Source organism: Mesorhizobium sp. CNPSo 4661, from assembly GCF_057784215.1.
Genome location: NZ_JBWGIO010000022.1, coordinates 1 through 57,008, shown reverse-complemented (window position 1 = coordinate 57,008; position 57,008 = coordinate 1). Strand labels below are relative to the sequence as shown.

The 57,008-nt window shown below is 61.5% G+C and carries 49 protein-coding genes and 2 pseudogenes (1 of these 51 running past the window's edge); 28 read left to right on the top strand and 23 right to left on the bottom strand.

Annotated elements, in window-relative coordinates:
* Both AC0YKC_RS28245 and AC0YKC_RS28240 read right to left on the bottom strand, forming a co-directional pair.
* On the bottom strand, positions 1-173 hold the 5' portion of the coding sequence (locus AC0YKC_RS28245) for an alpha/beta fold hydrolase (RefSeq protein WP_488513454.1). Its footprint begins 673 nt before the window's first position; 173 of the gene's 846 nt are visible here — the first part of the coding sequence; it begins with the start codon at positions 171-173; its stop codon lies off the left edge, out of view.
* A gap of 8 nt (positions 174-181) precedes the next feature.
* Positions 182-1,075 carry an NAD(P)/FAD-dependent oxidoreductase gene (locus tag AC0YKC_RS28240; RefSeq protein WP_488513453.1) on the bottom strand — a complete coding sequence of 298 codons (894 nt, stop codon included), beginning with the start codon at positions 1,073-1,075 and terminating at the stop codon, positions 182-184.
* Positions 1,076-1,209: 134 nt separating this feature from the next.
* Here AC0YKC_RS28240 and AC0YKC_RS28235 point away from each other — a divergent pair, with 134 nt between their 5' ends.
* Positions 1,210-1,854: a TetR/AcrR family transcriptional regulator gene (locus AC0YKC_RS28235; RefSeq protein ID WP_488513452.1), complete on the top strand. Its 645-nt coding sequence runs from the start codon at positions 1,210-1,212 to the stop codon at positions 1,852-1,854.
* A 352-nt stretch (positions 1,855-2,206) separates the two neighbouring features.
* A complete protein-coding gene (locus AC0YKC_RS28230) occupies positions 2,207-2,905 on the top strand; it encodes a winged helix-turn-helix transcriptional regulator (RefSeq protein ID WP_488513451.1) in 699 nt (232 codons plus the stop codon).
* A 74-nt stretch (positions 2,906-2,979) separates the two neighbouring features.
* Here the strand turns inward: AC0YKC_RS28230 and AC0YKC_RS28225 are convergent, their stop codons facing one another.
* The 3 genes from AC0YKC_RS28225 to AC0YKC_RS28215 are packed head-to-tail and all read right to left on the bottom strand — an operon-like array spanning position 2,980 to position 5,064.
* On the bottom strand, positions 2,980-3,756 hold the full coding sequence (locus tag AC0YKC_RS28225; protein ID WP_488513450.1) for an amino acid ABC transporter ATP-binding protein: 777 nt from the start codon (positions 3,754-3,756) through the stop codon (positions 2,980-2,982).
* Positions 3,756-4,415, bottom strand: coding sequence for an amino acid ABC transporter permease (locus tag AC0YKC_RS28220; RefSeq protein ID WP_488513449.1), 660 nt, complete (start codon positions 4,413-4,415; stop codon positions 3,756-3,758). The genes AC0YKC_RS28225 and AC0YKC_RS28220 overlap by 1 nt, the downstream gene beginning before the upstream one ends.
* Entirely contained in the window at positions 4,405-5,064 is a 660-nt protein-coding gene (locus AC0YKC_RS28215; RefSeq protein ID WP_112394160.1) for an amino acid ABC transporter permease, read from the bottom strand. The genes AC0YKC_RS28220 and AC0YKC_RS28215 overlap by 11 nt, the downstream gene beginning before the upstream one ends.
* A 389-nt stretch (positions 5,065-5,453) precedes the next feature.
* Here AC0YKC_RS28215 and trbB point away from each other — a divergent pair.
* The 11 genes and pseudogenes from trbB to AC0YKC_RS28160 all read left to right on the top strand — a co-directional run bounded on the left by trbB (position 5,454) and on the right by AC0YKC_RS28160 (position 15,067).
* A pseudogene (gene trbB / locus AC0YKC_RS28210) lies at positions 5,454-6,437 on the top strand (P-type conjugative transfer ATPase TrbB).
* Positions 6,434-6,766 carry a TrbC/VirB2 family type IV secretion system protein gene (locus AC0YKC_RS28205; protein ID WP_488513448.1) on the top strand — a complete coding sequence of 111 codons (333 nt, stop codon included), beginning with the start codon at positions 6,434-6,436 and terminating at the stop codon, positions 6,764-6,766. The pseudogene trbB and the gene AC0YKC_RS28205 overlap by 4 nt, the downstream one beginning before the upstream one ends.
* Positions 6,766-7,047, top strand: coding sequence for a VirB3 family type IV secretion system protein (locus AC0YKC_RS28200; RefSeq protein WP_488513447.1), 282 nt, complete (start codon positions 6,766-6,768; stop codon positions 7,045-7,047). Before AC0YKC_RS28205 ends, AC0YKC_RS28200 begins: the two co-directional genes overlap by 1 nt.
* A gap of 10 nt (positions 7,048-7,057) precedes the next feature.
* Entirely contained in the window at positions 7,058-9,508 is a 2,451-nt protein-coding gene (gene trbE / locus AC0YKC_RS28195; protein ID WP_488513446.1) for a conjugal transfer protein TrbE, read from the top strand.
* Positions 9,505-10,263, top strand: a complete 759-nt coding sequence (gene trbJ, locus AC0YKC_RS28190; RefSeq protein ID WP_488513445.1) for a P-type conjugative transfer protein TrbJ — start codon at positions 9,505-9,507, stop codon at positions 10,261-10,263. The genes trbE and trbJ overlap by 4 nt, the downstream gene beginning before the upstream one ends.
* A gap of 11 nt (positions 10,264-10,274) precedes the next feature.
* On the top strand, positions 10,275-10,592 hold the full coding sequence (gene trbK-alt / locus AC0YKC_RS28185) for a putative entry exclusion protein TrbK-alt (protein WP_488513444.1): 318 nt from the start codon (positions 10,275-10,277) through the stop codon (positions 10,590-10,592).
* Between the two features lie 2 nt (positions 10,593-10,594).
* On the top strand, positions 10,595-11,968 hold the full coding sequence (gene trbL / locus AC0YKC_RS28180; RefSeq protein WP_488513443.1) for a P-type conjugative transfer protein TrbL: 1,374 nt from the start codon (positions 10,595-10,597) through the stop codon (positions 11,966-11,968).
* Between the two features lie 4 nt (positions 11,969-11,972).
* A complete protein-coding gene (trbF, locus tag AC0YKC_RS28175; protein ID WP_488513479.1) occupies positions 11,973-12,662 on the top strand; it encodes a conjugal transfer protein TrbF in 690 nt (229 codons plus the stop codon).
* Positions 12,659-13,711, top strand: a complete 1,053-nt coding sequence (trbG, locus tag AC0YKC_RS28170) for a P-type conjugative transfer protein TrbG (RefSeq protein WP_488513442.1) — start codon at positions 12,659-12,661, stop codon at positions 13,709-13,711. The genes trbF and trbG overlap by 4 nt, the downstream gene beginning before the upstream one ends.
* The gene (locus AC0YKC_RS28165; protein WP_488513441.1) at positions 13,708-14,844 is read left to right on the top strand and encodes a TraB/TrbI/VirB10 family type IV secretion system protein; all 1,137 of its coding nucleotides are present in this window, start codon (positions 13,708-13,710) and stop codon (positions 14,842-14,844) included. The genes trbG and AC0YKC_RS28165 overlap by 4 nt, the downstream gene beginning before the upstream one ends.
* 1 nt (position 14,845) lies before the next feature.
* Entirely contained in the window at positions 14,846-15,067 is a 222-nt protein-coding gene (locus AC0YKC_RS28160) for a DUF2274 domain-containing protein (RefSeq protein ID WP_488513440.1), read from the top strand.
* A 209-nt stretch (positions 15,068-15,276) separates the two neighbouring features.
* On the opposite strand, the pseudogene AC0YKC_RS28155 reads toward AC0YKC_RS28160, so the two are convergent.
* A pseudogene (locus tag AC0YKC_RS28155) lies at positions 15,277-15,882 on the bottom strand (pyridoxal-phosphate-dependent aminotransferase family protein); the annotation flags it as partial.
* 337 nt (positions 15,883-16,219) lie between these two features.
* Positions 16,220-17,173, bottom strand: coding sequence for an aromatic alcohol reductase (locus AC0YKC_RS28150; RefSeq protein WP_488513439.1), 954 nt, complete (start codon positions 17,171-17,173; stop codon positions 16,220-16,222).
* Positions 17,174-17,243: 70 nt separating this feature from the next.
* Here AC0YKC_RS28150 and AC0YKC_RS28145 point away from each other — a divergent pair, with 70 nt between their 5' ends.
* From AC0YKC_RS28145 to AC0YKC_RS28110, 8 genes are all read left to right on the top strand, one after another.
* Positions 17,244-17,681 carry a winged helix-turn-helix transcriptional regulator gene (locus tag AC0YKC_RS28145; protein ID WP_488513438.1) on the top strand — a complete coding sequence of 146 codons (438 nt, stop codon included), beginning with the start codon at positions 17,244-17,246 and terminating at the stop codon, positions 17,679-17,681.
* A gap of 482 nt (positions 17,682-18,163) precedes the next feature.
* The gene (locus AC0YKC_RS28140; RefSeq protein WP_488513437.1) at positions 18,164-19,564 is read left to right on the top strand and encodes an aminotransferase; all 1,401 of its coding nucleotides are present in this window, start codon (positions 18,164-18,166) and stop codon (positions 19,562-19,564) included.
* A gap of 156 nt (positions 19,565-19,720) precedes the next feature.
* Positions 19,721-20,749: an ABC transporter substrate-binding protein gene (locus AC0YKC_RS28135; RefSeq protein ID WP_488513436.1), complete on the top strand. Its 1,029-nt coding sequence runs from the start codon at positions 19,721-19,723 to the stop codon at positions 20,747-20,749.
* A gap of 105 nt (positions 20,750-20,854) precedes the next feature.
* Positions 20,855-21,967 (top strand): ABC transporter ATP-binding protein, encoded by a 1,113-nt coding sequence (locus AC0YKC_RS28130; protein WP_488513435.1) that lies wholly within the window; start codon positions 20,855-20,857, stop codon positions 21,965-21,967.
* An 11-nt stretch (positions 21,968-21,978) separates the two neighbouring features.
* Entirely contained in the window at positions 21,979-22,890 is a 912-nt protein-coding gene (locus tag AC0YKC_RS28125; RefSeq protein WP_488513434.1) for an ABC transporter permease, read from the top strand.
* Positions 22,883-23,689, top strand: a complete 807-nt coding sequence (locus tag AC0YKC_RS28120) for an ABC transporter permease (RefSeq protein WP_488513433.1) — start codon at positions 22,883-22,885, stop codon at positions 23,687-23,689. Before AC0YKC_RS28125 ends, AC0YKC_RS28120 begins: the two co-directional genes overlap by 8 nt.
* A gap of 52 nt (positions 23,690-23,741) precedes the next feature.
* Positions 23,742-24,782: a histone deacetylase family protein gene (locus AC0YKC_RS28115; RefSeq protein WP_488513432.1), complete on the top strand. Its 1,041-nt coding sequence runs from the start codon at positions 23,742-23,744 to the stop codon at positions 24,780-24,782.
* A gap of 40 nt (positions 24,783-24,822) precedes the next feature.
* Positions 24,823-26,256: an aldehyde dehydrogenase family protein gene (locus AC0YKC_RS28110; RefSeq protein WP_488513431.1), complete on the top strand. Its 1,434-nt coding sequence runs from the start codon at positions 24,823-24,825 to the stop codon at positions 26,254-26,256.
* 211 nt (positions 26,257-26,467) lie between these two features.
* Here AC0YKC_RS28110 and AC0YKC_RS28105 read toward each other — a convergent pair whose 3' ends face one another.
* The 3 genes from AC0YKC_RS28105 to AC0YKC_RS28095 form a co-directional block, all read right to left on the bottom strand.
* Positions 26,468-27,367 (bottom strand): helix-turn-helix domain-containing protein, encoded by a 900-nt coding sequence (locus AC0YKC_RS28105; RefSeq protein WP_488513430.1) that lies wholly within the window; start codon positions 27,365-27,367, stop codon positions 26,468-26,470.
* 95 nt (positions 27,368-27,462) lie between these two features.
* Positions 27,463-28,890 (bottom strand): amidase, encoded by a 1,428-nt coding sequence (locus tag AC0YKC_RS28100; RefSeq protein WP_488513429.1) that lies wholly within the window; start codon positions 28,888-28,890, stop codon positions 27,463-27,465.
* A 238-nt stretch (positions 28,891-29,128) separates the two neighbouring features.
* On the bottom strand, positions 29,129-30,040 hold the full coding sequence (locus AC0YKC_RS28095; RefSeq protein ID WP_488513428.1) for a LysR substrate-binding domain-containing protein: 912 nt from the start codon (positions 30,038-30,040) through the stop codon (positions 29,129-29,131).
* Positions 30,041-30,153: 113 nt separating this feature from the next.
* On the opposite strand from AC0YKC_RS28095, the gene AC0YKC_RS28090 reads away from it, so the two are divergent.
* From AC0YKC_RS28090 to AC0YKC_RS28075, 4 genes are read left to right on the top strand one after another with little or no spacing between them, the layout of a single operon-like run.
* Positions 30,154-31,257, top strand: a complete 1,104-nt coding sequence (locus AC0YKC_RS28090) for a glycine cleavage T C-terminal barrel domain-containing protein (protein ID WP_488513427.1) — start codon at positions 30,154-30,156, stop codon at positions 31,255-31,257.
* Positions 31,258-31,286: 29 nt separating this feature from the next.
* Complete coding sequence (locus AC0YKC_RS28085; RefSeq protein WP_488513426.1) at positions 31,287-32,912, top strand: acyl-CoA synthetase; 1,626 nt, start codon at positions 31,287-31,289, stop codon at positions 32,910-32,912.
* Positions 32,909-34,660, top strand: coding sequence for an acyl-CoA dehydrogenase family protein (locus tag AC0YKC_RS28080; RefSeq protein WP_488513425.1), 1,752 nt, complete (start codon positions 32,909-32,911; stop codon positions 34,658-34,660). Before AC0YKC_RS28085 ends, AC0YKC_RS28080 begins: the two co-directional genes overlap by 4 nt.
* A 43-nt stretch (positions 34,661-34,703) precedes the next feature.
* Positions 34,704-35,510 carry a crotonase/enoyl-CoA hydratase family protein gene (locus tag AC0YKC_RS28075; protein WP_488513424.1) on the top strand — a complete coding sequence of 269 codons (807 nt, stop codon included), beginning with the start codon at positions 34,704-34,706 and terminating at the stop codon, positions 35,508-35,510.
* 452 nt (positions 35,511-35,962) lie between these two features.
* Here AC0YKC_RS28075 and AC0YKC_RS28070 read toward each other — a convergent pair whose 3' ends face one another.
* From AC0YKC_RS28070 to AC0YKC_RS28040, 7 genes are all read right to left on the bottom strand, one after another.
* Positions 35,963-36,943 (bottom strand): 2-dehydropantoate 2-reductase, encoded by a 981-nt coding sequence (locus tag AC0YKC_RS28070; protein WP_488513423.1) that lies wholly within the window; start codon positions 36,941-36,943, stop codon positions 35,963-35,965.
* A gap of 2 nt (positions 36,944-36,945) precedes the next feature.
* Positions 36,946-38,478, bottom strand: a complete 1,533-nt coding sequence (locus AC0YKC_RS28065; RefSeq protein WP_488513422.1) for an acyl--CoA ligase — start codon at positions 38,476-38,478, stop codon at positions 36,946-36,948.
* Positions 38,479-38,539: 61 nt separating this feature from the next.
* A complete protein-coding gene (gene ggt, locus AC0YKC_RS28060; RefSeq protein ID WP_488513421.1) occupies positions 38,540-40,126 on the bottom strand; it encodes a gamma-glutamyltransferase in 1,587 nt (528 codons plus the stop codon).
* A gap of 132 nt (positions 40,127-40,258) precedes the next feature.
* Positions 40,259-40,951 (bottom strand): ABC transporter permease, encoded by a 693-nt coding sequence (locus AC0YKC_RS28055; protein WP_488513420.1) that lies wholly within the window; start codon positions 40,949-40,951, stop codon positions 40,259-40,261.
* Positions 40,948-41,661: an ABC transporter permease gene (locus tag AC0YKC_RS28050; protein ID WP_488513419.1), complete on the bottom strand. Its 714-nt coding sequence runs from the start codon at positions 41,659-41,661 to the stop codon at positions 40,948-40,950. Before AC0YKC_RS28050 ends, AC0YKC_RS28055 begins: the two co-directional genes overlap by 4 nt.
* A gap of 74 nt (positions 41,662-41,735) precedes the next feature.
* On the bottom strand, positions 41,736-42,587 hold the full coding sequence (locus AC0YKC_RS28045; RefSeq protein ID WP_488513478.1) for a transporter substrate-binding domain-containing protein: 852 nt from the start codon (positions 42,585-42,587) through the stop codon (positions 41,736-41,738).
* Between the two features lie 91 nt (positions 42,588-42,678).
* A complete protein-coding gene (locus tag AC0YKC_RS28040; RefSeq protein WP_488513418.1) occupies positions 42,679-43,320 on the bottom strand; it encodes a GntR family transcriptional regulator in 642 nt (213 codons plus the stop codon).
* A 263-nt stretch (positions 43,321-43,583) separates the two neighbouring features.
* On the opposite strand from AC0YKC_RS28040, the gene AC0YKC_RS28035 reads away from it, so the two are divergent.
* The gene (locus tag AC0YKC_RS28035; protein WP_488513417.1) at positions 43,584-44,138 is read left to right on the top strand and encodes a LysR family transcriptional regulator; all 555 of its coding nucleotides are present in this window, start codon (positions 43,584-43,586) and stop codon (positions 44,136-44,138) included.
* A 65-nt stretch (positions 44,139-44,203) separates the two neighbouring features.
* Here AC0YKC_RS28035 and AC0YKC_RS28030 read toward each other — a convergent pair whose 3' ends face one another.
* Both AC0YKC_RS28030 and AC0YKC_RS28025 read right to left on the bottom strand, forming a co-directional pair.
* Positions 44,204-46,195, bottom strand: coding sequence for a CocE/NonD family hydrolase (locus AC0YKC_RS28030; RefSeq protein ID WP_488513416.1), 1,992 nt, complete (start codon positions 46,193-46,195; stop codon positions 44,204-44,206).
* 75 nt (positions 46,196-46,270) lie between these two features.
* Positions 46,271-47,833: an ABC transporter substrate-binding protein gene (locus AC0YKC_RS28025; protein WP_488513415.1), complete on the bottom strand. Its 1,563-nt coding sequence runs from the start codon at positions 47,831-47,833 to the stop codon at positions 46,271-46,273.
* 104 nt (positions 47,834-47,937) lie between these two features.
* Between AC0YKC_RS28025 and AC0YKC_RS28020 the strand changes: the two genes are divergently transcribed.
* Positions 47,938-48,759, top strand: coding sequence for a helix-turn-helix domain-containing protein (locus AC0YKC_RS28020; protein WP_488513414.1), 822 nt, complete (start codon positions 47,938-47,940; stop codon positions 48,757-48,759).
* A gap of 592 nt (positions 48,760-49,351) precedes the next feature.
* Here AC0YKC_RS28020 and AC0YKC_RS28015 read toward each other — a convergent pair.
* The 3 genes from AC0YKC_RS28015 to AC0YKC_RS28005 form a co-directional block, all read right to left on the bottom strand.
* Positions 49,352-50,233, bottom strand: coding sequence for a class I SAM-dependent methyltransferase (locus AC0YKC_RS28015; protein WP_488513413.1), 882 nt, complete (start codon positions 50,231-50,233; stop codon positions 49,352-49,354).
* Positions 50,234-50,332: 99 nt separating this feature from the next.
* Complete coding sequence (locus AC0YKC_RS28010; protein WP_488513412.1) at positions 50,333-50,773, bottom strand: nuclear transport factor 2 family protein; 441 nt, start codon at positions 50,771-50,773, stop codon at positions 50,333-50,335.
* Between the two features lie 41 nt (positions 50,774-50,814).
* On the bottom strand, positions 50,815-51,873 hold the full coding sequence (locus AC0YKC_RS28005) for a class I SAM-dependent methyltransferase (RefSeq protein ID WP_488513411.1): 1,059 nt from the start codon (positions 51,871-51,873) through the stop codon (positions 50,815-50,817).
* 168 nt (positions 51,874-52,041) lie between these two features.
* On the opposite strand from AC0YKC_RS28005, the gene AC0YKC_RS28000 reads away from it, so the two are divergent.
* On the top strand, positions 52,042-55,902 hold the full coding sequence (locus tag AC0YKC_RS28000) for an ATP-binding protein (protein WP_488513410.1): 3,861 nt from the start codon (positions 52,042-52,044) through the stop codon (positions 55,900-55,902).
* A 652-nt stretch (positions 55,903-56,554) separates the two neighbouring features.
* On the opposite strand, the gene AC0YKC_RS27995 is transcribed toward AC0YKC_RS28000, so the two are convergent.
* Positions 56,555-56,782 carry a hypothetical protein gene (locus AC0YKC_RS27995; RefSeq protein WP_488513409.1) on the bottom strand — a complete coding sequence of 76 codons (228 nt, stop codon included), beginning with the start codon at positions 56,780-56,782 and terminating at the stop codon, positions 56,555-56,557.
* Between the last annotated feature and the right edge of the window lie 226 nt (positions 56,783-57,008).

Sequence of the window (57,008 nt, the reverse complement as noted above, 5' to 3'; positions counted from 1 at the left end):
GGTGCAACGACGTAACGTTTACGGCGACCGAGCTCGGCAAGGAAGGGCTTCGCGGTCGGCGGATGGTCCGGGAAGCCGTGCAAGACGATCGTCCGTTGGCCATCGGGATTACCACCCTGCAACGCGTGAAAGGTGCCGTGTGGCAGGTCGAAAGTGACTTGTACGAACTCCATATCGCTTCTCAAACCAGCATCGACTGCTGCGCAAAGATACCCGCCATCGCGCCTTGCCATGTTGCCGTGGTGACCGAGGGGATTCCGGGGTTGGCGAGGTCGCCGGCGGCGTAGATGCCGGGCCTGCTGGTTTCGCGGCGCTCGTCGGTCTTGATAGCTATGCCGACTGGCGTATCGACAGTGGTGAGGCCCAGTGATTCATGCAGGCTTGCGGACGGCTTGTTATGCGGATGCGCGAACAGGATATCGACTGCGACATCGGGGCCGGTATCGAGCTTGATAGTGGCATTGTGGTCCCCGTGACGGGCGATCCCGGTGATCCGGCCATCAACGACAGGTACCTGTCGGTGCGCCAGATCGGCCCGGATATCGGGTGCAATGTCGTGACCATCTGCGAAGACAGTCAACCTGTCGGTCCAATCGTGGAACAGCCTGACCTGATTCATCGACTGCGGACCCGACCAGACGAGGCCCCAATGCTGGCCAGCGACTTCGAAGCCGTCGCAATAAGGGCACGGGATGATGGATGTGCCCCAGCTTTCGGCAAAGCCCGGAACATCAGGCATCTGGTCAACAACGCCATAGCTCAGGATCAGGCGGCGCGCGCCAATGCTCTCGCCATCGCCAGTCAGGACGGAGAAATTGTCGATGGTACCGGAGATGCTGTCGGCCCGAGCATTGAGTAGCCTGATCGCAGGATAACGCGCCAGTTGCTGCCGCGCCTCGGTCAGGATGTCCGATGGTGGCTTGTGATCGTGGCCGAGTACTCCGTGCGAGCGGCCTGCGAAGCGATTGCGCGGCAGGCCGGTATCGAGAACGGTGACCTTGCGCCGGGCACGGCCGAGTTGGAGGGCGCCGGCGAGACCGGCAAAGCTGCCGCCGACGATGATGACGTCATCCATGGTGATAAGCTCCGTGTTGTGGATGGAGGGGTTGGGCTCGGGCTGGCTGAAGCCTATCCATTGGCTTGCACATTTTAGATACTACATGGTATCGTAATGCAGGAATTAGGATACTGTCAAGGACTGGAATTGTCGTGACCGAAAACACTCAGGGCCGGCGCGGCCGGCCGGCCAACGAGGCGCTTGGCCAAACGATCGTCGACGCCGCAGGCGAACTCTTTGCGGAATTGGGTTTCCAAGCGACGACCTTGGACAAGGTCGCCCAGCGAGCGAAGATATCCAAGCTCAGCATCTACAGGCACTTCGAGAACAAGGAGGCGCTGTTTGGCGCGGCGTTTGCGGCCCGCTGCCATCAGTTAATACCACAGGCCCTTTTTGGAGGTGTCGAGGGTTCGGCCGAAGATCAGCTCATGGCGGTGGGATCATCGCTGCTTCGCACGCTGTTGCGACCGGAGGTCCGCAATGTAGAAGCCATGGTCGTGGCCGACATGACGAGTCAAAAGTCGTTGAGCAAGCTCCATTACGAAGCCGGACCCGCCCACATCGTCGCCCAAATCGAGGCCCTGTTGCGTCAGTTGCACGCGAAGGCGGCTCTGAACGTGCCCGATCCTCTCCAGTCCGCCCGCTTGTTTGCCGCGCTTTTCAAAGGCTCCGATCTCTTGATTATCGCACGCTTCGATGAGGCGAGAGCAGAGGACGACAACGAAATCGAATCCTATTGCCGGTCGGCCGTCGCCATGTTTATCGCCGCGCATGGCAACGACCACGCGGGCGGATAGCCTAGGCGTTCTGATGTAGGATGCTCGCGTTGACATCAACGCAGCTATTATCGCTGGGCAGCGGGCTGACCGGCAGAGTAACCGCTACCCTCGCTCCGTTAGACTTTAGTGCCGACTTAGCAGCCCGTCAGCTTTCGGGGAGCTGCAACAGTGGTCTGAACGGCAAAATAGAGGCGCAAAGCTGCCGTCCACATTCGATGCATTCCCGCTTTGTCCATAAGTACCCGAAATCTCGGGCTAAGGTGCGATTCAGAAAGGTCGAAAAGATTCAAGGAAACCAAGGGATATTGTCATCGCGCCCACTTGCGCGGTAGTCAGCCCTATGACGTCTCAAACTCTGTTGGTGGACTCAATGAAGCCGCTGGTCCTGATCTCCTCGAAGGACCCGGATTTTTTCCTGGTTTTCGGGCATATCCTGTCGGTAGCTGGCTTCGAGATTCGGCTGATTTCGGGAGACCGGGAAATCGCACGCGCCATCGAGACGGCATCCCCGCTTGCCGTGATCATGGACTGCCATCCAGGCGACCGTGCCGTGGTCAAACAGTGCATCTGGTTGAAGTCTAGCGCCGCAACCAAAGCGACTCCGGTCGTGAGCCTGGTTGCCCCGCGTTCGGGCAAGTTGCATCTCGATTTGATCAAGGCTGGCGTCGACGAGATATTTTCCCGGCCCTTCGCCCCCGAACAGCTTCTGGCCTGGCTGCATGGCAAAGCGGGCCTTGCGAAGCTATCGCGCGAAACGGACGCGGGTGAGTTGGTGCAGGGCGATTTCCGGCTGGAGCGACAAACGCACCGGACATTCTTCAAGCAAAAAGAGATCGTGATGCCACCGATCGAGTTCAAGCTTTTGCGCAGCCTTTTGGCGCAGCCTGGCAAGGTCTTCAGCCGCGAGGAACTGGTCGCGACCGCGTGGCCTGAACATGCCGCCGCAACCGACGTGCGGGGCGTCGACGTTCATATAGCCAGACTGCGCAAGAGGCTTCGGGCGTCCGTGGGAAGCGATGTGATCCGGACGGTCCGCTCGGCTGGCTACGCCTTCGCACCGGAGTGGTAACCTGCTTGGCGATTCCGGCATTTGGCGCGCTTGCGCGCCGATTGCCGGCACTCAGCATCCACACGCTTCGGCTCTCAATGGCTCAGGATGGTATCCAGGAACAGCCGGGCGCGTGGATGAGCGGCTTTTGAGAAAAAGTCTTTGGACGAGGCATGCTCGACGATGCGGCCTTCGTCCATGAAAACGATCTCATCCGCGACTTCGCGTGCGAAACCCATTTCATGGGTCACGCAGACCATGGTCACTCCGCTTCCCGCCAGCGCGATCATGACGTCCAGGACTTCCTTGATCATTTCCGGGTCGAGCGCCGAGGTGGGTTCGTCGAACAACATGATACGGGGATTGAGGCAAAGCGCGCGCGCGATTGCCACCCTTTGTTGTTGACCGCCCGAGAGCTGGGCCGGGTAGGCTTGCGCTTTTTCGGGGATGCTCACCGCTGTTAGATGCTGCATGGCGATCTCTTCGGCCTCCCGTGCCGGTTTCAGGAGAACCCGGCGCAGCGCCAGCGTGCAATTGGCAAGCACGGTGAGGTGCGGAAACAGGTTGAAGCTCTGGAACACCATGCCTGTCTGCCGGCGCGCCTTCGCGGTATCGCGGCCACCTTTGTCCAGCGTTGCCGCTTCGAACTGAATCGTTCCCTTCTGAAAAGGCTCGAGACCGTTGACGCAGCGGATCAAGGTCGACTTGCCGGAGCCGGACGGTCCGCAAACGACGATGCGTGCGCCCCCTCGTACCGAAAGATCGATGTTTTTCAAAACGTGCAGGGCGCCGAACCACTTGTTGAGGCTGTCGATCCGGACATGATCGATGGATTGAACGGCCTGGACTGGATGTGGGGCTTGAGCGAGCATCAGCGGCGTCCAGCGGCAAGCAGGCGTTGCTCGATGCGCTTCACGCCATAGGCCATGACCAGCGCCAGGGCGAGAAACAGAATGCCGGCAACGGTCAGCGGCTCTGCGTATCGATAGGTCTCGGAAGCGATATCGAAGGCGCGTCCGAGCATTTCGGGCACGGCCAGGATCGCGAGATAGGGCGTCGCCTTGAGGATCGAAACGAGATAGTTGCCCAACGGTGCGGCGACGTTGCGCAACATCTGCGGCGCGATGACGAAAACGACCGTGTCGCGGCGGGTGAGCGACAAGGCTCTGGCCGCTTCCTGCTGGCCCTTCGGGATCGCGTCGATGCCCGCTTTGAACACCTCCGCCAGATAGCCGCTGTAGTACAGGCTCAGCCCCAGTATGCCGACTGTCATGGCGCCAAGTCGGACCCCGTAGAAGGGCAGGACAAAATACAGGAAATAGAGCCAGGCCAGAACCGGCGTCGAGCGGATGAAGTCGATCAGGAAGCGGACGGCGAGGCCAGTCGCACCGCCGCCGCGGCGGATCATTTCGAAAGTGAAGCCAAGCGCCGATGCGCCGAGGCAACTCAACACCGTTGCGAGCAGGGTCGTTCCGATCGCCGCGATGATCGTCGGGACGGTCGATAGCGCGAAATCGAGGTTAAATCCCACGCGGCGTTCCTCTTTCAGGATTGACCCGCGCCTCAAGCCAGCGGCCGGCGAGTGCGATCGGATAACAGACGACGAAGAAGGCCAGCAGCAGGGCCGAATAGATCGCGACCGGATCGTAGTCGGTCTGCGCGATTTCCTTGGCGCGGAAGGTCATGTCCGTCAGCGTGACCAGCGAAACGAGGGAAGTCGCCTTGACCAGCTGGATAAGGTTGTTGACGAAGGTCGGGCTCATCGCGACCAGCGCCTGCGGCAGCTCGATCAGGAGCAGGATCGCCGGGCGCGAGAGGCCGAGCGCCATGCCAGCCTCGCGTTGGCCGGCGGGCAGAGACTGCAGCCCGGCGCGCACCGCCTGGCTGGCATAGCCGCCGGTGTTGAGACCGAGCACCAATGCACTGACGGTCAGCGCCGACAGGGTGACCCCCATCACCGGCAGCACGTAATAAAAGAAGAAGAGCAGGACGACGACCGCTGAGCTGCGCCAGAATTCGATCACGGCGGTAACCAGGAAGCGCGTCATGCCGGTGGTCAGAAACTGCGCGACGCCGAAGACGAGCGCGAAGGGGACGGCAAAGACCAGGCCATAGGCCGTGACCTCTGCGGTGATGCCCAGCCCTTGCAGAATGCCCAGCCAGATCTCGAGCATGCTCATGGGGTGCCACCACTCTTCGTCGAGGCGTGCGGCAACGATGTCAGTATCGTTTCGGCGCGCCGGAGGAGGGCGGTTTTACGCCGAGACATCGCACCCTCCGGACCGGACCTCATGACACCCTCCGCGCCGTGGAAAGAACGATCGCCTGTAGGGGCAGGCCATCGACGGTTCTCTCATAAACCCGCCGGGAGTCGTGTGTCAATAAACATGAACTTATTGTTGCGAAAGTTCATATGATAACATTGCTGCCATCGGCGCCGCCGATGGCCGGTATTTGCACGCTACGCTACGATGACGGCTCAAACCCGTTGAATAGGACTGCTTCAGGCTCTTTTGATCATCCCCGACCGGGCGTTGTTTGACGCTTGCCCGGCTCAGACGGGGACAGGATGGCTACATCGCACAATGATACCGAGGGACGCGCGCGCAGCTCGCGCATGCTGCGCACCGCGCTCGGACCCGCCATCGCCCGGTTTCTCGACGATCCCGCGATCGTTGAAATAATGCTGAACCCGGATGGGCGTATCTGGGTGGATCGGCTTTCGGAAGGTCTGGCCGATACGGGGGAAACGCTGGCGCCTGCCGCTGGCGAGCGGATTGTGCGCCTGGTCGCCCATCATGTCGGCGCCGAGGTCCATTCCCGTTCCCCGCGTGTCTCGGCCGAGTTGCCGCAAACCGGCGAGCGTTTCGAGGGCTTGTTGCCGCCTGTCGTCGCAGCACCCGCCTTCGCGATCCGCAAGCCTGCGGTGGCCGTGTTCACGCTCGATGACTATGTCGCGGCAGGTATAATGTCCGCCGGTTAGGCCGCGATATTGCGCGCCGCGGTTGCCGGTCGCGCGAACATCCTTGTCGCCGGCGGCACATCGACTGGCAAGACCACCCTCACCAACGCGCTGCTCGCCGAGGTGGCCAAAGGGATGGATCGGGTCGTCATCATCGAGGACACAAGCGAACTCCAGTGCGCCGCGCCCAACCTTGTCGCCATGCGCACCAAGGATGGCGTTGCCACGCTCGCCGACCTGGTTCGCTCTTCGCTGCGCCTGCGGCCCGATCGCATTCCCGTCGGCGAGGTGCGTGGCTCCGAGGCCCTCGATCTCTTGAAGGCATGGGGAACCGGGCACCCCGGCGGCATCGGCACCCTTCATGCGGGCTCCGGCATCGGCGCCCTGCGCCGCCTTGAGCAGCTTATCCAGGAAGCCGTCGTCACTGTCCCGCGTGCGTTGATCGCCGACACGATCGGCCTCGTCGCCGTCCTGTCCGGACGTGGCACCGCGCGACGGCTCAGCGAACTCGTCCGGGTCGAGGGTCTCGGCCCTGACGGCGATTATCGCATTGCTGAAGCCACACCGATCAACCCAGGAGAAACCTCATGATCCGCCTCCTTGCACGCTGCGACCGCCATATGGCCGCGGCGGCCACCGCCCTTGCCGTCAATCTCCTGGTCGCGTCGAGCGCCCATGCGTCAGGCTCCTCGATGCCGTGGGAACAGCCACTCGAAAAGATCCTGCAGTCCGTCGAGGGACCGGTCTCCAAGATCATGGCCGTCATCATCATCATCGTCACCGGCCTGACGCTGGCCTTCGGCGACAGTTCGGGCGGCTTCAGGCGGCTCATCCAGATCGTTTTTGGCCTTTCGATCGCCTTTGCGGCGTCGAGTTTCTTTCTGTCGTTCTTCTCGTTCGGCGGCGGAGCGTTGATCTGATGACAACCGCTCTCGAACAACTCGACGCGGTGCCGGGGTGGACGGTGCCCGTCCACCGGGCGCTGACGGAGCAGATCCTGCTCGGCGGCGCGCCGCGCGGCATCGCGATCCTGAATGGCACGCTGGCGGGCGCGATCGGCCTTGGGCTGCGGCTGTGGCTGGTCGGCATCCTTATCTGGGCCATCGGACATCTCACGGCGGTATGGGCCGCCAGGCGCGATCCTCTGTTTTTCGAGGTTGGGCGCCGACACCTGCGGCTCCCCGGACATCTTTCGGTTTGAGGGCGCCGCCATGATGAGCCTTGCCGAATACCGCCGGACCGCTGCCCGCCTTGCCGACTATCTGCCTTGGGCAGCACTCGTCGCGCCGGGCGTCGTGCTCAACAAGGATGGCAGTTTTCAACGCACCGCGAGGTTTCGCGGGCCAGATCTCGACTCCGCCGTCGCGGCCGAGCTTGTCGCGGTGGCGTCGCGCATAAACAATGCCTTTCGTCGCCTCGGCTCGGGCTGGAGCATCTTTGTCGAAGCGCAGCGGCATGAAGCCGCCTCCTATCCCGAGAGCCAGTTTCCCAATGCGGCCTCCAGCCTGCTCGATGCCGAGCGCAAGGCCGATTTCGACGAGGAGGGGGTTCATTTCGTATCGAGCTACTTTCTCACATTCCTGTTCTTGCCACCGCCGCAAGACGCCACGCGCGCCGAGGGTTGGCTTTATGAGGGTCGCGACCAGTCGGACGCGGATCCGGGCGAGATCGTGCGCGCCTTTGTCGACCGGACAGAGCGCGTACTGTCCCTGCTCGACGGGTTCATGCCGGAATGCCACTGGCTCGATGACGGCGAAACGCTCACCTACCTGCATTCGACGATCTCGACCAAACGCCACAAGGTGTGCGTCCCCGAGACGCCGATCTATCTCGATGCGCTGCTGGCCGATGAACCGCTCGCCGGAGGGCTCGAGCCGCGGCTTGGCGACAAGCATCTTCGCGTGCTCTCGATTGTCGGCTTCCCGACCGCCACGACACCCGGCCTGCTTGATGACCTCAATCGGCTGGCCTTCCCCTACCGCTGGTCGACCCGCGCCATCCTGCTCGACAAGGTCGATGCCGTCCGCCTGTTGACCAGGATAAGGCGGCAATGGTTTGCCAAGCGCAAGAGCATCGCCTCGATACTCAAGGAGGTGATGACCAACGAAGCGTCAGCCCTCCTCGACACCGACGCCGCTAACAAGGCGGCCGACGCCGACACTGCGCTGCAGGAGCTCGGCGCCGACATGGCGGGCATGGCCTATGTCACCGCGACCGTCGCCATATGGGACCCCGACCCGCGCGTGGCCGACGAGAAATTGCGGCTTGTCGAGAAGGTCATCCAGGGCCGCGACTTCACGGCGATTGCCGAGACCGTCAACGCCGTCGACGCCTGGCTCGGTTCCTTGCCCGGGCACGCCTACGCCAATGTCCGTCAGCCGCCCATCTCAACGCTCAATCTCGCCCATATGATGCCGCTGTCCGCCGTATGGGCGGGGCCGGAACGGGACGAGCATCTGGCCAGTCCTCCCTTGCTTTACGGCAAGACCGAAGGCTCGACCCCGTTCCGGTTGGTCCTTCATGTCGGCGATGTCGGTCATACGCTGGTCGTCGGCCCCACTGGCGCCGGAAAGTCGGTGCTGCTCGCGCTGATGGCGCTGCAGTTTTGCCGCTACCGCAACGCTCAGATTTTCGCCTTCGACTTCGGCGGCTCTATCCGCGCCGCCGCGCTCGCCATGGGTGGCGACTGGCACGATCTCGGGGGGCATCTCACCGAAGGCTTGGACGCCTCCGTTTCGCTGCAGCCGCTCGCCCGGGTTCACGACACATATGAGCGCGCCTGGGCGGCTGACTGGATCGGCGCGCTGCTGATGCGCGAGGGCATCCAGATCACCCCGGACGCAAAGGAGCATATCTGGGCGGCGCTGACGTCGCTTGCCTCGGCTCCCGTCGAGGAGCGCACCATCACCGGGCTCAGTGTGCTCTTGCAAGCCAATGACCTGAAACAGGCATTGCGCCCATACTGTGTCGGAGGCGCTCACGGCCGATTGCTCGACGCCGAGGCCGAACACCTCGGCCAGGCATCCGTGCAGGCCTTCGAGATCGAAGGACTGGTGGGCACGCAAGCCGCGCCGGCTGTCCTGTCCTATCTGTTCCATCGCATCGGCGATCGGCTCGACGGGCGTCCGACGCTGCTTATCATCGACGAAGGCTGGCTTGCCCTCGATGACGAGGGATTTGCCGGGCAGTTGCGCGAGTGGCTGAAGACGCTGCGCAAGAAGAACGCCAGCGTCGTCTTCGCCACCCAGTCACTTGCCGATATCGGCAATTCGGCCATTGCGCCGGCGATCATCGAAAGCTGTCCAACCCGGCTTTTGTTGCCCAACGAGCGCGCGGTCGAGCCGCAGATCACCGCCATCTACCGGCGCTTCGGCCTGAACGACCGCCAGATCGAAATCCTGGCACGAGCGACACCCAAGCGCGATTACTACTGCCAGTCCCGTCGCGGCAACCGTCTCTTCGAGCTCGGCCTGTCCGAGGTCGGGCTGGCACTTTGCGCCGCGTCGTCGAAGAGCGATCAGGCCCTGATCGGCAGCATCATCGCCGAGCATGGCCGCCACGGCTTCCTGGCGGCCTGGCTGCGTGCCCGCGACATCGGCTGGGCCGCCGACCTCATTCCCGACCTCACCGTTCCCGAACCTGAAAAGGATTCCCAACCATGACTGTTCGTCAAAGCCGCCCACGCGCCCTTCTCATGGTCGCGGCGATGCTCGCTACGCCGGTCGCCATCTCGCCGATGATGACTGCGCCGGCATATGCCTTCATCGTGTTTGATCCATCGAACTATTCCCAGAATGTTCTGACGGCCGCGCGTTCGCTGCAGCAGATCACAAACCAGATCACCTCGCTTCAGAACCAGGCCCAGATGCTGATCAACCAGGCGCGTAACCTGGCCAGCCTGCCTTTGTCCTCGCTGCAGCAACTGCAACAGTCGGTGCAACGCACGCAACAGCTTCTCGGGCAAGCACAAAACATCGCCTTCGACGTCCAGCAGGTCGACAAGGCCTTTCAGCAGCAATACGGCGGCGTCTCGCTTTCTGCTTCCGACCAGCAACTCGTCACGGAGGCGCGCTCGCGCTGGCAAAACACGGTGGGCGGCCTTCAGGACGCCATGCGCATCCAGGCGGGCGTCGTTGGAAACATCGAGACCGGCCGCGCGCAGATGTCGGCGCTGGTCGGCGCCAGCCAATCGGCGACCGGAGCGCTGCAGGCGGCGCAAGCTGGCAATCAGCTTCTTGCGCTCCAGGGCCAGCAGCTCGCGGACCTGACCGCTGTGGTCGCCGCCAACGGCCGCGCCCAGGCGCTGACCGAGGCCGAGCGTGCCGCCGCGGTCGATCAGGGCCGCGAGCAACGCCGCCGCTTCCTGGCGCCAGGCTCCGGCTACGAGGCCGGCTCGGTCCAGATGTTCAACCGCTGAGATCGATGGCCATGGACGGAAAAACGCTCGCTCGAATGGTGGCTGTCATCTTTGTCGCGGCCGCCATCACTGCGGCCATACTCGGTCTCAGCCGGAAGGAGGACAAGCCGGCGGGCGAGGGCGCGCGCACGACCGCAGGCTTGATGCCTAACCCGCTTCGCGAAGGTCTGCGCCGCTGCCAGGTCCTCGGCGAGGCTGCCCTGCGTGACGATGGATGCGCGCGGCTGTGGGCCCAACAGCGCGACCGCTTCCTCGGTCTCAAAGAGCCATCGGGGCGTTCGATAGGCGAGCCGGACGCGCCACATGCTGCCCTGCACGAGGCCCGATAAATATGGGCAATACCGGTGTCATCGACCAATTCCTGGCCACCTTCACCCGCTACATCGACAGCGGTTTCGGCCTGCTCGGCGGCGAGGTCGCCTTCGTCGCCACCACGCTGATCGTCATCGACATGACGCTCGCCGCGCTCTTCTGGAGCTGGGGCGCCGATGACGACATTCTTGCGCGGCTTGTCAAGAAGACGCTCTTCGTCGGTGTCTTCGCCTATCTGATATCCAACTGGAACGGTCTCGCTCAAATCGTATTCGAGAGTTTCTCCGGTCTTGGTCTCAAGGCGAGCGGAACCGGTTTCTCGGCACAGGACCTGCTGCACCCCGGCAAGGTGGCGCAAACCGGTCTCGACGCGGGACGACCATTGCTTGAGGCGATCTCCGGTTTGATGGGCTACGTCTCCTTCTTTGAAAACTTCATCCAGATTGCTTGCCTGCTCTTTGCCTGGGTGCTCGTCCTGCTCGCCTTCTTCATCCTGGCCGTGCAGCTCTTCGTGACGCTGATCGAGTTCAAGCTGGCGACGCTGGCCGGCTTCGTGCTGATCCCCTTCGGCCTCTTCGGCAAGACCGCCTTCATGGCCGAGCGCGTGCTCGGCAACGTCATCTCGTCCGGCATCAAGGTTCTGGTGCTTGCCGTCGTCATCGGCATCGGATCGACGCTCTTCGGCGAATTCACCCAAGGCTTCGGCGGCGAGAACCCCACCATCGACCAGGCCATGGCGATCGTGCTGGCGGCGCTGTCGCTGCTTGGCCTCGGCATCTTCGGTCCCGGCATCGCCAACGGCCTTGTCGCTGGTGGACCGCAGCTTGGCGCCGGTGCGGCCGTCGGCACTGGCCTTGCCGCGGGCGGCATGGCGGTTGCGGGCCATGGCGCGGCCGGCCTGGCGGCGCGAGGTGGGACAGCCGCATTCTCGGGCGCGATGTCAGCCGCGCGTGGCGGCACGTCACTCGCTGGCGACGCCTCGGCCGCCTATAGGCGTGGCGCCGCGGGTCAGGCTGGCGCGGCAGGCATCGCCTCCGGCTTGGGCGGCATTGCGCGTGCTGGCGCTTCGGCAGCCTCCTCCCCGCTCAAGCGCGCTGCCGCAAACACCGGTCAGTCGCTTAAGTCCAGCTTCGCCTCCGGCGCCAGTTCGGCCGCTGAAATCATCAGCGGTTCGTCGACCACCATGGGAACGATCGGCGGCGCCGCGTTGTCAACCGATGCTCCTGCGTCCGGCGCGGGCAAGCCATCGAGCGCTCAAGGGCAGCCCGAATGGGCCAGACGCCTGCAGCGATCTCAGCGCCTCGCTCACGGCGCCCAGACCGCCGCCCATGCAGTGCGCGCCGGCGACAGCCATGGCGGCGGCGCTTCGATTTCTCTTTCCGAAGGCAAATGACAAGATGAATATCTTTAGGCGACCCGACGTCCACTACGGCAAGACCCCTCGACCGGAAACCCCCTATCAAAAGGCGGAGCAGATCTGGGATGAACGCATCGGCTCCGCTCGCGTCCAGGCACGCAACTGGCGCGCCATGGCGTTCGGGTCGCTCATCCTGTCGGCAGGCCTTTCCACGTCACTGGTCTGGCAATTGGGCCGCGGCACTGTCGTGCCCTGGGTCGTGCAGGTCGATACGCTGGGCCAGGTTCAAGCGACCGCGCCCGCGATCGCAGATTATAAGCCGACTGATCCTCAGATAGCGTGGCATCTCGCCCGCTTTGTCGAACAGGTGCGGTCCATCCCCGCCGATCCGATCATCCTGCGCCAGGACTGGCTGCGCGCCTATGATTGGACCACCGACCAGGGCGCTGCGGCGCTCAACGACTACGCCCGCGCCGACGATCCTTTCTCCAGGGTCGGCAAGCAGCAGGTCGCGGTGGATATTTCTTCGGTCATCAGGGCGTCACCGGGCTCCTTTCGTGTCGCCTGGATCGAGCGCCACTACGAAAACGGCCAGCTTTCCGGCACCGAGCGCTGGACCGCGATCCTGACGATCGTCACAGAGATGCCAAATGACGCCGAACGTCTTCGCGCCAATCCGCTCGGCATCTACGTCAACGCCATCAACTGGTCCCGGGAGATGAGCCAATGAACCTGCCATTGTGTGTCATCGGCACTCCGGCTTTGACAAGGTCGGCGTTTGCCGTGGTGTTGCTGTCGGGCTCCATACTTGCCGGTTGCGCCACACCGCAGAAACCACCTCAGATCTCCTATGATGCCTACGTACCGCCTTTGCCCGCCGCTCCGGCAGCCGCGCTCGATGAAAGGCAAAAGCCACTGCACGTTCCACCAGGGTGGGTCCCGGCCCACGGCGGTGTCGCCGGCAGCACGCCGTTGGCGCGCGTCGAGAACGCCAACGCGGCGGCGCGCGTCCAGCCGCGTCGTGAGGGCTATTACAACGCCATACAGATTTATCCTTGGAGTGAAGGAGCCCTTTATCAGGTCTATGCCGCTCCAGGACAGATAACGGACATCGCGCTTGAGCCAGGCGAAAGCCTGACCGGCGAAGGTCCGATCGCGGCGGGCGATACCGCGCGCTGGATCATCGGCGACACCGAAAGCGGAGCGGGCGTCACCAGGCGCGTCCATGTGTTGGTCAAGCCTTCGCGCTCGGACATCAACACCAATCTCGTCATCACCACCGACCGGCGCAGCTACATGATCGAGCTGCAATCAGGCGAGAAGCCGTACATGCCCGCCGTGTCATGGGCCTATCCGGCGCCGGCCGGACAAGCGCGTGCGATCCACGCGACACCGGTGATTCCCGCCATCGCCGCACGCAACTACCGCTATGGTCTCTCCGGCGACGCGCCCCCCTGGAGGCCCCTCAGCGTCTATGACGACGGCAGGCGGGTCTATGTCGAGTTTCCACGCGGGATCGTTCAAGGCGAGATGCCGCCGATTTTTGTCATCGGTCCGGACGGCGAGGCTGAAATCACCAACAGTCGCGTCTATCAAAACGTCCTGATTGTCGACCGACTCTTCGGCGCGGCCGAATTGCGGCTTGGAAGTGGCAATCGGCAGCAGGCCGTCAGGATCGTCCGCACCGATGGAACCGGGAGGATGACTAGGACGCCAAGTCTCCGTCCAACGCCAAGCGACACAAGCTCAACCCGGCAAAGGGGAGGGGACGCTCCATGATCGAGAACGAAATCCCGACCGCCCCTATGCAGCTTCGCTCCGATCCGCCGCGCGTCACGCGCCTGTCCCGCAAGGTGCTCGCCAGCATCGGCTTATGTGCATCGCTTGGCGTCGGCGGCGCGCTGATCTACGCGCTTCAGACGAGTGAAACCGGCAGGCATGGCGACGAGCTCTACTCGACGTCCAACAGGCAGCCGGCCGACGGACTGGCTAGCCTGCCGCGCGACTATACCGGCCCTGTTCTTGGACCGCCGCTGCCTGGCGATCTCGGCCGGCCGATGCTTGATGCCCAGAACAAGGGACAGCCCATGGTGACGCCTGCGATCGCAACGCCTATTGTTGATGAGGCGGAACAGCGCCAACGGGCGGAAGAGGAAGCGGCGAGAACCTCGCGCGTCTTCTTCCAGACAGGGCAAGGAGACGCAAGGACCGCCGAAGCGTCCGCCCCTGCTATTAATGACCTTGGCAGTCAGGTCAGTCAGCCTAATGCCGGGGGTCGCCAGCTTTCCTTCCTGTCCGCCGCCGCTGACCGACGCACCGTGGCGCCAGATCACGTCACGCCTCCCGCGTCACCTTATGTGCTTCAGGCCGGCGCCGTCATTCCGGCCGCGCTCATTACCGGGATCCGATCGGACCTGCCCGGCCAGATCAGCGCCCAGGTAACCGAAAATGTCTATGACAGTCCCACCGGCCGCTCGCTGCTCATCCCGCAAGGCACTCGTATTATCGGGCAGTACGATAACGGAATTGGTCAGGGTCAGAGTCGCGTGCTGCTTGTCTGGAACAGGCTGATCTTTCCCGACGGACGTTCCATCGTTTTGGAGCGTCAGCCTGGCGCGGATGCTCAGGGCTATGCCGGCCTGGAGGACGAAGTCGACTATCACTGGGGCGAGTTGTTCAAGGCCGCGGCGTTGTCGACCGTTCTGAGCGTCGGTGCGCAGGCCGGTTCTTCCGACCAAGACAGCGACATCGTGCGTGCTCTGCGCGGCGGCGCTTCTGATAGCGTCAGCCAGGTAGGCCAACAGGTCGTTCAACGGCAGCTCGCTATCGCGCCGACGCTGACGATCCGACCTGGGTTTCCCGTTCGTGTCCTCGTCACCCGCGATCTCGCCCTTGAACCATACGGAGGTTGACATGGCCAAATTGAAACTCGCAACGATCGCCGATGACAAGCCAGTTAGGATCACGGTGGAACTGCCGGCGCCCCTGCATCGCGATTTGGTGAAATACGCAGAAATTCTTGGGCGGGAGACCGGGCGGCCATCTGCCGATCCATCGCGCTTGATCGCGCCGATGCTTGAAAGGTTCATCGCAACGGATCGCGGGTTTGCCAAAGCAAAGAAGGGGGAGGCTTAGATGGCGGGACCAGATCCCCGAGCCAAGGGGAACTTCGAGGCCCGGAACGCGGAATGCCAGGTCACATGACCTACTGGGCTGCCGCAGGCCGCCATCATCATTGCGACAATTTCAGGGTACAGCGATCGTTCTAATCGCGCGCCAGCGAGGCCAAGCTCCTCGCCTTTTTAAGGTCTATTTGCACGCGATTTCCTCTAGCTTCCTTCGTCCTAGTCCGCAGAATTTTGACTGAGAACGGCAAGCGCCATGTCGATCCCGCCCTTGCGATGCGGGATTTCAAGCGCGTCGAGTCCCATCTCGATACCCGCCAGGGTGGCGGCTATGGCGAGGTCGTTGAAATCGCCCAGATGGCCAATCCGGAACACCTTGTCGCCGAGACGCCCCAGGCCGTTGCCCAAGGCCATGTTCGAGCGCTTCAAGATATCGGCGCGCAACGTGTCGGCGGAGAAGCCCTCGGGGACCCAGACGGCGGTAAGAGAGGACGAGTGATGGCTCGGATTGAGGCAATTGATCGCCAGTCCCCAGTGCTCGACGCAGCGGCGAGTGGCGGCTGCCGCTCGGTCGTGGCGGATGAAGACGTTCTCCAGGCCTTCCTCCTGGAGGAGCTCCAGCGCCTTCTTGAGGCCGCACAGCAGGTTGGTCGAAGGGGTGTATGGGAAATAGCCTGTCGCGTTGGCGGCAAGCATATCTTCCCAGTCCCAGTAGGAACGAGGCAGCCGCGCCGTCGCCGATTTTGACAGCGCCTTTTTTGAAACCGCATTGAACGAAAGGCCGGGCGGCAGCATCAGCCCCTTCTGCGAGCCGCCAACCGTGACGCACGCGGCAGGTCACGGCGAACGCAACGAGCGAAACAAGCCTATCCGACATCCCAACACAGCCGCTGGTTAGTGGTCGCTCGTCCGAATCGGTCAGTTCCCAGACTCTGCGATGAGCATAGGTCAGGCATAGGCCTTGCGGTGCTCCGCGTCGACTTGTGACGTGCTCAGCCTAGAGATCTTCCACAGAGCTGGCGTGTCAAACAGTTTCCATCTGACCCCCTTTATGTAACCGGCGAGGGCCGGCGTTCGCCCGGCCGGAGCTGGTCAGGGTTGCGCAGCCCGGCCGAGCGCGGATGGCGCTGGCAGCTTGTTGGCCGATCCTGCTGCCAAGCGGCTACTTGCCAGGGGACGAAGTGAGGTTTGCCCCGATCCACGCCGTCGCGTCGGTGACGGGGATGGCATTGCGCTGGTTGAACGTCCCGGCCTTGTCCCACGCGACTCCGCGCCCTTGGGCAAACGCTGCGCGATACTTGCGCATCATGTTCTGCGGGTCGCGTCCCAGCTCTTCCATCAAGAAGCGTTCGGTCCATTCCGACCTGCTGAAGGAACGACCAAGGACGGCTTCCAGCTTGTCTGCGACTTCGCCGTAGGTAACGGTGTCGCCCGCCAGAAATACGATCTCGTTGCGGATGGTCGGTTCAAAGAACACAATCTCGGCGGTTAGAACCCCGATGTCATCCGGCGTCGTCAGCGTCACGGCAGTGTCGAGGCTGCCGAGGGCATGGACCGCGCTGTTGTCAAGATCGACAACGCCGAACTCCGGTTCGAACAAATAGCTCATGAACATGCCCGTCGAAATAATGACCCAGTCAGTCTTGCTCTGCGAGCGCAGCAGTTCGCGTACGTCGAGCTGCGCGTCGAAGATATCCTGCGGGCCGCCACGACCGATCGCTTCGAAATCGACGCCGAACTGCCACGGGAAATAGCGCGGAACACCGGACTGCAACGCGGCCCTGGCCAGCTTCATAGGTGTGTTGATTCCGGCGGCATAGCCTGCGCATCCGATAACGGTGTCATATTGCTCGAAAACCGACGCAAGCTCGTCGATCGAACTCCTCACCAGATCGCCCACAACGATCTCTATCCCAAGGTCGCGGATCTCGCTGATATCGCGCCTCTTGGTCGGTTCGTCGGACGCGAGGCTGCTGGCGCGTAACAAAACGCTGATCCGGGCTCCTTCCACACTTTTTGCGCGTCGCGCCAGGTTGCGCAGGACCGGCAGGCCAAGTTCACCGGCACCGAGCACGAGAATGTTTCGTGACTTCACGGGGGAGGCAGCATCGTTCATAGTTCTGATCCATTCAAGATTGGTTGCCGACCCGATATGGCAATCCATAGGCGAGCGCGAAAGAAGGCACATGCGTGATACTGGGGTAAGGTCGCTGAACCGGGACGACGTTCTTAGATACTCCCAGACCGTTTGCGACGGCCTTCGCGATGACGACGACGGGTTGCGGCGAGAGGTGCTGGCTCATGCCGGCAATCGCTGGTCGCTTGGCGTCATCCACACACTCGGCGTGTACGGCCAACTGCGCCATGCGGAGATCGGCCGGCGCATGCATGGTGTCACGCAACGGATGCTGACGCGCACCCTGCGCCTGTTGGAGCGTGACGGGTTGGTTATTCGCCGCGACTTCGAGGAGGTGCCCCCTCGCGTCGAGTATCTGCTGTCCGAATCGGGATTGGAGCTTCTTGTCCGGATGGTTCCTCTATGGACCTGGATCGTCGAGAACGCGGACGGCTTTCGGGCGGCAAGGGAGGCATTTGACACTGCCCATCTTGTTGGAGCGTCATAACCGACGCGCAGTGGCTCCGCTCGTGCGTCAGCGCCCAAAGCGGACAGTCCGCTACCCACCACCCTCGGTCATTGTTCGACGATCGGCCTCGATCCAAGGAGTAACGAGGTTCTCGCGAGGGGCCGGATGGCCGCGGGACTTCCGGGTGGTTGAGCCGGTTTACCGTGCTTTGCAACTGACGCTTCTCAGATCGTGGTCTTCACGATCTGAGGATCGATGCAGTGGTCGGCGTAGCATCTTGGCTGTCAGGAGGGTTTAGGGAGGGCGCGGTTCGTCGTTGCCGGCGTGCCAGTCTATCAGCAACCAGTGATGGCAGTGCCAAGACAATGCCAAGCGCCAAGGAAAGGTTTGTGCGAGACGATCGCTTGTCAACCAGGAAAGAGAGCATGCCTACTTAATAGGCGTTGTCGAGCCATCCAGTGGCTAGAGCGAAAAAAGGTTCCATGCTTCCTACGGCTTAGTCTTAGATCGTGAGGATTATTATGGTTGAACATGCTGTCTCGCCAACCGAAATCGGCGCTCCCGCGAGTGAAAGGTTTCATCTGATCCAGGCCGCCCCTTTGGCCGGCAGTATCGGTGCGGAAGCTCGCGAGCTCATCGCATCATCCGAAGATGTCTATGTCACTGATCAGAGCGGAAGAAAACTGATCGACGGTCCGGCAGGCATGTGGTGCATCAACGTGGGACATCGCAACCAAGCCCTGGCCGATACATTGCGGGACCAGGCAATGTCCCTGACCTATTCAACGCCGTGGTACACAAGCAACGCTCCTGCGGAGAAGCTTGCGCAGATGCTTGCAGAGCGCGCGCCGGGGGACCTCAACCACGTCTTCTTGACGACTGGCGGTTCATCCGCGGTCGAAACAGCGCTGCGGCTCGTGCAGTTCTACAACAACGTCCGCGGACTGCCGCAGAAGAAGTTGTTGATCGCACGCCAAGGAAGTTACCATGGCTCGACATATTTGACCGCATCGCTGAACGGCCGCCCGCGTGATCACGACTGGATGGATGGCGCAGCGGATCTCGTTAGAAAGCTGACTTGCCCCAATCCCTTCCACCGACCGGCGAATTTGTCGCTGGAGGCGTTCGAAGATTTCCTGGTCGATGAATTTCGCTCCCTCATCGAGCGCGAGGGCGCCCAACATATCGCCGCTTTTGTCGCCGAACCGATCCAGGCGAGCGGCGGCGTGCTGATGTCGCCGCCGAACTATCTGAAGCGCATGCGTGCGCTGTGCGCAGAGAACGAGATTCTGTTTATCGCGGACGAGGTTGTCACCGCCTTCGGAAGGCTCGGCCATATCTTCGCATCGCAGGATGTGTTCGGAATCCAGCCGGATATGATCACTTTTGCGAAAGGGGTCACCTCTGGATATTTTCCCCTCGGTGGCGTCATGGTGTCGGATCGCTTGCTCAGCGACCTTCGCCGCTTGAACCATCCCAAGGCGAACTTCGTACATGGTCTGACCTATTCCAGTCATCCCATCGGCTGCGCGGTGGCAATCCGCAATATCGAACTGCTGGAAGATGGGCTCCTCGAGCACGCGCGTGAAATCGGCCCCTACTTCCAGGAGCAGTTGCGGACGCTCGAGGAGCTACCCCTCGTTGGCGAGGTGCGCGGCGCCGGACTGATGGCGGGGATTGAATGTGTTGCCGACGCCAAGACGGAGAACCGTCTTGATCTTGACCTGACCGTCGGTAAGCGGATCGATTTTCATTGCCAGGAGAATGGGTTGCTTGTCCGGCCCCTGATCAACATGTGCGTGATGTCGCCGCCGCTGACCATCAGTCGTTCGCAAATCGACATGATGACCGATGCTCTTCGCAAGGGAATTGAAGCCACCGCGGATGATCTGGTCCGCGAGGGACTTTGGAGCGCGGCATAATCCTGCCTGCCTTCCTTTTAGGCAGAGCGGATGGCTAGACGACAGCCACCCAGCCTGAACAATTTTGAAGCCGGGCCTGATGCTCCTTTGGGATGCCTTCAGGTCCTGAAGCGCTGGAATACCGGATTATCGAGCCAGACATCAAGCGAGGGCAAAATGAAATTCACCGTCACGTCCACAGCGTTAATTCTTGGCCTGAGCACCACGGTCGCCCTGGCTGAAGGCAATCTCAACATCTACAATTGGGGCGAGTACACCAGCCCAGAATTGATCGACAAATTCTCAAAAACCTACAACGTCCATGTGACGCTGACGGATTTCGACTCCAACGACACCGCACTTGCAAAAGTGCGCCAGGGCTCCTCCGGGTTCGACATCGTGGTTCCCTCGCAGAGCTTCATCCCCACTTATATTCAAGAAGGGCTGCTTGCCGAGACGAACCCCGGGCAGATGGAAAATGCCAAGAACCTCGAAGAGAGGTGGCGGGATCCCGCTTTCGACCCGGGTCGAAAGTATTCCGTACCGTGGCTTTGGTATACGAGCGGCATCAGCGTCAATACCTCTGTTTTCAAAGGGGACATAAATACCTGGAAGGTGATTCTGGATCCGCCGGACGAACTGAAGGGAAAGATCAATATCGTCCCCGAGATGAACGATATCATGTTCGCCGCGATCAAGTTCGAAGGTGGAACATGGTGCACAAGCGACAAGGCCTTGCTCACCAAGGTCCGCGACCGTCTTCTGGAAGCCAAGAAGAGCTGGCTGTCGATCGACTATGCCGGCATCCAGAGAATGGCCACCGGAGATGTTTCGGCCTCGCTTGACTGGAGCGGCTCAGCGTTGAAGCGGCGTACTGAAAACCACAGCATCGCTTATGGCCTTCCCAGAGAGGGCTTCACCTATGGCTCTGACAATGTGGTGGTTCTGAAGGATGCTCCGGATCTGGAGAACGCCAAGCTTTTCCAGAACTTCATCATGGCGCCCGAAAACGCAGCATTGAATTCGGTCTATGCCAAATATGGAGCGGCCATCATCGGCGCCGATAAATACTATACCGACGATATCAAGGGCGCGCCGGAGCTCACCATACCCGAGGACATGAAATCAAAGGGTGAGCTTCTGACGCTTTGCGACCCGAAGATCACGCAGCTCTACAGCCGTATCTGGCAGGACGTCCAGAAGTAGCTGCTTATGTCGGTTCCGCTGGCGATGTCTGCGCTGCGTTCGACGATGGCATTGACTATCGGCGGCATACCTCCTGAGTGATTCATTTTGGGGACACTATGAAATATGAAAGATGAATCTGCGCCGGGCGTAGCCATCCGCTTGAACCAGGTCACCAAGACCTACGGTTCCGGAAACGCCATCGTCACAGCGGTCAAGAGCACGACGCTGGACATCTTCAACAATGAGTTTTTCACGTTGCTCGGGCCATCGGGCTGCGGAAAAACCACTCTGTTGCGGCTGATAGGCGGCTTCGAATATCCGACGGCCGGCACCATTCTTCTCGGGGGCGAGGACATTGCGTCGGTACCTCCGTTCCAACGGCCCATCAACACCGTCTTCCAGAACTACGCTCTTTTCCCGCACATGACGGTTGCGCAGAACATCGGCTTTGGGCTGCGGATGCTCAAGCGGCCCCGCCACGAAATCGCTGCCCGTGTCGATGAGATGTTGAAACTCGTGCGCCTGGAGAAACTATCCGATCGGCGGACAAGTCAGATATCGGGCGGCCAACAGCAGCGGGTCGCGCTGGCTCGCGCGCTCGCATCCGAGCCGAAGGTTTTGCTACTCGACGAGTCACTTTCAGCGCTGGACTACAAACTCCGCAAGGAAATGCAGATGGAGCTCAAATCGCTCCAGGCCGCGACCGGCATCACTTTCATTTTCGTGACACATGACCAGGAGGAAGCATTGACGATGTCAGATCGCGTCGCCGTGCTGTCCTCAGGTGAGATCATGCAAGTCGGAACCCCGCACGAAGTCTACATCAGGCCTGCAAATCACTTCGTCGCGAATTTCGTCGGTGAGACGAATTTCCTGCAGGGGAGGGGGCTCAACTCGGATGAACGCGGGGCCGTGATCGATCTTCAAGGGGTCGGCGCCGTCGCTATTCCGACGAAGGACAGGGTTGCGCCCGGTCAACTCGTGAACATCGTCGTTCGGCCCGAGCATTTGCGAATTCTTCCGTTGGCCCAGGAGCCGGCCGGCCAGCTTACCGGGTCTGTGAGAACGGTAAGTTTCTGCGGTGCCGAAACGCAGTACACAGTCGAATTGAGCCAAGGCGCGGCTGTTGTCACCGTCCGCAGATATAATGCGCCGGAGGAAAATCTCCCCATCGCGATCGGCGACGAGGTCTCGGTGAATTTCACGCCGAACTCAGCCCAGATCCTACCCGCTTGAGAGGCGTAGAGATGGCAAGTCTTGAAGCAGTCCGGTCTAAATCAGCAAGCCGAACGCGATGGCTTTTGATCAGTCCCGCGGTTCTAGTCGTCATGATAGGTGCGATCGCACCCCTTCTGGTTATCGTGACGTATTCATTCTTGACCCCTGGCCCGACCGGCGGCGTGAATTTCACCCCATCTTTCGATGCCTGGACGCGCGTCCTTTTCGACCGCGATGTCTTCGATGACACGTTGACGCTGTCGGGGACGAACCTCGCTATTCTGCTGCGCTCGCTACTCCTGTCTCTGGCGACCACGGTTCTGTGCCTGCTTGTAGGATTTCCCACCGCCTATTTCATCGCGACCCGCAACCCGCTCAACCGGGAAGTATGGCTTTTGCTCGTCACTGTTCCGTTCTGGACAAATCTCCTGATCCGCACGTTCGCCATACAGGATCTGATCCGTAACGAAGGGATCATAAATACACTTCTAATCAAGGCTGGATTGATTTCCGAACCAATCCAAATGCTGTTTACAAATTTCGCGATTTGTCTCGGACTGGTCTATGTATACATGCCTCTCATGATCTTGCCGGTTTACGCAAGCCTGGAACGGCAAGATCGAAGTCTGCTCGAGGCTGCATCCGATTTGTATGCTCGCCCATTCAATGTGCTTCGCGAAATCATCGTACCACTCGCCAGGCCCGGCATCATCGCCGGCTCCATTCTTGTGTTCATCCCTGCAATCGGAACCTATGTCACCCCCATCCTGCTTGGTGGCGGCAGAAACCTTATGATTGGCAACTACATCGAATTCCAGTTTGGCCAAGGTCGCGATTGGCCGTTCGGCTCCGCACTTTCGCTGGCCCTGATGGGCATCGTGATGGTGGCGCTTCTCGTCTACGTCCGTCATGGCGACAGCCACGGACACGAACATGGCTAAGGCGTTCCCGGTAACCCATCAGCGTGGCTTCGGCACCGTCGCCATCACGACGTTCATTTTCCTCTACGCACCATTGGCAGTCGCGCTCGTTTTTGCGTTCAATGCCGGGACCAGTCCTGCGAAATGGGGAGGATTTTCGCTTCGATGGTTTCAAAGTGCCGCAAACAATCAGCAAGTGATCAGCGCTTCTATCCTGTCGCTGAAACTTGCCGCCATATCGGCCACCTTGTCGACAGCGTTGGCAACGCTGGCCGCGTTGGCCATGAGCCGGACCCCAAGGTTTCGAGGGTGGACCTTGGCCTATAGTGCGATTTCCGTTCCGCTGATGGTGCCTGAGATCGTTACCGCCGTCGCGCTGCTGATTGTAACCGCTACGTTTCGGGGCTGGACCGGCTATTCTGGTCTCGGATATCTGATCCTGGCGCACTCGGCGTTCTGCGTGCCGTTCGCCTATCTACCGATCCGTGCCCGCCTCCAGACGATGGACATAAGCCTGGAACGTGCTGCCGGCGATCTGTACGCATCGCCGTGGAACGCGTTTCGCTTCATCACGATGCCTTTGCTGTTCCCAGGCGTTCTGGCGGGCTTCATCCTCGCCTTTGTAACGTCGCTGGATGACGTCGTGATCACCGAATTTGTAAAGACGGCCGGCCAGGACACCCTGCCTACTTATATGCTGGGCCAGGTGCGCCGCACGATTACGCCTGAGGTCAATGCGATAGCGGCCGTTTTCTTGCTGATCTCCGTGGCGCTTGTCATTTGCATCTACGTCGTCAACCAGCGAACGAAGATCAATTGAAGCCCCGATTTCTCACATTCCGTCTTGATATCCGAAACGTAGGCAGTGCTCTATGAAAACAATTTTCTCGCCGATACAGCTGAAACACCAGGGTCAGTTCGAATTTTACAATGGCGCTGTTGTCGAGGGTTACGAGAACACATCGCGCGCAACGTTCATAACAAGCCGGATTGAAGAGGTGCGTCTCGGCCCCATTCTTGGCCCACGGCCGCAGTCCTTGGATACCGCCAAACGGATTCACTCACCTGCCTATCTCGACTTTTTATCTTCAGCGTGGCGGCTTTGGCGGGAAGCTGGACGCACGGGTACAGCTCTTCCTTACGCTTGGCCGGCGAGAGGCAGATACAAGGATGTCTCGCCGCACTCTATCGACGCCTTACTTGGACTATATTCGATCGATGCCAGCACAGGGTTTGTCGAAGGCACCTGGGAAGCCGTCAAAGCTTCGCATGACACAGCCCTGACCGCGGCCGATTTGATCATCGAGGGCGAACAGGCTTGTTTTGCTCTTTGCCGCCCCCCCGGCCACCATGCCGGTTCCGATTTCAATGGCGGCTATTGTTTCGTCAACAATGCTGCCGTCGCAGCGCAACGCCTGCTGGACGCCGGCGCTTCGCGCGTGACTATACTCGATATCGACTATCACCATGGAAACGGCACACAAGAGATATTCTACACGCGCGGTGACGTTCAGGTTATCAGCCTTCACGCCGATCCCCGCAATGATTATCCGTTTTTTGCCGGCTATGCGGATGAACTGGGTGCCGGCGACGGAGAACGGTTCAATCTCAACATACCGCTCCCAGATGGCACCGACTGGGCGCAATGGGAGAGCGCACTTTTATTCGCGCTTGGCAGCGTCCGGCAGTTTGGCCCTGACGTAATCGTCATCTCCCATGGCGTTGACACCTTCGAGGGCGATCCGATCAGTCGCTTCCGACTTTCGCACGACCATTTTCCTCTTATCGGCGCTCACCTGGCTGGCCTCGGGACGAAAACCCTGTTCGTTCTGGAAGGCGGCTATGCCGTCGAAGACGTCGGTGTCAACGTTGTCGGGGTGCTTTCTGGCTATGAAGATGCCATCCGCCGTTGAGCCTGTGGCTAAAACGAACAACAGTTCTATTGGAGCAAGCATGCAGTCCGGCAACGCAACGAAATTCTATATCGACGGACGATGGGTGAAGCCGGCGGGTGCTGGCCGAATGGACGTGATCAATCCGGCGACCGGACATTCGTTCATGCAAATTGCGATCGGCACCACCGAAGATGCCGACTCGGCCGTGCAGGCCGCCTTCGAGGCCCTCCCGACGTTCTCACAGACAAGCAAGAACGAGAGGGTGGAACTCCTGCGCAATGTCCTGCGATGCTACAATGATCGCTACGAAGATATCGCGCAGGCCGTGAGCACGGAACTCGGTGCACCCTTGAAATTTGCCCGCGAGGCCCAGGCATGGGCAGGGCAGATTCATTTGGAATCGACAATCGCCGCGCTTGAAGCATTCAGCTTTGACGAGCACCACGGAAGCTCGATGATCACCTGGGAGCCCATCGGCGTTTGCGCGCTCATCACGCCCTGGAATTGGCCCCTGAACCAAATTGTCTGCAAGGTCGCGCCGGCTCTTGCCGCGGGCTGTACAGTCGTGCTGAAGCCGTCCGAGTTGGCGCCCCTCAGTGCGATCATCTTTACGGAAGTGCTTGAGAAGGCCGGAGTACCCAAGGGTGTCTTCAACCTGATCAACGGCACAGGACCGGATGTCGGACAGTATCTTGCAGGGCATCCTCGGGTCGACATGGTCTCCTTCACGGGATCGACCCGCGCAGGCATCATTGTCGCAAAGACGGCCGCCGAGACGGTCAAGCGCGTGGCTCAGGAACTGGGTGGAAAATCAGCCAATATCGTGCTGGCCGATGCTGATCTGGAGAATGCGGTCGTCAAGGGTGTCGAGGCGTGTTTCAGCAATTCGGGCCAATCTTGCGACGCGCCAACGCGTCTTCTGGTCCCGGCCGATCGCCATGCCGAGGCACTCGACATCGCGAGGCGAGCCGCCGCCGCCACCCGCGTCGGAGATCCTTCAAGTGACGATACCGATATGGGGCCAGTGATCAGCCAACAGCAATTCGACAAGATCCAGCGGATGATTGGTCTTGGAATAGAAGAAGGCGCTACTTTGGTGGCAGGCGGAGCGGGCAAACCTGAGGGTCTCGATGTTGGCTTCTACGTCAAGCCAACGATCTTCGGTGGCGTTACGCCTGATATGACGATTGCTCGAGAGGAGATTTTTGGTCCGGTCCTTTCGATTATCCCCTACGATACCGAGGCGGACGCAATACGGATCGCAAACGACTCGATCTACGGCCTGGCCGCTTACGTGCAGGGCGGCGATCTGGAGAGGACGAGAGCGGTCGCCCGCAAACTTCAAGCCGGGTCAGTCTACGTCAACTACGCGCCGTGGGATACGCATGCGCCGTTCGGCGGTTACAAACAGTCCGGGAATGGCCGTGAATACAGCCACTGGGGAATACGCGACTTTATGGAGGTCAAGGGGATTGTAGGTTGGGGGGCGTGATCGTCGTCCCCCGGGAATTCAAAACCTGCGCGAGAAGACGTCTGAAGCCAGTGAAGACCAAGGATATGGAGCAAGCGCGGTGACGATGCGGGACGCCCCTTGGGAATTCTAGAGCATGCCGGCGAAAATCGAATCTGCCGCAATGCTCTATCGCTTTATTTTGACGCAATTTCCGGACGCAAAACCGCTTCGCAATTTTGCAGGAATTGCTCTAACCCCACAGGGTTTGAGAGGGTGTTTCGCCGAAAAGCGACTTGTAGCGCAGCGCAAAGCGGCTCCAGTGAAAAAAGCCCCAATCCATGGCTATGTCAGATACCTTCCTTGGCAAACAACGGGCGCGCAGCAAGTCACGGCGGGCGCCGTTGAGGCGAAGCATCATAAGAATTCTGTCAAGAGGCATCTGCGTGAAACTTTGGCAGGATGCCCTGAGGTCGAAGGGCGAGACACCAAGATCGCGCGACAGCGATCTCACAGAATGGGGCATATCCGGCGTATCGAAAATCCGATCGCGTATCTTTCTATAGATTATTTCGGTTTGCGCTATGTGCGGCGTTTGGCGAATAAGGCTTTTCTGGAAAAGCAGCTCAAAACGATCCGTAATGAGGTCCGCGAGCACGTCATCGAAGTCTCCGCGCGCGCAGGGATGCGATTGCTGGCTCGCGCCTCCAAGCAACGACAACAGCCAGTCTGCAAGAAATGCCGCATTCTCTAGCGGCGGTTCGACAAGGTCCGCTATTCTGCTGCGGTCCTCGTCCGCAACAGCATCGCGCCTCAGGACGAGCATCAGCAGGTCGCTATCGGCGTCCATGAACCCGATGCGATTCGTCCAGTTTAAGGCAAAACCTGAGACGCCGGGCGCTTTTTCGCCGCGGACCAATTCGCTTCGATCGCGTTTCGGGTAGTAATAGAAGATCATGCTTCCTTCAGGCGCGGAGAACATTTGTTCCGTTCCGACACTGATGGTCTCGCGCAAAATCTCCACGCCCGGGAGCAGGATGGCCATGGTTCGACCGTCATAGCCGCCGGTCGAGACCTGCCGGTACTCCTGCCGCCAACCTGGCAAGGACGCTTCCTGCTCGGTCGCGTCATGGAAGGTGGTCTCAAGATACACGCCGCGCGCACCTCCTGCTCCGCTCTGAAGAATTTCGCGCCGAAACCTCGGTTGAAGAAATTCCAGGACAGGACATCACTCGTTCCCCTGTGCGGCTATCCTAGCGCGGGACGTCGCTCGTCGCTACCGTACCACGCTCCGATTTCAGCCTCATAGGCAAGAGCGATACTCAATACATCCTGGTCGCAATATGTCTTGCCGACTATCTGAATTCCAGTGGGGACTCCATTTGGAGCGCGCCCGGAAGGCATGTTGACGACCGGACAGCGGCTGAGCGTGTTGAAAGGGTGAGTCATCAACCAGCCGAGCATCGGCTCGACATCCTGCCCGTTGATCTGGAGTCCATTTGAAGGATCAAAGTCCGCACTGACGGCTGGTATTGCCAGCGATGGGCAAATGAAGGCATCAAACGTTTCCATCATCGGGCCAAAGGTCTGATACATTTCGCCAGCTATCTCAAGAGATCTGAGATACTCGCTCATTCCCTTCGCACGAGCACTTTCGGCGAAGTTGCGCGTATAGCCGCATAGCTCGTCGCCATGCGTGTCAAGATATTGCGCTACCCATGTCCCAAAGATTGACGCAAGATAATCTCGCGCAGCTTCCTCGGCGCGCGCGGTCCAGCCGAGATCGACCTCGACCACCTCGGCGCCCATATCTCTAAAACGGTTGATCGCTTCGACGGTGTTCTTGCGCACATCGTCGCTGACTTGTTTGAAACCGAGATCGATGGAGTAGGCGATTCTCTTCGATTTCATGTCCGCGGGCTGGGGCTTTACATCGATTTTCGGCCGCAGAGAGGCTACGTCGAGAGGGTGGGGACCGCTCATGATGTTTTGCATCAGGATGCAGTCGCCAACGCTACGAGCAAGCGGGCCGGGGTGGTTATAGAAATCGAAGCTAAAGGGAGCAAGATCGGCATTTCGCCCATAGGGCGGCTTGTAGCCGACCAATCCGCAGGCCGACGCAGGAATGCGAATGGATCCGCCGATGTCCGAACCGGAGGCAAGCGTGGTGAATCCGGCGGCCAGCGCCGCCGCCGAACCGCCGGAAGAACCTCCAGTGGTGAATTCGCGGTTCCACGGATTGCGTGTGACGCCCCACAGACGCGAATGGGTGAAGCCGGCGCATGAAAATTCGGGCGTCGTGGTTCGGCCCATGACCACCGCTCCGGCGTCAATCAGATGCTCGTTCACCGGCGATGTCACGGTGGCGACCTCATCTCGGAAGATCAGCGAGCCGAATGTCGTGATCTTACCTGCAATCAGGCTCTCATCCTTGATGGCCACGGGGATACCCTCCAATGGCCGCACGTTTCTACCGCTGCTGTATCTGCGTTCAGCCTCTTTTGCCGCGGCGATCGCATCGTCGGCATACAGGAATGAAAATGCATTGATGTCGGAACCGACCGCGGCAATGCGCGCCAGCTGCGCGTTCAGAAGCTCGACGGGTGACAAGCTTTTCTTTCGAAAGGCCGCGAGTGCTTCCGTGGCGGACAGATAGCAGAGTTCCAAATCGCTCAAGCTTGTGCTCCGATGAATAACCACTAGCCAACTGCGTCGGCCAGGCTGACCTGCGATGGTACTATCGTCGGACCGTTGATCTCTATCCGTCCCGTTTTCGATTAGCGCCTACTTATTAGGCATTCCGTGCCGTTTGGGGCCACGGCGCCGAATAGGCCCTCAGCGTTGGCGGCGGGCCTATGACCTGATGCGACTGCCGAAGCGATGGTCAATGCGGTGAGCGCTGCCTCATGGACATTTAGCTTGCGTCATTGTTGGCGTTTTCCGATTTCCGTGCGGCGGACAGCAGCCATTCGACAAACAGCGGGGCATCGGGATGGCGGCTGCTACCAGCTGGTTGAATCAGATGAAACGCTTCATCGATCGGCACCGCGAGGGGAAACGGCGCTATCAATCGCCCGGAGGCCAGGGCATGTCCGGCAAGGGAACTGCGGCCCAGTGCTACGCCCACACATTCCGCCGCCAATTCGAATGCCGTCAAGGATGTGTCGAGATGCAATCCTGAACCGGCATCGACTTGCTGGGCTCCAGCTGCCTTGAGCCAGATGCCCCAGCCTTCATGATAGCCCAGCACGTGCAGCAGGCGATGATGACGCAGGTCCTGCGGACTGTCCAGCGGATTGCGGCCAGGCAGGTCGGGTGCGCAAAGGGGCGTGATGGTTTCCCAAGTCAGGCGATGGCTGTTGAATCCAGGCCAGTGTCCGGTGCCGTATTGGATGTCGAGATCGAAGTCCTGCGCGTCCGAGGCGTCATTCCAGACGCTCGACAGCAAGCGGATGTTCTTGCCCGGATAACGTTCGAGGTATTCGGGCAAGCGCTGAGCCAGCCAATTGACGGCGAAGGAAATGGCGCATCGCACTGTCAACGAACTGGTCCGACGCTGGCCAAACACCTCGCGCGTACCGATAGCAAGCCGTTCCATCGCATCCTGCACCTTAGGCAGATAGGCGGCGCCGGATTTGGTTAGCTCCAGGCCGCGCGGGCGGCGGATGAACAGCACATGGTGCAGATAGTGCTCCAGCGATTTCACATGTTTGGATACCGCGGCTTGCGTGATGTGCAATTCGGAGGCGGCATGGGTGAAACTGAGCGTGCGGGCCGAAGCTTCGAATGCGCGCAGCCATGTCAGAGGCGGGAGCTGACGGTTCATAGCACGCTCCAAAACACAGCCATAACTTTTTGTATAGGCGTCCTCCCCTAATACGTCCTTTGACGAAACCCCGCCAGCGGGATCATTGGTTGCCAACCACGAGGGAGGGGCCGATGTTTTCAGTTTTCCCAACGGCGCGATTGCGGCCGTCACCGTTTTATGCCTCGGCTGTCGCCGAAGGTATGACCGCGGCCAGCATCTATAACCGGATGATCATGCCTACGTCGTATGGTGATCCGGAGGCGGAATACTGGCGACTTATCAACGGCGTCTCTCAATGGGATGTCGGCGTGGAGCGCCAGGTGCAACTGAAAGGGCCGGATGCGGGCCGCCTGGCGCAGATCCTGTCACCGCGCGATCTGTCCAGCTGCAAAGTCGGTCAGGGCAAATATGTGCCGTTATGCAACCATAGGGGCACAATCATCAACGATCCGATTCTGCTGAAGCTGGCGGATGACCTTTATTGGCTATCGATTGCGGACAGCGACATCTGGTTCTGGGCCAGCGCCATTGCTGCCGAACGTGGCCTGATCGTCGAGGTCAGCGAGCCTGACGTCTCCCCCATGGCGCTGCAAGGGCCGAAAGCCGAGGATGTCGTGGCCCATGTATTGGGCGATTGGGTTCGACAGCTGAAGTATTTCTGGTTCAAGGAGACCGAAATCGAAGGCATTCCGGTGGCCGTCCAGCGGTCTGGCTGGTCCAAGCAAGGCGGGTTCGAGATTTATCTGAAAGACGGATCCCGGGGCACTCAGCTTTGGAACATCTTCAAGGAGGCGGGCCAGCCCTGGGGCATCGGCCCGGGCGCTCCTGCCACGGCGGAGCGCACCGAAAGCGGGCTTGTGTCGGTCGGTGGTGATACCGACGAAGCGACCAATCCGTTCGAGGTGCGTCTGGGCAAATACGTGGACCTAGATGTCGCCGATGACGTCGTGGGTATCGAGCCGCTGCGCCGCATCAAGGCGGAGGGTGTGAAACGCCATCAGCTCGGTCTGGTACTGGAAGGCAATGCCCCTTCTCCCCTGGGCTTCCGCCGCCAGGACATCAATCGCAACGGCCAGCGCATCGGCATGATGACCAATTGCGTCTGGTCGCCGCGCCTAAAAGCCAACATCGGCTATGCGCTGATCGACGCAGGCGTGCCAGCGGGCGAAACAGTGCAGGTGCTGCGCGACCAGGGGCCGGTTTCCGCCAAGCTCGTAGAGTTGCCTTTTCTGTAACGCCGGGACCTTGGCCATAGGATCAGAGCATGAGACAGCACTACGACGCCGCCCGCCGCGATGACGCCAACTACGTGGCCCTGTCTCCACTGTCATTCCTGAAAAGGGCCGAGCTGGTCTACTGCGGGCGCACCGCGGTGACTTATGGCGACATAAGGCGCACCTGGGCACAGACTGGCGGTCGCTGCCGCTCGGTCGCGGCGGGGCTGGCGGCTTTGGGCGTGGGGCGGGGGGACACGGTTTCGGTGCTGTCGCCAAACATTCCCGAGCTCTTCGAACTACATTACGCGGTACCCTTGCTGGGGGCCGTGTTGAATACGATCAACACCCGCCTGGAGCCGGAAACCGTCGCCTATATCTTGGCGCACTCGGACTCGACGCTGGTGATTGCCGATACAGCCTTCGCACCCCTGCTGCGTGAAGCCTTTCGATTGAATGACAACACGCTTCCTGTGGTTGATATCGTCGATGCTCAGGCACAGGCTTCTGCTGGGTTCGGGGAACGCAGCTATGAGGATCTGGCGGCTCATCCTCCCATGGGGTGGGAGCTGCCCGAGGATGAGTGGCAGGCGCTGGCGCTGAATTATACTTCGGGCACTTCGGGGCGGCCGAAGGGCGTGATTTATCACCACCGCGGCGCATATCTGATGGCGATGGGGACGATTGCCGCATGGGCCTTGCCGCAGCACCCGACCTACCTGTCAGTCGTGCCCATGTTTCACTGCAACGGCTGGACTCATCCTTGGTCGATGGCCATCGTCGGAGCCAACATGGTTTTTACCCGCGATGCCTCGCCTGGCAAATTGCTGGAAGCCATGTCGGCGCACCGCGTCACCCATATGGGAGCTGCCCCCATCGTGCTGCAGATGCTGTGCGACAGCCGGATTGCTTCCGCGCAGCCCTTCAATCCCCAGATCAAGGTCATGACCGCAGGTGCACCGCCACCGCCCGCAGTCCTGGAGAAGGCCGCGCAAATGGGACTGAATGTGATGCAGGTGTACGGACTGACTGAAACCTACGGTCATATTTCCCAATGCCTTTGGCAGGACGAATGGGAGGCCCTTTCTGCTTCAGCAAGAGCTGAAAAACAAGCGATGCAGGGCGTCGCCTTTCCGATGGTCGAAGACATCCGCGTGGTCGACCGAGAGACTGGCGTGGATGTGCCGCGGGATGGGCTGACACAGGGTGAGATCGCCATTCGCGGCAATACGGTGATGAGGGGATATTACAAGGACGCGACCGCCACCGCGGCGGCTTTCGAGTCTGGCTGGTTCTGGTCCGGCGATGCTGCGGTGGTGCATCCAGACGGGTATATTCAGATCCGGGACCGGCTGAAGGATGTGATCATCTCAGGCGGGGAAAACATCTCATCGGTCGAGGTCGAGTCCGTTCTATACCGACATCCCGCGATCAGCGTTGCAGCCGTGGTGGCCCGTCCGCATCCGAAATGGGGCGAAAGCCCATGCGCCTTTGTCGAACTACGCGAGGGCGCGAGCGTGACCGAGGCGGAAATCATTGCCTTTTGTCGCGCCCATATCGCCCATTTCAAAGCGCCGAAAACGGTGGTGTTCGGCCCTTTGCCAAAAACCGCGACAGGCAAGATCCAGAAGTTCATTCTGCGGGCGGCAGCCCGTGACCTGGGGCCTCAGGCATGACATTTGTACCACCCGTCAAGGACCTGATGTTCAACATCACCCATATCGCGCCATGGTCGGGCGATGCGGGCAGTGATCTCGAGACGGCCTCAGCGGTCCTCGAAGAGTTCGGCCGATTTTGTGCTGAGGAAATCGCGCCGCTGAATGCAGCAGGCGACCGCATCGGCTCGCATTGTGACCGAGGTCGAGTTCAAACGCCGCCCGGCTTTCGTGAGGCCTATGACAAATTCGTGGGCATGGGCTGGCAAGGGTTGCGGCACCCGTCGGAATTCGGCGGGCATGACATGCCCCGGTCTGTCGCCGCCGCCGCCACAGAGATCATCAACGCGGCCAATATGAGTTTTGCGTTATGCCCTCTGTTGACCGATGGCGCCATTGAGGCGCTTCTCCGTTTCGGGTCGCCTGAAATCCAACAGACCTATTTGCACAAGCTGGTTTCCGGCAGGTGGACCGGCACCATGAATCTGACCGAGCCGCAGGCGGGCAGCGATCTGGCCTTGGTACGGACAAGGGCCGAACGCCAGGCGAATGGCACCTATCAGATATCCGGTACAAAAATCTTCATCACCTATGGCGAGCATGATCTGGCCGAGAATATCATCCACCTCGTCCTTGCCCGAACGCCTGGCGCGCCCGAGGGCGTGAAGGGGATCAGCCTGTTTCTGGTGCCGAAACTGCTGGTGGACGAAAGTGGCGAACCTGGTGCGCGAAATTCACTCCTCTGTCAAAGCATCGAACACAAGCTCGGCGTCAGGGCGAGCCCGACGTGTATGCTGGAATTCGAAGGCGCCACCGGCTTTCTGATTGGCCGCGAAAACGCCGGGCTGGAAATCATGTTCACGATGATGAACGCGGCCCGCTTCGCCGTAGGTGTTCAGGGGGTCGCGATAGCAGAGCGTGCCTATCAAATGGCGCTGTCTTACGCGAAGACCCGTATCCAGGGCCGTCCAGTGGATGGTAGCTCTTTTGAGGCGGTTCCCATTATCCGTCACCCGGATGTCCGCCGGATGCTGGCGCATATGCGCGCCACGACCGAAGGGTGCCGGGCCCTTGCCGCCTCTGCCGCCGGATGGCAGGACCGTGCGCAGTTTGCCGCAACGCCGGAACTGAGAACGGAAGCTCTGGCAATAGCCGAATTTCTTGTACCGCTGGTCAAGGGCTTCTGCACCGAAATGAGCCTCCAGACAGCCTCAACCGGCGTACAGATTTATGGTGGCATGGGGTTCATCGAAGAAACCGGCGTTGCCCAGTTTTACCGCGACGCACGAATCCTGCCGATCTACGAAGGCACAACGGCCATCCAGGCCAATGATCTGCTGGGCCGCAAGACGCTTCGAGACGGTGGATCAACGGCGAGACGCATCGCTGAAATGATAGCTCAAACAGAAAGCGCTCTTCGGCAAGGCTCGCCCGCCGCGCAAGAAATCGCAGCGCAACTGTCTTGCGCACGCGAAGCATTCGAGTCCGTCGTTGCCCATCTGGTCGCGGTCAGGCCAACGGAGCTGAACGCCGCCTATGCAGGCGCCGTGCCCTACCTGATGCTGGCTGGCAATCTTGTCGCGGGCTGGCAGCTGGCACGCTCGGCCCTTGTCGCTGAAGCGGGACTGCAGGACGGTCGAGATCCCGAGTTCATGGCTGCCAAGATCGCCACGGCCCGGTTCTACGCCCAACACATTCTCAACGAGGCCGACCTTCAGCGAGCCCGCGTCATGGACGGCGCCGCAAGCCTGTTGGATATCGGATTCTGAATAGAACAATCACCCATCTTCACCTCTGGAACAGGACCGTAACATGGCCATCCAAATCGACATCACCCGATACGAGAACCTTGCCATCGAGGCCCACGACGGGGGGGTCTGGGTCGTAACCCTGAACCGTCCGACCAAGCGCAATGCGCTGGATTCAAATACGATCGAAGAACTGGTCGACTTTTTTTCCACAGCTCCTCGCGCGGGTGTACGCGCGATTGTGCTGGCCGGGGCGGGGGACCATTTTTGCGCCGGGCTAGATTTGATTGAACATCATCAAGCTGACCGCAGCCCAGCGGACTTCATGCATATTTGCCTGCGCTGGCACGAGGCCTTCAACAAGATGGAATATGGCGGCGTGCCGATCATCGCGGCTCTTAACGGGGCCGTTGTGGGCGGTGGGCTGGAACTGGCGAGTGCTGCCCATATCCGGGTGATGGACAAGACGACCTATTTTGCGCTGCCTGAAGGCCAACGCGGACTTTTCACCGGCGGCGGCGCCACTATCCGCGTTGCCGATCTGGTGGGCAAGTCGCGCATGATCGACATGATGCTGACGGGCCGGGTGTATCAGGGCCAGGAAGCGGTCGATCTGGGGCTCGCGCAGTATATCGTCGAAGGGTCAAGCTTCGAGAAGGCGCTGGAACTCGCCCGCAAGGCGGCGCAGAACCTGCCCCTGTCCAACTTTGCAATTTGCTCCGCTGTGAGCCACATGCAGAATATGTCCGCGCTGGACGCCGCTTATGCCGAGGCCGTCGTCGCGGGTGTGGTGAATACGCAGCCGGAAGCACGTGCTCGACTCGCCGCCTTCGCGGACAAGAGCGCGGCACGTGTGCGGGCCAACTATTGAGATCTGGGATTGGTTCGTGACAGGATTGCGATTTGGCAGGGATTGCGTCGCGCAGGTTGGCACCTTTGTCTGAGGAAAGTCACTGCTGTCGATACTGAAAGCCTTCACGAGGCGACTTGCCGCGCCCTGAGGGACCGCATCTTCCGCCGATGAAAGGCGGTTCACTCAAGGTATGCGCCGTTCCGCAGAGCTCCGCGCCGCTGATGACCGAGGGTCGGCTTGTTCCTCAAAGTTGGCGTTGTCCGGTGCGGCCAGCCTGTGCGCCGGCAGATGCGACGTGATTCTCCGATCGGGTCGAATGGTAACCGGCTGTTGAGGTCGAACCGTGGCAGGGGAGACGCCGTAAGCATTGGCCCCCCGCAGCCTGGGCGATGTCCTGTCGTCGTTCTGGAGCGTTGAATTCGTCTCTGGCTTGGCCATTCGGTTGTTATGCAGGGACAGTGCGTCCCGTCTCAGCCATAACACCCGCGCTCCACCGCCAGCCGCTTTACAAGCGCCGAGACCGCATCGATCGCCGGGGTCGGCCGATCCGTCAGCCGGCCGAGTTCCTGTACGGCGCTGACCAGCGCGTCGATCTCCATTGGGCGGCCGCGTTCCAGGTCCTGCAGCATCGAGGTCTTGTGCTCGCCGATATCGCCGGCGCCCTTGATGCGGCGGTCCACCCCGATCGGAAAACGCACGCCGAGGCTTTCGCCGATCGCCTGCGCTTCCAGCATCATGGCGCGGGCGAGCGCCCGGGTGCCGTCGTCGGCGACGATCGCCGCCAGCGTCGAGCCGGTCAGCGCCGAGATCGGGTTGAAGGACAGGTTGCCCCACAGCTTCACCCAGATTTCATTGCGTATATCCTCGCGCACCGGCGCCTGCAGGCCGGCCTTGACCAGCTCCTCGGCCAGAGCCGTCAACCGTTCGCTCTTCTCGCCCGAGGGTTCGCCGAGCGAGAAGCGCTTGCCTTCGACATGGCGGATGAGGCCCGGCGCGTCGACCTCGACGGCGGGATAGACGACCGAGCCGATGACACGCTGTGGCCCGATCCGTTGCCAGATCGCACCGCCCGGATCTACCGCGTTCAGCCTGGTGCCTTCGAGCGGCCCGCCCACGCCATGGAAATACCACCACGGCACGCCGTTCTGCATGGTGACGACCGCGGTGCCGTCCCCCAGCAGCGGCGCGATCTGGTCGAGGGCCGGGGTGAGGGAATGGGCCTTCAGCGCCAGAACGACGCAATCCTGCACGCCGAGCTCCTCGGCCTTGGCGGCGGCTCTCACCGGTGCCACCGATTCCTGGCCGTCCTCGATCAGGCGCAGGCCGTTTGCCTGGATCGCTTCGAGATGCGCGCCGCGCGCGACGATCGACAGGTCGGTGCGGCCGGCGATCGCCAGCTTGGCGGCGAGATAGCCGCCGATCGCGCCGGCGCCGAAAATGGTGATCTTCATCGTCAAAGCCCGAGTTTGGCGGCTAGCCCGATGCGCTGCAGCTTGCCCGTCGCACCCTTGGGTATTTCTTCGAGGATCAGCACCTTGCGTGGCACCTTGAAGTCGGCGAGCCGCGTCGCTGCGTAAGTGCGGATATCGTTCTCATTGGCGTTCATGCCTTCGCGCAGCACCACCGCTGCCGCCACCTCTTCGCCGAGCTTGTCATGCGGCATGGCGAAGGTGACCACCTGCGCCACCGCCGGATGGTCCATCAGCACGTCATCGACCTCGAGCGGCGAGATCTTTTCGCCGCCACGGTTGATGATCTCCTTGAGCCGGCCGGTGACGCGGAGATAGCCATCCTCGTCGAGCACGCCCTGGTCGCCGGTGTGGAACCAGCCGTGCGCGAAGGCCGTGGCGTTGGCATCGGGGTTCTTCTCGTAGCCTGCCGTGACATTGGGTCCGCGAATGACGATCTCGCCGGTCTCGCCGGCTTTGAGCAGCCGTCCGTCCGGCGCCATCACAGCCACCTCCGGTCCGGCGCCGGCGCCGACGCTGCCCGGCTTGCGCAGGCCCGGCGGCAGCCGGTTCGACGCCATCTGGTGGGCGGCCTCGGTCATCCCGTAGGATTCGATCACCGGACAGCCGAAGGTTGCTTCCAGTTCGCCCATCACCTGCGCCGGCAGCGAGGCCGAGGACGAGCGGATGAAGCGCAGGCGCGCCGCCGCCAGCGCTTCCGCATTGCGGGCCGCGCGAGGCAGGATCGCCTGGTGCATGGTCGGCACCGCCGTGTACCAGCTCGGCCTGGCGTCGCTCAGCCACTGGAAGAAGCGCAGCGCGTTGAAGCCCGGCGTGCAGTAGATGCTGCCGCCCGCTGCCAGCGACGACAGCACGGCGGCGATCAGGCCATGGATGTGGAACAGCGGCATGATGTTGAGGCAGCGGTCATCGGCGGTCAGGCCGAGCGTGGCGCCAATATGGCGGGCGGAGGCTGCGATGTTGGCATGGCTGAGCGGCACCAGCTTGGGGCGCGACGTGGTGCCGGATGTGTGCAGCAAAAGCGCGATGTCATCGTCCTGCGCCATGTCGGCCGCCGCCTGCGGCCCCACCGCCGGCCCTTCGATGACGAAGCTGCCGGCCGGGGCTCCCGCCGGCACGATCAGCCGCAGCACAGCGATGCCGAGGCGCTCGGCCACCGTCACCGCCGGGCCGCTCTCGTCGGCGGAGACGAGGATCGCCTTGGCGCCGATATCGGTGAGATAGAAATCGAACTCGTCGGCCCGATAGGCCGGGTTGAGCGGCGCGGTCGAGGCGCTCGCCGCCACAGCGACGAAGGCTGTCGCCATCTCCGGCCCGTTCGGCAGCACGATCGCCACCCGGTCGCCCCGGCCGATGCCGCGCGCATGCAGCGCCGCCGCCGTGGCGCCGATAAGCCCGCGCAGTCCGCCGTGGGTGAGGGTGGGCCGGTCAGGCGCCAGGATCGCCGGCGCGTCATCGGCTCCGGCGGCGAGCGGGCGTGAAAGCCCTTGCGAATTTGCGTTGCTGGTCATGGTCATCGACTGTCGTTCCAATCCGTCAAAATCCAGCCGCGACACACAGATGTGATGCCGCCTGCCATCAATATCCCAACGCCATACCGTCCTTGCGCGGGTCCGAGGCGCCTGTCAGCGTGCCCTTTTCCCAGTCGATCAGTACCGCCTGGCCGCCGCCGAGCGGCTGATGCGGCTCGACGATGCGATGGCCGCGCTCGCGGAGGCCCTTGATCGCCTCATCGGGAACGTTGCGCTCAGCCTCCACAGTGTCATCATTGTGGAACACACGCGGCGCATCCAGTGCCTGCTGCGGGTCCATGCCGAAGTCGATCATGTTGGTTAGAAGATGAACATGCCCGAAAGGCTGGTAGCCACCGCCCATGACGCCGAACGGCATCACCACGCGGCCGTTCTTCGTCGCCATGCCGGGCATGATCGTGTGCATCGGCCGCTTGCCGGGCGCAATCGCGTTCGGGTGCGCAGCGTCGAGGCGGAAGCTCGCGCCACGGTTCTGCAGCACGATTCCGGTCTTCGGCCCGACGACGCCGCTGCCGAAGGAATAATAGGTCGAGTTGATGAAGGAGACGGCGTTGCGGTCGCGGTCGACGATCGAGATGTAGACCGTGTCGCTGCCCGGCAGGTCCAGTTTCGGCAGATGCGTCATGGCGCGGTCGCGGTCGATCTCGGCGCGCAGCCGGTCGGCATAGCTGCCGGACAGAAGTTGTTTTATCGGCACCGGACCATGGTCCTGGTCACCGACATAGCGGTCGCGGTCCTGGTAGGCGAGCCGCCCCGCCTCGATCTCCAGATGCAGCCGTTCAGCCCCGTTGGGGTCGAGCCCGCCGAGCTTGAAGCCCGATAGCACATTCAGCATCAGCAGCGCCGTCAGCCCCTGATTGTTCGGCGGCATCTGGTGGATGTCGTAGCCCCCGTAAGAGGTGCTGACCGGCGCCACATAGTCGCCCTTGGTCGCCCCGAAATCCTCGTGTGAATGCAGCCCGCCCAGTTCCTTGAGCCGGCGCACCATGTCGTCGGCGACCGCGCCTTCGTAGAAACCGGCGCGGCCTTGTTTGGCTATGATGCGCAAAGTGGCGGCGAGCTCCGGCTGGCGGTGGACGTCGCCGGCCCTCGGCGGCTTGCCGCCGGGCAGGAAGATGCGCGCGGCATGTTCGTCCGCGGTAAGGTCGATCTCAGGGTCGGCCCAGTCGAAGGCGACGCGGTCGTGCACGACATAGCCGTTCTCGGCATAATGAATGGCAGGCGCCAGCACCTCGGCAAGGTCCTTGCTGCCGTGGTCCTCAAGCAGCCGGCACCAGGCATCGATGGCGCCCGGCACGGTCACCGCATGCGGCCCCTGTTTGGGAAGCTCGTTGAAGCCCCTGTTCAGATACCAGTCGACGGTCGCGGCCGCCGGCGCGCGGCCGGAGCCGTTGAAGGCCAGCACGTCGCCCTCTCCCGCCGGACAGTAGAGCACGAAACAGTCGCCGCCTATGCCGGTCGATTGCGGCTCAACCACGCCTTGCACGGCGGCGGCGCAGACCGCCGCGTCCATGGCATTGCCGCCGGTGCGCAGCATCTCGATCGCCGCGAGCGTCGACAGGGGGTGCGATGTCGCTGCGACCGCTTGCGTGGCACGGACCGGCGAGCGCCCTGGAAACTGGAAATCACGCATTCTGTTTTTGTATCCCTTGGTGTAATGGATGCGACGTGGCCACTATCGCGTAACGCAGCACGGCAACGGATCGTTTCGGCCTGTCGGCGCAGCCCATGTCGCCAATTATCCTGATGATGCTCCGGTCATGTTTCATGCGCGGACCCGATAGGGCGTCAGCCGGGTTTCCAGCGCGTTCAGCGCCGAGATGATTGCGAAATTAAGGGCGAGATAGATCGCGCCGGCAGCCGCGAACACCTCGACGGCGCGATAGGTCTGGGAAATGAGCCCTTGCGCGATCCCGGTGATCTCCATCAGCGTAATGATCGACGCAAGCGACGTGCCCTTGACCATCAGGATGATCTCGTTGCTGTAATTCGGGATCGCATTGCGAAGGGCCAGAGGCAGCACAATCAGGCGCAGCGTGAGCAGCTTCGACATGCCGGATGCTGTAGCGGCCTCGGTCAGGCCGCGCGGCACAGCCTTAATCGCGCCGCGCAGGATTTCGCTTCCATAGGCAGCTTCATTGAGACTGAGAGCGACGATGGCGCACCAGTAGGGCTCGCGAAACAACCACCAGAGGCCGACTGCCTGAAGCGTGGGACGGAACTGGCCGAGGCCGTAATAGATGAGGAAGATCTGTACCAGCAGAGGGGTTCCGCGAAAGACTGCAACGAAGGCGCGGATGGGCCATATCACGATCCGGCGATTTCCCTGTTGGGCAAGCGCCAGCAGCAAAGCCAAGACGAAACCGACGGCCATCGAGGCTGCTGTAAGCTGCAGGGTCAATGGCAGGCCGGCAAGCAGGACGGGAAGGATTTTGAGGAAGAAGGCGAAGTCGATCACGCGTGAACCATGCCTCTCCAGGCCCGCGCCTCACTAAAACGGAAGACGGAAGCGGTCACGACGGCGATGACGAAGTAGAGCGCGGCGGCGGCAATATAGAAGATGAAAGGTTCTCGCGTCGAACCCGCTCCGATCTGCGCCTGGCGCATCAGTTCGACGAGGCCGATGACGGAGATCAGCGCCGAGTCCTTCAGCACCAGCTGCCAGACATTGCCGAGGCCCGGCAGCGCGTGGCGCATCAGTTGCGGCGCGATGACAAGGCGCAACGATTGATATCGAGACAGGCCGAGCGCCTTGCAAGCCTCGAACTGGCCGCGATCCACGGCCTGGTAGGCGCCGCGATAGACTTCTCCCTGATAAGCGCCCGATATGATGCCGATCGCCAGGACACCGGTTGCAAACGTCGGCAGCCCGACGAAGCCGTCGCTGCCAAAAAACGTGCCGATCTGCGTCAGGGCGATGCTGCCGCCATAGTAGAGGAGGTAGATCGTCAGCAAGTCTGGCACACCGCGAAATACGGTGCCGTAGACATGGGCGAGCCAGGCCGGGACGCGGCGGGACGAGAGGCGACCGGCCGCAGCCGTGGCGCCGAAGGCGGCGCCGAGGATAAAGCCGAGAACGGACAGTGCAAGCGTAACACTGGATGCGGCGAGCAGAGCGGCTCCCCAGCCGCCCTGTTGAAAACCCAAAAGATGAAGGAGATTGGTCATGTCAGTCCTAGCCTTTCAGCGCGCTGCCCGACGCAAACGGCTCGCGCCGCTCCGCCGGGCAGGTCCGCCCGCGCCTACTTCATCGGCGTCACATCGGTTTTCACCCATTTCTCCGAGATACGCTTGATGGTGCCGTCGGCTATAGCCCCGTCGATTGCCGCATTCAGCATCTCCTTGAGCTTGGTGTCTTCCTTGCGCAGCCCCGCACCGGTTCCACGGCCGAAAAGGCCGCCCACAAAGCCTGGTCCGGCTAGGGTGTAATCGGCAAATTCAGGTTTTGAGAGTGTCGCGGCGAGCGCCGTCCGCTGCGCAAAAAGAGCGTCGACGCGGCCGGCGGCGAGGTCGAGATCATGTTGCTCGGTGGTCTTGTACTCGCGGATTTCCACCGTGTCGCCAAAGTATTTCTTGACGAAATCGAGCATCATCGTGGCCGCCTGTACGCCGACCACCTTGCCTTTCAGCAGCGGCTTCAATTTCTCGATCTCGGCCTTGGAAGCAGCCTCGTCGTCCAGATTGAACTTCTCCGCGGAAATACCGAGCTTGCCAAGCTCGCTGTCCTTGGCAACGGCGAATCCACCCGGATCGACCGCATAAGGCTGGGTGAAATCTATGGTTTCGAGGCGTTTCGGCGTGATGAACATGCCGGCCATGATCACATCGAACTTGCCGACCTTCAGCGAAGGAATAAGTCCGTCCCAGTCCTGAGCGATGATGGTGCATTTGACCTTCATCCGCTCGCAAAGATTGTTGGCCAGTTCGATCTCCAGTCCGTCGAGCTTGCCGTCTGCGTTGGTGAAGTTCCACGGCGCGTAGGCGCCCTCCGTGGCGATGGTTATGGCCTTGGGCGCGTCCTCGGCCAATGCGGTGTGCATGAAGCCGAACATGCTGAGTGCGGCCGCAACGGCGGCAAAACGATTGAATTTCATTTGGTTCCCCTTTTTTTGATAGGCTGATTCAACTCTTCCCGCGCCCGGCCGCATTGCCGGTTCGAGGCCACTTCTGCCCGGCCGGCTTTCGTCACCGGCTGGGACTCACGAACCCGGCCAGCAGCGGCGCCGTGCCGAGAACATGTTCCTGCATCACCTGTTCCGCGTGATGTGCGTCGCCCGAGCGCAAGGCAGCGATTACGGCGGCATGCTCCTCGCGCGCGGAAAGCGGTTTGTCACAATCGTCGAACCAGATGCGCATGTAAGGCTCGATGACCACATGCAGCGCCGATATCTGGTGGATCAGCTTAGGCCTCTGGCTCAACGCACAGATGCGGCCATGGAATTCCTGGTGGCGGACGACCCAGTCGCCGCCTCCGCTCTGGCCCGCACGCTCCATGCGTTCGAGCAGGCGGTCGAGTTCCTCGAACTCCTCCTCATCGATCCGGGACATCGCCAGCCTGACAGCTAGCCCCTCCAGAACCGAGCGAATCTCGAAAATCTCGAAAAGCTCATCGACAGTGAGGCCCGCGACCACGCATCCCCGATTAGGACGGAGGACCACCAGCCCGTCGGATGCCAGGCGCCGAAAGGCTTCCCGCACCGGCATGCGGCTCATGCCGATCTCGGCAGCAATTTCTTCAGGGACTAGCCGTTCACCCGGTTTGTAACGACCGAGGCGAAGCGCCCGCTGAAGATGGCTGTATGCCTCTTCCTCTGCAGTGGCGGACATGCGTGGCTCAATGGAGAAGGCTGCTGTCACTTGGCACCCCGGAAAGTATTTTTGTATCCACGTATCATCAAATCCGGATTTGGTTTCAGCGTCAATACCCTGGTGGCGGCGAGTGAGGAAAGAAGGCAGGCACGGGCACCCGTTTGTTACCCAGCAGGGTAATCACAACGTCGGCCGCCTCCCGGGGACATGACCGTTTGCACGCTGCATCACCCGCGTCTGCCCCGAATTGCCAACCAGTACGTTTGGCGCAATCTGCTTTCATGAAGATATCGGGGTCCGATCTCCATCTGTTTCGCGTTTTTGAAAGCGTGGTCCGCAACGGCGGCATGTCTGCAGCTCAGATGGAACTGTCGCTTAGCCACCCTACGATCTCCAACCATCTGACGGCGCTTGAACAGCGGCTCGGCGTGAAGTTGTGCGAACGGGGGCGTCGCGGGTTTTCACTGACGGAGGAAGGGCGGCGGGTTTACGAAATCATCACGGAAATCACCGGGATGCTGGACGCCGGTTCGGCCCGGCTTTCGCGTGTCAGAAGCGCTTTGGCGAGAAAGGTCGGCGTCGGCATTGTCGACTGCCTGGCGACCGACCCAAATTTCCGACTGGCCGACGCAATTGCCGAGCTTTCAAAAGCTGCGCCGGAAATCGAGATGGATCTCAAGATTATGCGCCCCAACGAAGGCCGTGGCGGAAAACGAAATAGACATTGGGATAGGTGGCTTCGACATCAAAGTTGCAAGCGTGCAATACCAGGTCCTCTACCACGAAGAGCACGCGGTATTTTGTGCTTCGACGCATCCCTTGTTTTGCCGAAATGACGAGACGATGACGCGTACGGAATGCTACGGCCATTTGTCGGCAGGCAGTGGCCCCTGTGCGCACCCTATATACAGTCACGCAGGATGCGAGCGCTACGCTCGCGTTCGAACACCTTGCTCCCGTCCTCCAGTGCTTCAACCCGCTCCGTAACCACCCATTCGGTCGCCGTGCAGGAGAGGTGCGTGGTACAGTGGCTCTGCGTTCGCCAGCCTTCCCGCTCGGCACAGCACGTCCAGCGGATCTCTGCCGTCAGCGACAGCGGGTTATCGGGCGCTATCGACCATATCTCCTGCCGGATGTCGCGCGTGCACAGGCCGTTGCCCGGATGGCGGCTAAGACCTGTGTCCTCGTGCACGAGGTAGCGCGTCACGCCATTTTGCAGATCGCGTTCAACAGAGCGGTCCGATGATCCGTCTGTCAGGACTTCGTAACGGGGCAGGGGATCGGGATCGGCTGGCTGCGGGATTTCGACCCTGCGATGCTCGCCAAGCAGCGGCAGTTCCAATCGCAGCGTGGCAAGGTCCATCGTCAGCATTGCGTCGCAGGGCGGCGGCAGGATCGTTGGCCAATAGGCGCTCGACAAGGACAGGCGCAGACTATGGCCGGGCGCAAAACGGTAGCCACACACATCGAGCACCAACTCGATCTCGACTGTCTCGCCCGGCTTCAGGGGCTGTGGTTCGGCATTGCCGTTGCGATGCGAAAGGTTGAGTACGCCGTAGCTGACGCGCGTCGCCGCACCGTCCGGATGGACGTCGACGAGCCTGACGGCAAGGTTGGCAAAATCGGCATCGCTGGAAAGCGACAGCTTTGCGAGCGGCTGGCCAAACACGACGTATTCCTCAGCAAGGACGGCGCTGTCGAAGGTGATCGACCCGGCATCATCGACCCGCTGGTCGCCGGCCATTTCCGAATCCGGCCTGTGCGGGAAGAATTCTCCGGCAGCGGTGCCGGTATCCTGAGGAGAGTGCAGGAGGACTTTCCCTTCAGCATGCGATGAAGCGCTCCGGGCGAGCCTGCCCGAAGCGTCCAGCATGAGGGCGAGTGTCTCGGGAACGTCCCATCTGTCCATGGCGACCCAATAGCCCGGGTCGGTTTCGCGCCGGCGATCGGGTCGCGGCCCGTCCAGTATGTAAGCACGCAGCCTCGGCGTATGCTCCACCTTGTTGTCTTCCGCGCACAGCCAATGCCGCCACCATGAAATCGCCTCGGCATGAAAATCGACGCGGGGCTTCGGATAGGCGAAATGCGGATATTTGTGCACCCATGGACCGATCAGGCCCCAGGCCATTTCCGGCATCCCGGCGACGGCCTTCAAGGGCGTGTTGCGGTAGCCGTCGGCCCATCCGGCAATCACCAGTGCGGGAACAGAAAAACCGTCAAAGTCCTCGCAGATCGAACCGTGGCGCCAGAAGTCGTCCCGGCGCTGGTGGGACAGCCACTCCTCCATGAAGAACGGCTCGCCCTCCAGGCGCTCGAGCCACATGTCGCGCCAGCGTTCTCCGACGAGATCGGGATCGGGGGACCGCGACTGGAAGGCAGCCATCGTCGCCGCCCATGACAATTGCGCCGACAGATGCGCGCCATTCTTGTAGTGGATGTCGTCATTGTAGCGATCGACGGTAGACGACAGGGAAATCAAGGCCTTGAGGGCTGGTGGCTTGAGGGCCGCGACCTGAAGCGCGTTGAACCCGCCCCAGGAAATTCCCATCATGCCGACATTGCCGTTCGACCAGTCCTGCGTGGCGATCCATTCGATGACCTCGATCGCATCGGCAAGCTCGCGCGCGGTATATTCGCCATCGATCACGCCGTCGGATTCTCCGCAACCGCGAATGTCGACACGCACGCCCGCGATGCCGGCCGCCGCGAAGACCGGATAGGTGGACTCGTCACGCGCGGCGGTGCCGTTGCGTTTGCGATAAGGCAGGAATTCGAGCACCGCCGGCACCCCGCCAGGAACGGTTTCGGGCATCCAGATGCGCGCGGCGAGCCGGGTGCCGTCCTTCAGGACGATCCACTCATTTTCAATGACACGGAAATTCCTGTTCGTCATGCGATCAACCACCAAAGCTCCACGCGGCGGCAAGCACGTTATCCTGCCGCCGGAAAGGCACCATCATTTTCCGGTTCAAGCCTCCAGCCAGACCCGGCTGGCGATGCGGCCATTGGAAAAGTCGTTGCCAATATCGGGAACAAAACCCTTGAGATGGCTCGTGCAGGCGTTGATGAAGTCGTTGAACACCGGCAGTATCAAGCCGCCCTCATCTCGCACCATCAGCGCCATGTCACGGTAGAGTACGCGCCGCTTGGTCTCGTCCAGTTCACCGCGTGCTTGCATCACCATCTTGTCGAAGTCGGGCCGCTTGAAGCGGGTGTCGTTCCACTGCGCGTTGGAAACGTAGGACGTGGAATAGCGCGCGTCCTGCGTCGGACGGCCACCCCAAAAGGAGGTGCAGAACGGCTTGACGTTCCAGACTTCCGACCAGTAGCCGTCACTCGGCTCGCGCTGGACATTGATCTTGATGCCGGCCTTTTCCGCGCTCAAGTGGAAAAGCTGGGCCGCATCGACCGCTCCTGGAAACGCCGCCTCGGAAGTGCGCAGCAGGATTGGATCCTGATGGCCCGACTTCCTAAAATGGAATGCAGCCTTGTCGGGATCGTATTTGCGCTGTTCTATATCGGTAGGCGCGAGCGCATAGTTGGCGTTGACCGGATAGTCATTGCCGATTGACCCGAACCCGCCAAGAACCCGCTTGAGGATGGCCTCACGGTCCACCGCGTATTTGAGCGCCAGGCGCAGGTCGTTGTTGTCGAAGGGCGCTGTGTCGCAATGCATCAGGAAGGAATAGAACCCCTTGCCGGAAGTGCGCAGGATCTCGACACCCGGAACCTGCTTCAGCAACGGCACGACCTTGGGTTCGACGGTGCTGATGAAATCGACCTGACCGGAGCGCAACGCGCTGGCTCGGGCGGTCAGGTCATTCAACACCGTAATAAGGACGCTGTCGACGTAGCCGCGGTCCTGGCGCCAGTCGTCGGTATTTTTTTCGAAAGAGGCGCGAATGCCCGGCTCGAACGCAACCAGCTTGTAGGGGCCGGTGCCGATCGCTGCCGCCGGTTTTTCCACGCCACCGGCTGGCTGGATCTGAAGATGATAATCCGTAAATATCAGCGGCAAGTCAGCGTCGGCCTCCTTCAGCGTCACCACCATGTCGCCCGCCCGTTCCTCGATGCGGTCTATCCCCGACAGCAGGCCGAGAGCGCCCGATTGCGATTTCTTCCCGGCGTGGCGGCGCAAGGTCTCGACTGCATCGGCGACGGTAAACGCCTTGCCATCGTGGAAACGAACGTCCTTGCGTATCTTGAAGGTCCACTCCTTGGCGTCGGCCGACGGAGACCAGGATTCGGCCAGCGAGGGAACCGCCGCGCCCGTCTTGGGGTCGGATTCGACCAGCGTATCGCCCCAGCAATGCGCGATCACGAAATTGACGCTGGCGGACGCCAGAGCCGGGTCGAGCGTATCGGCGGAGGCGCCGCCATCGAGCCCCAGCCGCAACTTTCCGCCGCGCACGGGCGTTTGCGCCGCGGCCGGAGATGCCAGCGAGCCTGCGGCCGCGACGAGGCCCAGGGCCATCCCCGCTTGAAGAAGATCACGGCGTGAGAGACTCGACAATCTGCTGGAAGCGCTCATTGGGTTCCCCTTTGGAGTGAAGCCTTTTGGCCGATACTAGGCGGAGCCCGGGGCAACGCAATTTCGTCGCTTGAAGCGTTTTTAAGCGAGTTTATACTGTCTCCATGAGCAAGCCATGGGCCAATTTCGGCAGCAACCTGAAACTCGCCTGCAGCACGCACAGATCGGTATCCGATTTGTGCCGCACCATCGGTATCAACCGGCAGCAGTTCAACCGCTACCTCAATGCGGGAACCCTTCCTTCCGCCCATAATCTCCTGACGATCGCGGCAGCCTTTGGCCTCGAACCGGCCGATTTCGATCTTCCTCCGGGCGTTTTCCGCAGCAAATTGGGCGAGCGGCGCCGACAAGCCGACCTTGCGGGCCCCCTGGCGGACGCCTTTCCGGGCGACCTGCATGCACTCGAGCCGTATCTCGGATTCTACCAGGCATGGCACACGTCGCTGTCCTGGCCTGGTCGGATCGTCTGCGCCTGCGCTCACTTGCGCGAGAGTGGCGGACAAATTCTGGTTTCAACGCTTGAGCGCATCGAAGATACCGAAAACGGCATCGTGCAGCGCTCACGCTATACGGGGCTCGCGGCGTATCGGCACGAGCGCATCTTTTTGACGGAAATGACACGCGGCGAGGCACCGACCTTTGGACAAACGATCCTCATGCCGTTCGAGACGTACCAGCGGCGCTACCTGCGGGGCGTCACGATGGGCATATCGTGGCGAAACAACAATTTGCCCTACGCCACCCGCACCGTCTGGCACTTTCTGGGGAAACGAGTCGACAAGAGAAGACTCATATCGCGTTGCGGCATCTATGAGCTCAATTCCGCAACGGTACCCACCGCCGTGTTGTCTTTTCTAACCGAGGCCCGGCCGATCTCCGCCGTGCCTGCCGAGGCACCAAGACCAGATCGCCGGGCGCATCCTTGAGCCGCGACAGGGGATAGCCTTCCAATCACTCTTCGTCTTGGTCAAGATCATACGAAGGATATGGGTTGGCTAACCATCCGCTAAACCATTGATTTTCTTTTGCAATCTCACACCCTCAGCGGCTAATATAACCGTTATTTGTCAATGGGTTACGAAGCGGTTCGCCCAAGTTGATTCAAGAAGCTGATCCAGCCACTCTACGACAGCATCTATTCCTAGGAACGGCGGCGCAGACAAACCTCGTCTGTCCGGGCGGTTGCGTAACCTCTCATCGCCTCCCGCTCCAAGCGACAGCACGCCTTGTGTGATCCGACCGTTCAGGCCGCCTGCTGCGCTGATCCGTTCCTTCAGTTCCAACCAAAACTAACCCCTAGCGATTTTCCTTGCGATCTCAGAGTCGCCTGAGGCGTTATTGGGGTGTCGAAGATTTCGAACCGCCAAGCGTTACCGTGTTCCCCACATTTGGAAACGCCAGGTTTTCCGCGACGCGAACGGCTGCTTTACGCCGCAAACCAGCCATAGGAGTCAGCTTTGCGATTTGCTGAGACGGGCAAAGGCGACCTTTAGCGACAGAATACCTGGCACTTTTGCGCTAGCGCCTCGCTGAGACCTTCCATGAACTGGAGTTCATCATAACGCCTTCGGGCGTCAGATACTGCTCGAGTTCGGCTTTGAGCTTTTCGGTTATGCTCGCACGCTTGTGGGTCGCTCCGTCTCCTGCCTCCCGGTAGACCTCGCCGGCTGGTCCGAGTGCAAGTTGAAATTCGACAGCCTCTTCGAGGTCACGGCCAACATGCACCTCGGCGTCGATACGCTCGAAGGAAACTTCGCTATAGCCGGAGCCTTCAAGCAGTCGCCTGACGACGTGCTGGTCAGCCATCGAGAATGGGCCGGGACCGCAGGTCCGGGCATTTTCGCTTGGCCGCGGCAGGAAGCGAAGGACGACATCCCTCGGGATCGACAGCCACGGATTCTCGGTAAGGTCGCGCCAGACGATCATCGTCATCACGCCACCGGGCCGCAGGGCAGCGCGCATATTGCAAAGGCCGGCGACCGGATCCTCGAAGAACTGCGTGCCGAAGCGCGAGAAGCAGAAATCGTGGATTGGTTCGAACGGATAGGTCTCGACGTCCGCTTCGAGAAAGACGGCGTTGCGGATCCCCGCGCGCGCCGCATCGTTGCGGGCATGGTCGAGAAAGGCGCTGCAGCAATCGAGTCCGGTGACCGAGCCCGAAGGCCTAACAATCCTGGCAAGCTCGAGCGTCGTGTCACCGAAACCACAGCCGGCATCGATCACCTTATCGCCGGGGCCGACCTCAAGCATAGGGAAGACCTGCGCGCTGTGCTGCGCCAGGCCGTCGACGACGATGTGCTTCCAGCGGATGAATTTCGGGACCAGTACCTCATTCCAGAAATCCGTATAGCGTGTACCGACAAATGGCGGCGTTTGAAGGACCGGTGCCGGGCTGCTCATTGTGTTCCTCCTTGTTGCCACGAGCCGGCTTTGGCGCCGGCTCGCCCGAATTGGCCGATGAAGAGGCGAGGCGGCCGGGAGTCGGCCCGCCCGGCGGGATCAGTTCTTGGCCGGCTTCGGTTCGGCGACGAAGGCGAGCGTCAGATAGGCGATGTGGCCGTCGCGCACCACGAAGGTGTCGGCGCCGAAGGGATAGCGTCCCGATGGCGTGTCGCCCTGCCAAAGGAAATAGGCGACCGAGCCATTTGCCGTGAACTGACCGGGCGTGAAGGTCGCGCCCGGCGCCGAGAAGCTCTTCACGAAAGTCGACAGCAGCCCACGCAGGTTTTGCGTTCCGCTGATCGGCGCCTGAGCGGGGAGGATCACCACTGCATCGTCCGAAAACGTCTTCAGCATCGCTTCGACGTCGCGCGCGTTCCAGGCCTTCAGATACTGCCGGACTGGCGCTTCACTGGGGGCCTGATCCGCCATCGCGACGACTGGAACACTCGCCATTGTGGCGAGCACTGCGGCGGCAAGCACTTGCTTCGATTTGGTCATCGGTCTTCTCCTTGCGTTGTGGATTTGCTTCGCAAACTGCCTCAGGGCCGCGCCTCGAGGATCATGTTGAAAGGTGTCTCGGTAGCGCGGCAGAAGCGGGGGAAGCCGGCGGCCTTCGCCACCTCGCGCAGCCTGGCTTCGCCCGCCTGGGCGCCGAGCGCGAGGCCGACTTCCTGATCGAGCGATGTTGGGGTGCAGACCATGGTCGAGCCCGCGTAGTAGATACGGCCGACCGGATTCAGATTGTCCTCCAGGCGATCGCCGGCCAAGGGCTCGATGATCATCAGGGTGCCGTCTGGCGCGATTGTCTTGCGCACATGCTTCAAGGCACCCACCGGATCCCCCATGTCGTGCAGGCAATCGAAGAAGCAGACGAGGTCGTAGTTCGTGCCTGTGAAGGACTTGGCGCTCTCGACTTCGAACGTCGCGCGATCGGTGGCCCCGGCAGCGCCGGCCGCCTTGCGCGCGGCCTCGATCGATCCGGGATGGGCGTCGAAGCCGAAGAAGCGCGAGTTGGGGAAGGCTTTCGCCATCAGCAGTGTCGACACACCATGCCCGCAACCGACATCGGCAACAATGGCGCCGCGCTCGAGCTTCTCGACGACGCCGTCCAGCGCCGGCAGCCATTCCTGCACCAAGTGATGCAGATAGGAGGTTCGGAAGAAGCGCGCGGTGCCGCAGAAGAGGCAAGGATGGCGCTTGTTCCAGCCAACGCCACGGCCGGTGCGGAAGGCATCCTCGATCTTGTCGCCATCAAGGATTGTGGCGGCGACGATGTCGCCGAGCGCGGCCATGAAGACCGGGCTGTCGTCGTCGGCGAAGACCGTCGCCTGCTCCGGCGCCATCGAGAACTTGGCCGACGCAGCGTCGTAGGTGACGTAGCCGGACGCTGCCTGGGCGGCCAGCCACTCGCGGACGTAGCGTTCGGCGGTTCCCGTCCGTCCAGCGAGCTCCGACGGGCTCATCGGACCGCAGGCGGCGAGCGCTTTGTAAAGGCCGAGCTTGTCGCCCAGCTGCACCAGCGATGCATTCATCGCGGCGCCGATGTCGTCGAGCATTTTGCCGAGGAAGGCGTTGAGTTTGTCCTGATCGAGCTGCATTGCATCCTCCGTCGGGTTAGCCGACGATCCGCCGGTCCGTTGGGAGGATGGTTTAGAGGGGCGCCGTCAAAGAAAGTCGTGGCGAGCGTCAAAGCTTCGTCAAAAACGAGCCGCCATCTTTTGTCCGTCCATCCGCACCTCTATTCTGCAATGGCAGGGCGAGACGCGATGGCGAAGATCCGCATCAGCACCTTCGGTGGCCTTCAGGTCTTCTCGCGGGAAGGCCGACAGATCGCAATTGCCTCGCGAAAGGCGCAGGCGCTGCTGACTTATCTCGCCATGGCCGAAGGCCGCCCACAGTCGCGTGACAAGCTGGCCGCTTTGCTGTGGGAGGACCGCGGTGAGGTCCAGGCGCGCGCCAGCCTGCGCCAGGAGCTTCTCGTGCTGCGCAAGGTCCTCGGGTTGAACGACCAGGAACTGACGGGAGCTTCGGTGGAGGGGGTCGTCCTTGCCGCCGATTGCATCGACGTCGACGCGCTCCGCTTCGAGCAGCTCATGGCGGCGCGAGCGCCGCAAGCGCACGAGGAGGCGGTGGCGCTCTACCAAGGGGCATTCATGGATGCCTTCAATCCGAAGGCGCCGGCCTTCGAAAACTGGCTCGCGGCCACGCGGCAGCATCTGAATGAGATGGCGGTCAAAGCGCTGACGGCACTGTTGAGCGACAATCTGGCCTCCGGCTCCTCGGCAAGGGCGCTGGAACTGGCGCTGCGTCTTCTGCCGCTCGATCCGTTGCAGGAAAATGTCCATCGGGCACTGATGCAACTTTATGTCCGGCAGGGCCGGATCGGGGCGGCGCTGCGGCAGTTCCATGTCTGCCGCGAAATCCTTCAGCGCGAACTTGGCGTGCGGCCCGAAGCGGAGACGGAGCAGCTTTACCAGGAGATCCAGCAGCGCCGGCGGGAGCAGGGGCGGTCCGGCGCTGCCGGTCTTGGAGAAAGAGCTCGGCCTCCGAGCACAGAGCCGCTGACCCTCGGCGCGGACACGGTGGCGATCGAGCCTGCCGAGCCGGCATCGGAGCTGCGTCAGCTCGTCGTCATGTTTGTCGAAATGGGCGACCCGTCGGTTCTCGCGGATGACGACGATCCGGAGCGCGAGCGGGACATTTCCGGCCGCTTCGCGGACATCGTGCGGGGCGCCGTCGTGGACCACGGAGGCATGGTCGATAGGCAGCTGGGGGGAACCACCATTGCCGCCTTCGGCCTGCCTGTCGCCCACGGCAACGATCCGGAACGCGCATTGCGGGCCGGCCTTGAGATACTGAGGGCGCTCCGGGTGGCGCAAGAGCGTATCCCGTCTGCCCGGATCGGGTTGGCGAGCGGCCGTATCCTGGTCACAAGGTTCGAGCAGCGCGGCGCGGAGACGGTCACCATAACCGGCGGCGCCATGCATCTCGCGGGCGTCCTTGCAGGAGCGGCGGACGCCGACGATTTGCTGCTGTCTGACGCGGTGCATCGGTCGGTCGCGCAGCTTGTCGAGCGCGCCGAGCCCCGCACCATTGTCGCTCGGGCCTCTGAAAAGCCGATCGAAGCCTGGCGGCCCACAGGCCTCTCGTCCGAGGGGATCACCAGAACCACTTTCGTCGGCCGACAGGCCGAACTGGCCCAGCTTGCCGGCACCCTCAAGACGTGCCTCGATACCGGGCGGGGACTTGTCGTGCATGTCCGCGGCGAAGCCGGCATCGGCAAGACCCGGCTGGTCGAGGAGTTTCAGCGGCTTGCCGCCGAGCAGGGGTTTGAATGCCACACCGGCCTCGTCCTCGACTTCGGCGCCGGCGGCAAACGCAATGCGATCCGCGCGCTCGTCCAAGGTTTCGTCGAGGATCCTCGGATCGCCGTCGACAGCGGTCTTGTCGATGCCGCCCTGGAGGTCCACCTTCGCCGATTGTTGCAGCTTTCCCTGCCCGCAGACCAGCGGGCGGCCTATGATGCGATTGACAATGCCGAGCGCGCCAAGGGTCTGAAGCAGACGCTGCTGCAGTTTGTCACGCGTGCAGCCGCTCGCCGGCCTCTCGTCATGATCGTCGAGGATATCCAATGGGCGGACGACGAGACACTAGCGCAGGTCGATGCGCTTGCGGCAGCGGCGATGGAGAGTCCGGTTCTCGTCGTAACCACGGCGCGCAGCGAAGAGGAACCTGCCGACCGCCGGCACATCCGCGCCGGCGGGGGGCCAAGGCTCACGCTCGATCTGGGGCCCCTCTATCGTCAGGAGGCTTTGACTCTTGCCGGCCGGTTCCTTGCTCCGACCGATGTCTTTGCCATCAGTTGCGTCGAGCGGGCGGGTGGCAATCCCCTCTTTCTCGAACAGCTACTTCGCGGCGGCGACCTCGGACAGGACCGTTTGCCCGACACCATTCACAGTGTCGTACTTGCCCGGCTGGATATGCTGCCACCCGGCGACCGGCATACGCTGCGCATCGCCGCGGTGCTCGGCCAGCTCTTTGCGCCCGACGCCCTGGGTTTTTTGCTGGGAAATAGCGGACAGGACTATGGGTCGTTGATCCGGCGCGGCTTTCTAAAGCCCGTCGGCAACGACCTTCTGTTCGCGCATGCGCTGATGCGCGACGGCGCCTATCTGTCCCTACCGCGCGCGGAGCGCCACGCGCTGCATCGCCGCGCGGCGCAATGGTTTATCGAGCGCGATCCGATCCTGCGCGCCGAGCATCTCGAACGAGCCGAGGACAAGTCCGCACCCCAGGCGTTCCTTGAAGCTGCCGGTAGCGAAAATCGTGCCTATCGCTATGACAAGGCATTGGAATTGGTTGAGCGCGGTCTGTCACTGACCGACCAAGGCGAAACCCGCTCCGCGCTTTTGTGCTATCGCGGCGACATTTTGCTGAGCCTCGGCCGCACCGGTGAGGCCGGCGCCGCATACGGCGAGGCGCTGGCTACTGCAAACGATGAGGGCGAGCGCTGCAGGGCGCTGCTCGGCGCGGCGGCGGTCAAGCGCATTGCCGACGATGTCGACGGCGCGCTCGCGGATGTGCAGGCCGTCGAAGGCATTGCTGAACGCACCGGGCTGGGCGAGGAAACCGCCCGCGCGCACTTCCTCCATGGCAACCTGCTGTTTCCGCGAGGCGACATCGATGGCTGCCTGAAGCAGCACAGGCGCAGCCTTGAGCTCGCGCAGCAGGCAGGGCTGCCGGAGGTCGAGGCTGCATCGATGGGCGGTATCGGCGATGCCCTTTATATGCGCGGCCAGATGCTCAGCGCGCATCGCCAATATCGCTCATGCGTCGAAATTGCCGAACGCAACGGCTTCGGCCGCATTGCGGTCGCCAATCGCTCGATGGTCGTGGCGACCAGCCTCTATATCGGCGACATCCACGGCCTGCTTGGCGAGGCACTGGCGGCGATCGCAGCGTCGCGGAAGATCGTTCATCAGCGCGCCGAGCTGATCGCGCATATGAACGCTTACATTGCCTGGTCGTCATTGATGGAGTTCGATAAGGCGCTGGCAAGTGCCGAAGCGTCCCTCGGTCTCGCCCGCGAGATCCAGGCCCCGCGTTTCGAGGCGGAAGCTTTGGCCTTTCGCGGTGATGTGCACCGGCTCGCTGGAAGAAACAGCCAGGCCATTGCCGACCTGGACAAGGCGCTGCTCATGAGCCGCCACACCGGGATGGCGTATTTGGGCCCTTGGTATCTCGGCCTCATGGCCGTGGCCACTGACGATCCCAAAGCGCGGCGCGCCGCCCTTGAGGAAGGTGAAGCAATCCTCGCGTCGAATGCCGTGAGCCATAATCATCTTCAGTTCCGGCGCTACGCGATCGACGCCTGTCTGGCTGGCCGGGACTGGGCCGGCGCCGACCGTCATGCGGAGCGCCTCGACGCGTTCACGAAGGCAGAGCCCTTGCCCTGGGCAAGCTTCTTCAGCGCGCGCGGCCGCGCGCTCGCGGCCTATGGCGCAGGCGGGCTACCTCCTTCCCTGCACGAGGAGCTTCGACGTTTGTCGGATGAAGCAAGGCGCCTCGGCCTGATTGAAGCAGGCCTAGCGATACAAGGCGCGCTCTCGGCCCGCACATCGATCTAGCCGCGTACGACCGGCGAGCTTGAACGGAACCGCTTGTTAACCGATGAATGTCCACCTCGGCCAGGCTGGGGCCAAAGCCGACTTTCCGCTTCCGGCCCCAACCCAGCCGCGATCGACAAGGGGTCATCGATCATTTGTGGATGAAGAGGCACGTGCATGGAGAGAGTAGTCCTCCTCCTGGTCCTTAGGTTCGCCAGACCATACGAGATCATACGAAGGATATGGATTGGCTAACCATCCCGTAAGCCATTGATTTTCCTTCTGAGTCTCACGCCCTCGGCGACCAATATGATCGTTACTTTTCAATAGGTTACGAGCCAGTTCGCCGAAATCGATTCAAGAAGCCGATCCAGTCTCTTGCCCGTCCCATTTGTCTTTTGCGGAATGGCAGGTTTGCGCCTCAAGCCAGACGTTTGAGTAGCCGTTGGCTTCACTACACAGCATACCTAGCCCAGCATTTGAGAAGCGGCGGATTGTAATCGGATTGATGTAGGCAGGCGCCTATGGCCTATTCCATATGCCGTTATTTTCTAGCCGCTCACCGCGCCTCCACATGCCTGCGAACCGGGAATGTGAGACCGAAGTTCGGTTCGGAAGTTTGCCCTGACATAGGCACGGCAGCGAGCTTTTTGCTGTAGATAGATAACGGCGATCAGGGAACCTCCGCATCGAACTCCACGGCAAAACCCGCGTCGATTGCGGTTCGCGCTATGTAATCGCCGAGTTCCCAATCCGTCAGTTCGCAAAGCGGGAACCTCTCTCTAACGGCGCGGATGACCTCCGTTATCGAAACGCTCGGATTTTCAACATTATCAAGCAGGTAACGGACAATCGTTTGGCGAACGTCCGATGAAGTAGGCGTCGGGGCGACGTCTGCCATTGCACGGCCTATGAATGAAGCCGTGTTTCAGAGCGATCGGCAGTCATTGCGTCGAAAGCGACAGGAACGCTGTGGAGGATGCATGCCGCAGCCAGGATCTCTTCCAATTCGCGGTCAGGGGTTTACACGCCGGAAGCTGTGTTCGAATGGCATGTATTGCTGTGCGATGGAAAGGAAACGGGCCTTCCCTCTGGAACAGACATGGGCCTCGGGTGCGCTTTCAACC

Excerpts from the sequence above, each read along its gene's own strand:
- trbL (WP_488513443.1), top strand. The coding sequence starts at position 10,595 with ATGGGCAATACCGGTGTCATCGACCAATTCCTGGCCACCTTCACCCGC.
- AC0YKC_RS28150 (WP_488513439.1), bottom strand. The coding sequence starts at position 17,173 with ATGAACGATGCTGCCTCCCCCGTGAAGTCACGAAACATTCTCGTGCTC.
- trbK-alt (WP_488513444.1), top strand. The coding sequence starts at position 10,275 with ATGGACGGAAAAACGCTCGCTCGAATGGTGGCTGTCATCTTTGTCGCG.
- AC0YKC_RS28030 (WP_488513416.1), bottom strand. The coding sequence starts at position 46,195 with ATGACGAACAGGAATTTCCGTGTCATTGAAAATGAGTGGATCGTCCTG.
- AC0YKC_RS28070 (WP_488513423.1), bottom strand. The coding sequence starts at position 36,943 with ATGAAGATCACCATTTTCGGCGCCGGCGCGATCGGCGGCTATCTCGCC.
- AC0YKC_RS28095 (WP_488513428.1), bottom strand. The coding sequence starts at position 30,040 with ATGAACCGTCAGCTCCCGCCTCTGACATGGCTGCGCGCATTCGAAGCT.
- AC0YKC_RS28085 (WP_488513426.1), top strand. The coding sequence starts at position 31,287 with ATGAGACAGCACTACGACGCCGCCCGCCGCGATGACGCCAACTACGTG.
- AC0YKC_RS28115 (WP_488513432.1), top strand. The coding sequence starts at position 23,742 with ATGAAAACAATTTTCTCGCCGATACAGCTGAAACACCAGGGTCAGTTC.
- AC0YKC_RS28145 (WP_488513438.1), top strand. The coding sequence starts at position 17,244 with ATGCGTGATACTGGGGTAAGGTCGCTGAACCGGGACGACGTTCTTAGA.
- AC0YKC_RS28225 (WP_488513450.1), bottom strand. The coding sequence starts at position 3,756 with ATGCTCGCTCAAGCCCCACATCCAGTCCAGGCCGTTCAATCCATCGAT.
- AC0YKC_RS28205 (WP_488513448.1), top strand. The coding sequence starts at position 6,434 with ATGATCCGCCTCCTTGCACGCTGCGACCGCCATATGGCCGCGGCGGCC.
- AC0YKC_RS27995 (WP_488513409.1), bottom strand. The coding sequence starts at position 56,782 with ATGGCAGACGTCGCCCCGACGCCTACTTCATCGGACGTTCGCCAAACG.
- ggt (WP_488513421.1), bottom strand. The coding sequence starts at position 40,126 with ATGCGTGATTTCCAGTTTCCAGGGCGCTCGCCGGTCCGTGCCACGCAA.
- AC0YKC_RS28215 (WP_112394160.1), bottom strand. The coding sequence starts at position 5,064 with ATGAGCATGCTCGAGATCTGGCTGGGCATTCTGCAAGGGCTGGGCATC.
- trbJ (WP_488513445.1), top strand. The coding sequence starts at position 9,505 with ATGACTGTTCGTCAAAGCCGCCCACGCGCCCTTCTCATGGTCGCGGCG.
- trbG (WP_488513442.1), top strand. The coding sequence starts at position 12,659 with ATGAACCTGCCATTGTGTGTCATCGGCACTCCGGCTTTGACAAGGTCG.
- AC0YKC_RS28000 (WP_488513410.1), top strand. The coding sequence starts at position 52,042 with ATGGCGAAGATCCGCATCAGCACCTTCGGTGGCCTTCAGGTCTTCTCG.
- AC0YKC_RS28025 (WP_488513415.1), bottom strand. The coding sequence starts at position 47,833 with ATGAGCGCTTCCAGCAGATTGTCGAGTCTCTCACGCCGTGATCTTCTT.
- AC0YKC_RS28240 (WP_488513453.1), bottom strand. The coding sequence starts at position 1,075 with ATGGATGACGTCATCATCGTCGGCGGCAGCTTTGCCGGTCTCGCCGGC.
- AC0YKC_RS28090 (WP_488513427.1), top strand. The coding sequence starts at position 30,154 with ATGTTTTCAGTTTTCCCAACGGCGCGATTGCGGCCGTCACCGTTTTAT.
- AC0YKC_RS28120 (WP_488513433.1), top strand. The coding sequence starts at position 22,883 with ATGGCTAAGGCGTTCCCGGTAACCCATCAGCGTGGCTTCGGCACCGTC.
- AC0YKC_RS28125 (WP_488513434.1), top strand. The coding sequence starts at position 21,979 with ATGGCAAGTCTTGAAGCAGTCCGGTCTAAATCAGCAAGCCGAACGCGA.
- AC0YKC_RS28010 (WP_488513412.1), bottom strand. The coding sequence starts at position 50,773 with ATGACCAAATCGAAGCAAGTGCTTGCCGCCGCAGTGCTCGCCACAATG.
- AC0YKC_RS28230 (WP_488513451.1), top strand. The coding sequence starts at position 2,207 with ATGAAGCCGCTGGTCCTGATCTCCTCGAAGGACCCGGATTTTTTCCTG.
- AC0YKC_RS28045 (WP_488513478.1), bottom strand. The coding sequence starts at position 42,587 with ATGAAATTCAATCGTTTTGCCGCCGTTGCGGCCGCACTCAGCATGTTC.
- AC0YKC_RS28050 (WP_488513419.1), bottom strand. The coding sequence starts at position 41,661 with ATGACCAATCTCCTTCATCTTTTGGGTTTTCAACAGGGCGGCTGGGGA.
- AC0YKC_RS28110 (WP_488513431.1), top strand. The coding sequence starts at position 24,823 with ATGCAGTCCGGCAACGCAACGAAATTCTATATCGACGGACGATGGGTG.
- AC0YKC_RS28065 (WP_488513422.1), bottom strand. The coding sequence starts at position 38,478 with ATGACCATGACCAGCAACGCAAATTCGCAAGGGCTTTCACGCCCGCTC.
- AC0YKC_RS28040 (WP_488513418.1), bottom strand. The coding sequence starts at position 43,320 with ATGTCCGCCACTGCAGAGGAAGAGGCATACAGCCATCTTCAGCGGGCG.
- AC0YKC_RS28015 (WP_488513413.1), bottom strand. The coding sequence starts at position 50,233 with ATGAGCAGCCCGGCACCGGTCCTTCAAACGCCGCCATTTGTCGGTACA.
- AC0YKC_RS28035 (WP_488513417.1), top strand. The coding sequence starts at position 43,584 with ATGAAGATATCGGGGTCCGATCTCCATCTGTTTCGCGTTTTTGAAAGC.
- trbF (WP_488513479.1), top strand. The coding sequence starts at position 11,973 with ATGAATATCTTTAGGCGACCCGACGTCCACTACGGCAAGACCCCTCGA.
- AC0YKC_RS28160 (WP_488513440.1), top strand. The coding sequence starts at position 14,846 with ATGGCCAAATTGAAACTCGCAACGATCGCCGATGACAAGCCAGTTAGG.
- AC0YKC_RS28005 (WP_488513411.1), bottom strand. The coding sequence starts at position 51,873 with ATGCAGCTCGATCAGGACAAACTCAACGCCTTCCTCGGCAAAATGCTC.
- AC0YKC_RS28130 (WP_488513435.1), top strand. The coding sequence starts at position 20,855 with ATGAAAGATGAATCTGCGCCGGGCGTAGCCATCCGCTTGAACCAGGTC.
- AC0YKC_RS28080 (WP_488513425.1), top strand. The coding sequence starts at position 32,909 with ATGACATTTGTACCACCCGTCAAGGACCTGATGTTCAACATCACCCAT.
- AC0YKC_RS28075 (WP_488513424.1), top strand. The coding sequence starts at position 34,704 with ATGGCCATCCAAATCGACATCACCCGATACGAGAACCTTGCCATCGAG.
- trbE (WP_488513446.1), top strand. The coding sequence starts at position 7,058 with ATGATGAGCCTTGCCGAATACCGCCGGACCGCTGCCCGCCTTGCCGAC.
- AC0YKC_RS28140 (WP_488513437.1), top strand. The coding sequence starts at position 18,164 with ATGGTTGAACATGCTGTCTCGCCAACCGAAATCGGCGCTCCCGCGAGT.
- AC0YKC_RS28135 (WP_488513436.1), top strand. The coding sequence starts at position 19,721 with ATGAAATTCACCGTCACGTCCACAGCGTTAATTCTTGGCCTGAGCACC.
- AC0YKC_RS28165 (WP_488513441.1), top strand. The coding sequence starts at position 13,708 with ATGATCGAGAACGAAATCCCGACCGCCCCTATGCAGCTTCGCTCCGAT.
- AC0YKC_RS28020 (WP_488513414.1), top strand. The coding sequence starts at position 47,938 with ATGAGCAAGCCATGGGCCAATTTCGGCAGCAACCTGAAACTCGCCTGC.
- AC0YKC_RS28200 (WP_488513447.1), top strand. The coding sequence starts at position 6,766 with ATGACAACCGCTCTCGAACAACTCGACGCGGTGCCGGGGTGGACGGTG.